Source organism: Gracilibacillus sp. JCM 18966, assembly GCF_055392695.1.
On sequence record NZ_AP043883.1, the window covers coordinates 115,343 to 173,013 of the forward strand.

34 protein-coding genes and 3 pseudogenes (2 of these 37 running past the window's edge) are annotated in these 57,671 nt (G+C 39.9%); 8 read left to right on the plus strand and 29 right to left on the minus strand.

Going from position 1 to position 57,671, the window contains the following annotated elements:
* The 12 genes and pseudogenes from ACZ5N5_RS00525 to ACZ5N5_RS00580 form a co-directional block, all read right to left on the minus strand.
* A protein-coding gene (locus ACZ5N5_RS00525) for an SDR family NAD(P)-dependent oxidoreductase (protein WP_464373058.1) crosses the window boundary here: on the minus strand, positions 1–11,360 show its 5' portion. 3,349 nt of this gene lie to the left of the window's left edge; the window shows 11,360 of its 14,709 coding nt (coding positions 1–11,360); its start codon is at positions 11,358–11,360; its stop codon lies off the left edge, out of view.
* A 14-nt stretch (positions 11,361–11,374) separates the two neighbouring features.
* Positions 11,375–11,950, minus strand: a complete 576-nt coding sequence (locus ACZ5N5_RS00530; protein ID WP_464373810.1) for a polyketide synthase dehydratase domain-containing protein — start codon at positions 11,948–11,950, stop codon at positions 11,375–11,377.
* Positions 11,951–12,058: 108 nt separating this feature from the next.
* Positions 12,059–14,098, minus strand: a pseudogene (locus tag ACZ5N5_RS00535) (type I polyketide synthase); the annotation flags it as partial.
* A gap of 109 nt (positions 14,099–14,207) precedes the next feature.
* Positions 14,208–27,929 carry a PfaD family polyunsaturated fatty acid/polyketide biosynthesis protein gene (locus tag ACZ5N5_RS00540; RefSeq protein ID WP_464373059.1) on the minus strand — a complete coding sequence of 4,574 codons (13,722 nt, stop codon included), beginning with the start codon at positions 27,927–27,929 and terminating at the stop codon, positions 14,208–14,210.
* The gene (locus ACZ5N5_RS00545) at positions 27,919–28,719 is read right to left on the minus strand and encodes an alpha/beta hydrolase (RefSeq protein WP_464373060.1); all 801 of its coding nucleotides are present in this window, start codon (positions 28,717–28,719) and stop codon (positions 27,919–27,921) included. Before ACZ5N5_RS00545 ends, ACZ5N5_RS00540 begins: the two co-directional genes overlap by 11 nt.
* A gap of 15 nt (positions 28,720–28,734) precedes the next feature.
* Entirely contained in the window at positions 28,735–29,376 is a 642-nt protein-coding gene (locus tag ACZ5N5_RS00550; protein WP_277679246.1) for an MBL fold metallo-hydrolase, read from the minus strand.
* 16 nt (positions 29,377–29,392) lie between these two features.
* Positions 29,393–29,647 carry an acyl carrier protein gene (locus ACZ5N5_RS00555; protein WP_054861643.1) on the minus strand — a complete coding sequence of 85 codons (255 nt, stop codon included), beginning with the start codon at positions 29,645–29,647 and terminating at the stop codon, positions 29,393–29,395.
* 12 nt (positions 29,648–29,659) lie between these two features.
* Entirely contained in the window at positions 29,660–31,984 is a 2,325-nt protein-coding gene (gene fabD / locus ACZ5N5_RS00560; RefSeq protein WP_464373811.1) for an ACP S-malonyltransferase, read from the minus strand.
* A gap of 60 nt (positions 31,985–32,044) precedes the next feature.
* Positions 32,045–32,815, minus strand: a complete 771-nt coding sequence (locus ACZ5N5_RS00565) for a 4'-phosphopantetheinyl transferase superfamily protein (RefSeq protein WP_464373061.1) — start codon at positions 32,813–32,815, stop codon at positions 32,045–32,047.
* Between the two features lie 121 nt (positions 32,816–32,936).
* Positions 32,937–33,605 carry a methyltransferase domain-containing protein gene (locus ACZ5N5_RS00570; protein ID WP_054861646.1) on the minus strand — a complete coding sequence of 223 codons (669 nt, stop codon included), beginning with the start codon at positions 33,603–33,605 and terminating at the stop codon, positions 32,937–32,939.
* Positions 33,606–33,675: 70 nt separating this feature from the next.
* Positions 33,676–35,025 (minus strand): MATE family efflux transporter, encoded by a 1,350-nt coding sequence (locus ACZ5N5_RS00575; protein WP_181397603.1) that lies wholly within the window; start codon positions 35,023–35,025, stop codon positions 33,676–33,678.
* A gap of 1 nt (position 35,026) precedes the next feature.
* On the minus strand, positions 35,027–36,040 hold the full coding sequence (locus tag ACZ5N5_RS00580; RefSeq protein ID WP_464373062.1) for an acyltransferase domain-containing protein: 1,014 nt from the start codon (positions 36,038–36,040) through the stop codon (positions 35,027–35,029).
* Between the two features lie 999 nt (positions 36,041–37,039).
* On the opposite strand from ACZ5N5_RS00580, the gene ACZ5N5_RS00585 reads away from it, so the two are divergent.
* Together ACZ5N5_RS00585 and metK are read left to right on the plus strand one after the other, a co-directional pair.
* Positions 37,040–37,201: a hypothetical protein gene (locus ACZ5N5_RS00585; RefSeq protein WP_181397608.1), complete on the plus strand. Its 162-nt coding sequence runs from the start codon at positions 37,040–37,042 to the stop codon at positions 37,199–37,201.
* Between the two features lie 92 nt (positions 37,202–37,293).
* Entirely contained in the window at positions 37,294–38,511 is a 1,218-nt protein-coding gene (gene metK / locus ACZ5N5_RS00590; RefSeq protein ID WP_109985168.1) for a methionine adenosyltransferase, read from the plus strand.
* Between the two features lie 398 nt (positions 38,512–38,909).
* On the opposite strand, the gene ACZ5N5_RS00595 is transcribed toward metK, so the two are convergent.
* The 6 genes from ACZ5N5_RS00595 to ACZ5N5_RS00620 form a co-directional block, all read right to left on the minus strand.
* Entirely contained in the window at positions 38,910–39,923 is a 1,014-nt protein-coding gene (locus ACZ5N5_RS00595) for a LacI family DNA-binding transcriptional regulator (RefSeq protein WP_277679250.1), read from the minus strand.
* A gap of 87 nt (positions 39,924–40,010) precedes the next feature.
* Positions 40,011–40,892: a carbohydrate ABC transporter permease gene (locus tag ACZ5N5_RS00600; protein WP_109985170.1), complete on the minus strand. Its 882-nt coding sequence runs from the start codon at positions 40,890–40,892 to the stop codon at positions 40,011–40,013.
* A gap of 11 nt (positions 40,893–40,903) precedes the next feature.
* Positions 40,904–41,794, minus strand: coding sequence for a carbohydrate ABC transporter permease (locus ACZ5N5_RS00605; protein WP_277679251.1), 891 nt, complete (start codon positions 41,792–41,794; stop codon positions 40,904–40,906).
* A 119-nt stretch (positions 41,795–41,913) separates the two neighbouring features.
* A complete protein-coding gene (locus tag ACZ5N5_RS00610; RefSeq protein WP_109985172.1) occupies positions 41,914–43,236 on the minus strand; it encodes an ABC transporter substrate-binding protein in 1,323 nt (440 codons plus the stop codon).
* A gap of 110 nt (positions 43,237–43,346) precedes the next feature.
* Positions 43,347–44,201 carry an NAD(P)-dependent oxidoreductase gene (locus ACZ5N5_RS00615; RefSeq protein ID WP_054788342.1) on the minus strand — a complete coding sequence of 285 codons (855 nt, stop codon included), beginning with the start codon at positions 44,199–44,201 and terminating at the stop codon, positions 43,347–43,349.
* A gap of 25 nt (positions 44,202–44,226) precedes the next feature.
* Positions 44,227–44,922, minus strand: coding sequence for an RraA family protein (locus ACZ5N5_RS00620; protein WP_054788343.1), 696 nt, complete (start codon positions 44,920–44,922; stop codon positions 44,227–44,229).
* A gap of 645 nt (positions 44,923–45,567) precedes the next feature.
* Here ACZ5N5_RS00620 and ACZ5N5_RS00625 point away from each other — a divergent pair.
* Both ACZ5N5_RS00625 and ACZ5N5_RS00630 read left to right on the plus strand, forming a co-directional pair.
* A pseudogene (locus ACZ5N5_RS00625) lies at positions 45,568–46,473 on the plus strand (endo-1,4-beta-xylanase); the annotation flags it as partial.
* A gap of 84 nt (positions 46,474–46,557) precedes the next feature.
* Positions 46,558–46,935: pseudogene (locus tag ACZ5N5_RS00630) on the plus strand (glycoside hydrolase family 5 protein); the annotation flags it as partial.
* 158 nt (positions 46,936–47,093) lie between these two features.
* Here the strand turns inward: ACZ5N5_RS00630 and ACZ5N5_RS00635 are convergent.
* Together ACZ5N5_RS00635 and ACZ5N5_RS00640 are read right to left on the minus strand one after the other, a co-directional pair.
* Complete coding sequence (locus ACZ5N5_RS00635) at positions 47,094–47,648, minus strand: ABC transporter transmembrane domain-containing protein (protein WP_464373812.1); 555 nt, start codon at positions 47,646–47,648, stop codon at positions 47,094–47,096.
* A 238-nt stretch (positions 47,649–47,886) separates the two neighbouring features.
* Positions 47,887–49,425, minus strand: coding sequence for a BCCT family transporter (locus ACZ5N5_RS00640; RefSeq protein WP_464373063.1), 1,539 nt, complete (start codon positions 49,423–49,425; stop codon positions 47,887–47,889).
* Positions 49,426–49,772: 347 nt separating this feature from the next.
* Between ACZ5N5_RS00640 and ACZ5N5_RS00645 the strand changes: the two genes are divergently transcribed.
* Positions 49,773–49,901, plus strand: coding sequence for a hypothetical protein (locus ACZ5N5_RS00645; protein ID WP_347836719.1), 129 nt, complete (start codon positions 49,773–49,775; stop codon positions 49,899–49,901).
* A 351-nt stretch (positions 49,902–50,252) separates the two neighbouring features.
* On the opposite strand, the gene ACZ5N5_RS00650 is transcribed toward ACZ5N5_RS00645, so the two are convergent.
* Positions 50,253–51,314, minus strand: a complete 1,062-nt coding sequence (locus ACZ5N5_RS00650) for a tellurite resistance/C4-dicarboxylate transporter family protein (protein ID WP_464373064.1) — start codon at positions 51,312–51,314, stop codon at positions 50,253–50,255.
* Positions 51,315–51,479: 165 nt separating this feature from the next.
* Between ACZ5N5_RS00650 and ACZ5N5_RS00655 the strand changes: the two genes are divergently transcribed.
* The 3 genes from ACZ5N5_RS00655 to ACZ5N5_RS00665 all read left to right on the plus strand — a co-directional run bounded on the left by ACZ5N5_RS00655 (position 51,480) and on the right by ACZ5N5_RS00665 (position 52,194).
* Entirely contained in the window at positions 51,480–51,692 is a 213-nt protein-coding gene (locus tag ACZ5N5_RS00655) for a hypothetical protein (RefSeq protein ID WP_464373065.1), read from the plus strand.
* An 84-nt stretch (positions 51,693–51,776) separates the two neighbouring features.
* On the plus strand, positions 51,777–52,019 hold the full coding sequence (locus tag ACZ5N5_RS00660) for a DNA alkylation repair protein (protein WP_109985185.1): 243 nt from the start codon (positions 51,777–51,779) through the stop codon (positions 52,017–52,019).
* Positions 52,020–52,041: 22 nt separating this feature from the next.
* The gene (locus ACZ5N5_RS00665; RefSeq protein ID WP_054861617.1) at positions 52,042–52,194 is read left to right on the plus strand and encodes a small acid-soluble spore protein P; all 153 of its coding nucleotides are present in this window, start codon (positions 52,042–52,044) and stop codon (positions 52,192–52,194) included.
* Positions 52,195–52,393: 199 nt separating this feature from the next.
* Here the strand turns inward: ACZ5N5_RS00665 and ACZ5N5_RS00670 are convergent, their stop codons facing one another.
* The 8 genes from ACZ5N5_RS00670 to ACZ5N5_RS00705 all read right to left on the minus strand — a co-directional run.
* The gene (locus ACZ5N5_RS00670; RefSeq protein WP_464373813.1) at positions 52,394–52,618 is read right to left on the minus strand and encodes a DALR anticodon-binding domain-containing protein; all 225 of its coding nucleotides are present in this window, start codon (positions 52,616–52,618) and stop codon (positions 52,394–52,396) included.
* A 61-nt stretch (positions 52,619–52,679) separates the two neighbouring features.
* Positions 52,680–52,847, minus strand: a complete 168-nt coding sequence (locus ACZ5N5_RS00675) for a hypothetical protein (protein ID WP_464373066.1) — start codon at positions 52,845–52,847, stop codon at positions 52,680–52,682.
* Between the two features lie 109 nt (positions 52,848–52,956).
* Positions 52,957–53,241 (minus strand): hypothetical protein, encoded by a 285-nt coding sequence (locus ACZ5N5_RS00680; protein WP_054788347.1) that lies wholly within the window; start codon positions 53,239–53,241, stop codon positions 52,957–52,959.
* Positions 53,242–53,524: 283 nt separating this feature from the next.
* Positions 53,525–53,782 (minus strand): hypothetical protein, encoded by a 258-nt coding sequence (locus tag ACZ5N5_RS00685; protein ID WP_054861614.1) that lies wholly within the window; start codon positions 53,780–53,782, stop codon positions 53,525–53,527.
* Between the two features lie 141 nt (positions 53,783–53,923).
* Positions 53,924–54,343, minus strand: coding sequence for an NUDIX hydrolase (locus tag ACZ5N5_RS00690; protein WP_109985186.1), 420 nt, complete (start codon positions 54,341–54,343; stop codon positions 53,924–53,926).
* A gap of 291 nt (positions 54,344–54,634) precedes the next feature.
* Positions 54,635–55,564 (minus strand): prenyltransferase, encoded by a 930-nt coding sequence (locus tag ACZ5N5_RS00695; RefSeq protein ID WP_054788349.1) that lies wholly within the window; start codon positions 55,562–55,564, stop codon positions 54,635–54,637.
* A gap of 659 nt (positions 55,565–56,223) precedes the next feature.
* Positions 56,224–56,982, minus strand: coding sequence for a class I SAM-dependent methyltransferase (locus ACZ5N5_RS00700; protein ID WP_109985187.1), 759 nt, complete (start codon positions 56,980–56,982; stop codon positions 56,224–56,226).
* 166 nt (positions 56,983–57,148) lie between these two features.
* Positions 57,149–57,671, minus strand: partial view of an aminopeptidase gene (locus tag ACZ5N5_RS00705; protein WP_245902362.1) — the 3' portion only. Its footprint extends 728 nt past the window's final position; only the last 523 of its 1,251 coding nucleotides appear in the window; the start codon falls outside the window, past its right edge — the gene reads right to left on this strand; it ends in the stop codon at positions 57,149–57,151.

Here is a 57,671-nt window from a genome sequence, read left to right on the forward strand (position 1 = left end):
CCATCTACAATCCCATCCGCCTTTTGACTAAAAGGCCGACTTGTGGATCCAGGGGACAGCATAGTCATTGCGGACAGCTTAAGAAAATGATCTGGATGAACAATTAAATTAACACCTCCAGCTATAGCGCAGGTGCTGATACCACTATAAAGGCTCTCCAGCGCTAGATGAATAGCTGTTAATGAGGAAGAACATGCTGAGTCAATCGCTAGACTAGGTCCTTGGAAATTCATCATATAAGATACTCTGTTGGCTATCGACCAATAACTCGCACCAGAAGGATAATGACCATTCATTGCTCCAACAAATACTCCTATTTTTCGGTCTTTACTAAGATTTGCCGGCGTATAACCTGCATCTGAGATACTTTCATAGCAAGCTTCCAAGAACACCCTTTCTTGAGGGTCCATTCGCTTAGCCTCTGCAGGTGAAAGATGAAAGAAATAGGGATCAAATTGATCAATACCGTCAATAAAACCACCCCATTTAGTATACATATAATCATCTTTTCCAGGCTCCTTGTCATAATACTTGCGCCAATCCCACCGCTCCTTTGGAATTTTAGTAATAGCTTGTTTACCTGATCTTAACAACTGCCAATATTCATCGATATTACTCGCCTTTGGATAGCGTCCGGCGATGCCAATAATGGCAACATCGAAAAGAGGTGTTCCAGATTTAGCCTCTTGCCTCTCGACGTGTCGTAAACTATCATGTTGACGTCTCAATCTTCTTTTTACTTTGCGTGGTGGTGAGGAAGCCTTATGAATCGGTCGGTCTACTGTTTCAGCTATTGTCAATAAGTCTTTCACCTGCTGCGAATAATTTTTAATTAAATAGTCGGCTAGTTCATCCAAAGTTTGATACTCAAATAATAGCGTGCTACTGATATCTGCAAAATCTTTTCGTAAAGCACTGGTCAATTGAGTGACCAAAATAGAGTCAAAACCATACCTCTCCAAAGCCTCTCTACTATCAATCTGTTCGGATGATAGATGTAAAATATCCCCGACTAAACGTTTAATATATGCCACACAGGCACTATGCAATGTGTCTTTCATCTTGGTAGACTGTGTGGAAGACACTGGTACTTGCTTTTGTCGAGACTCCACACGTTTCGGTTGTTCATCGATCGGTTTATTTTTCCTTATCACGCCATTGCTTTCTGCTAGAATTATATGTTGCTGCCCATTGACAAGGGAGGGAACCATCGTACGAAAACCTTCTGACGCTAAGATTCTTTTCCACTGATCCACTGTAACTAGTGGGGACCCCGGAATTCGCAATATACCATCCTCGTATAACCACCATCCATCCAACAAACCAAAGGTAAAATGATTAAATAATGTTCGGGCCGTGGTTTCTGTTAATAAGAGTAATCCATTCTTTTTTAACAACGCCTTCGTATTTCGTAATGTCTCCCTCAGTACCGGGGTGGCATGGAGGACATTACTGGCAATAACTACGTCATATTTCCCAAGCTCCATCCTTTGATCCTCAAGGGGTTTGGTTACATCAAACAACCGATAATTAATCCGCTTATTCCAGTCACCAAAGTACTTTTCAGCCGATAACAAAAACGCCTTCGAAATATCTGTGTAAGCATACTCATCAATAATCTCAGCATATGGCTTAATTTGCTTTAATATTTCTTCAGTACTTCCACCTGTTCCTGCTCCAATTTCTAGGATTCGGACGGGCTTATTATTCTGATGGAGCTGTCTCTGTTGAAGATAGTTTACCAAAATGGCAGCAAGGTTCTGATTATAGTAATCTGCAATTGCATTTTGCTTATATATCCCTTCCACTAATTCAATGGAAGAATTAGGGAACAAAATATCTGTTGCCGTAACTTTTCCTATTAATATATCAGGTATATTCTCCAAGGCAGTCTCTATTAAGGTGAGATGGGAATGTATAGCTAGCTCAGCGCTCCAAATCCGCTTAAAATGATGCCACTCCTGCCAGCTTGCCTTGTTATCAACCGAGTTCGCTACAACTGAATAGACTTGATCCTCCCTCGAGAGGTATTTGTACTCCTCAAAGAGAGTCGCAGTTTCTTCCATCCATCGACCATAATTAGGTTGAAGCCCTCGGGTTAAATCTGTCAAACTACCCTGCTCGTCCTGAAACCATCCAGCCTTTTGTAGCTGACTCCACAACAATTTCACCAACAGGGGCTGAACTTGATCCATACGGTGAATAATTTCCATAACGGCTTTTCCTTCTGTTTCTACCAACTTAGGCACCGTAGATAGGAGACTATCCATACAAGGCATAATCTCCTCCTGGAATATGGAGAGAATCTCAGTTGTTTCTTTTTTCTGCTCCTGCCAAGGACGGAGGGTATGAATATAAGCTAGTTGTGGAAGAGGGTGTGACAGCAAAAAGTCCAGTGCAGCCATTCCCTCTGGTCCTTCAATTGAACCAATTCCAGCTTGAGTCATTTTGTTCTGATATTTTTCTTCCGCTACTACACCGACACTCCCCCAATAACCCCAGTTCATAATCTTCACTGGACAAGACCATTCCCTCTCCATCGCTAAAGCAAACGCATCCTTAAAGTTGCAACCTGTTGCATAATTACTTTGTCCAGCTGCGGTTGCAAAAGATTGAATGGAGGAGAAGAACAGCACAAAATCAAGGGATTCATCGGCAAATACTTGGGCCATTCGAACACTGACATTTACCTTGGCAGTTAATGCCTCTCGAAAAGTTTCTTCGTCCATCTTTACGAGTGCCTGATCTCTTAAGACAATGGCTGAATGAATCACACCCTGTATCTCTCCATATTTCTGCTTAATTTGTTGATATGCCTTTTCCAGTGATTGTCTATTAGAAGCATCAGCTGTAATATATCTAGGAGCCGGACCAATGGTAGCTAATCGATTGATTTTGGTACGAATAGCTTCATCTTCTTCCCTCCTACCAATCCATATCACCCTCGCCTGATAGTGACGAATAACATGCTCACTCCAGACTTCGCCAATGCCGCCTGCTCCTCCAATTACTACATAAAGGCCACCTTTTTTGTAAGGAGCTTTGGGTACTACGGTTTGCTCAATCTGAATTAAGCGCTGATGGTACCAGGCCTCTTCTCGGTAAGCCAGCGTTTTATGTGGTAGACTTTGTATATTGGTAAGGGGCTGAAAATTATCTCCCTCTTCTAAGTCCAATAGGCGAATTAGCCAACCTGGATATTCATTTGCTAATGAACCTGCCAAGCCGTATAAAGCGGAAAGATTAGGCTGAATTGGCTCATGGGGATGAATCTGTTGCGCCCTTACTGTCACTATCGTCCATTTCAATTCTTTCGGTCCATAGTCCAATAAAAGTAATGCCTTAATCACCTTAAACATGGCCATCACCGTTTGTTCTTGATCAGAAATTAACGCATCATCTGTTACCAATGATACTGGTAGTTCCGGCATGCACCAGATTAACTCAGTCATATCAATTGGTTTAAATTTGGCCATAATTCCTTTAATGGTAGTCTCAGCATCAAAATGTAACACATGGGCCTGTGGGTATTGTTGTGCGACAAAGGCTGTTTTCTTATCTGCCTTTTGACCAATAATAACAACAGGGTGTTTTGATGAATTTGCTTTCTGTTCACTATTGTATTGAATTCGTTCCCAGACTGGTGTAAGCATAAGGTGACCTGGTGATCTATTCGGTTCCGCCTCTTCTGTCATAACGCGGGTGATCAGACCATTTATCGTTAGACAAAGATGTCCCTCCTTATCACAAAGGACAATGGTCAGCTGGTCATCAGTCTCCCGACGAATCCATGCCCACATGGCTTCTTTCGTCTCCCTATAGATGGTCGCTTCCTCCATCGCAACGGGCACGGATGTTTGAAGCTGGGTGAAGTCTGCCTCAAGTCCTATGGCTGCCTGAATGGCTGCATCCACCATTCCCGGATGAAGTCCTTCCTCCACCCATGGAGAAGAAAGCATAAGCTGAGCCAGCACCTCTTCCTTTCCTATATATAGTTTTTCGATGCCTCGATGGCTTTCGCCATACTGAATGCCAATGTTAGTAAAGGCTGTATACACGTCTTCCTTGTCTAGCACTTTGTCTCCACAGGTTTGCTTTATTTTTGAAATATCCACTGGTGGCGAAGCTACCTCTGTGATGAGCTCCGCGCTTCCTTCACTATAGACTACTTCTTCCCCTTCCTCCGATTCCCGATAGACCTCGAAATGGATAGTCTGGTCCTTTTCCACCATTAATCCCATATGTATCTCTACCGGTACTTCTCCGACAATGAGGGGACGTAGCCAGCTTATCTGCCGGAGGCAGAGTCCTTCTTCCTCCAGCCGCCCGCCAACTGCCTGAGAAACAGCTGCTCGCACCATTTCCAAATAGGCGCTTCCTGACAACATCCGCTCTCCTTTGACCACATGATCGGATAGAAAAGGTTCTTCCCCTGTGAAACACGCTGTAAACCGCTGTTCATAGAAGTCCGATGTATTTCGATGCAAGAGGGGATGAATAACTTCCGTTATTCCCTTCTGCTCTTTCACTGGTAGCCAATACCGCTCGCGCGTAAAAGGATAAGTTGGCAGACTGATTCGTCGTGGCTTAACCTTGCGGTATAATCGGTCCCAATCAACCGGCATTCCCCTTACCCACAGCTTTAGGAGCTTGTCATATTTGCCCTTTTGCTGCCAAGTCTCTAGGATCACCCCCATATCCTCATCTGCCAGAACCGCCATGGCCGCTTTATGTGCTTTCACTTCCCCTCGATAATAATCGGTCCTATCCGATTTTGGGGTGATAATATCGGTCAATTTGGTCTGAAGATCAGCCACAGAAGTTACCACCACTGCCAACCGTTCATCCATTGCTTCTCGACCTACTTGTAACGTATAGGCAATATCCCCTAGTTCCTGATCGGTCCAGCCTTCTTCGGTGATGGCGGAAAGCAATTGCTTCGCCTGCTCCAACAGCTGTCCTTCACTTTGGGCGGAAAGAACGATTAAATATGGGCCTGGATAAACATTCGTTGTCTCTTTTTCCACTTCTGGTTTATATTCTTCAATTACCACATGGGCATTGGCGCCACCGGCACCAAAGGAGGAAATACCTGCCCGTCGCGGACGCTCGGAGGGCTGTTTCCATTCAGCTAATGTTTGTTGTACCGCAAAAGGAGTCGAGGCAAAATCAATATGCTGATTTAAGACCTCCGAATGAAGGGATGGCACGAATTGTCCATATTTCAGCTGAAGGAGGATTTTACTGATTCCCGCAATCCCAGCAGCACTCTCTGCATGTCCAATATTGGATTTCACTGACCCTATGGCACAATACTGGCGTTCTTGAGTATAGGCCTCAAAGGCCTTCGTTAATCCGGCAATTTCTATCGGGTCACCAAGAGCGGTCCCTGTACCATGAGCTTCAATGTAGTCTATAGTCTGGGGATCAATCTTTGCCTCCCGCAATGCGTGTTGAATCACCTCTGTCTGAGCATTAGGATTAGGAACCGTATAACCATGGGTCTTCCCTCCATGATTAACCGCCGTTCCTTTGATCACACCATAGATATGGTCGCCATCCTCTACTGCTTGAGTGAAAGGTTTTAAGAGAACTGCCCCTACGCCTTCACCAGGGACGTAACCGTCCCCTCCTTCGCCAAAGCTTTCACAACGTCCCTTGCTTGATAAAAATTCCCCCTGATTTAAGGCGATATACTTATTAGGATGAATGGAGATATTCACTCCTCCTGCAATAGCCGCTTCACAACTGCCCTGTTGTATGTGCTGGCAGGCTAAATGGATCGCCGTTAAAGAGGAAGAACACATGGTATCCACCGCCATACTCGGGCCATGAAAATTACAAAAGTAGGAGACCCGGTTCGCTATCGAGGCAGCGTTCCCGTTAACCGCCACCGGTCGGCCCTTCAGCTGCTCTTGTGCTCCATATAATTGGTACTCTTCATACATTACGCCGACAAATACCCCCACCTTCCCAGCATCTCCTTGCCCTTGGCCAAGCGTTTGGCGGGTATATCCAGCATCCTGCAGCGTTTCATACACACATTCTAAAAAGAGGCGCTCCTGTGGATCCATCCGTTCTGCTTCTCGTGGGGAAATATGAAAAAACAACGGATCAAATCGGTCGACATCCTGGAGGAACCCCCCCCACATCTCTCCGTTTTTCGGCGTTTGCCAAAGGTCTAAGCGTTCCTCTGGCACGGGGGTCACACAGTCTTTTCCAGCTTTTAAGTTAGCCCAGAACTCCTGCATATTACGAGCACCTGGATAACGCCCTGCCAAACCGACAATGGCAATATCAGATGAAGAGGTGGGGGTCGTCCGAAAGCTTTTCGGTCGCCTGCGCGAACGCCTTTGATGTTTTTCTGTGACCACTGGTGGGGAAGCAGGCTTAGGCTGACTGTCGCCCAAGACTTTTGTCAATGCCTCCCGATGATGTTGAAGGAAATAGCCTGTTAGTTCCTCCAGCGTTTTATATTCAAAGAACAAGGTTTTAGGTAATGGACCAAAGAATTCTTCTAACTGCTGAGTTAGTTTTAATACCACCACTGAATCCATACCATATGTCATAAAATCAGCATCCGATTCTATTTGCTCTGTAGGTAACTTTAATCCCGCTGAAAGAAAGCTTTTAATATAATCCGTCGCCTTCTCAGTCATCGAATCTTGATCTGGTGTCAAATTAATTACTGACATATCATCTACTTGAGGAGCTTTTTGAATAGGAAGACGAGAAAGCATCTCCTGAAATCGACTACGCTCTCCTGCCATAACCATTATTTGTGAATAGGGGAGGGTAAGTCCTTCATAGAATGCCTTCATCCCCCGAGTGGTCTCCATCGCGACCATTCCAGTACTTTTGCGCATCATATCTTCCGTTTCCGAATCGAGGTGCATACCACCATCCTGCCATAACGGCCAATTAAAGGAGATAGTGCGTCCTTGTCGTTTCTTTTCTTCTACTAGTCGTTGGCGATAGTGAGCATAAGCATCCATAAACGCACTCGCCCCCGCATAATCCGACTGTCCTACATTTCCCATCCCACCTGCTAATGATGAGAAGATAATAAAGAAGTCAAGCGGGCAATCTTGGCAAGCTAGATCTAGATTGACCAATCCATGGGTTTTAGGAGCCATCACTTCCATGAATTGTGAGGAAGACTTTTTAATAATAAAGTTATCCCTAATAATACCTGCACTGTGAATGACACCATGGAGCTGACCATATACTTTCAGAATATCCTCTACGAAGTGTTTCACTGCTAAGCGGTCGGTCACATCTATCTGACGATAGACCACCTGCATCCCCATTGCCGTTAATGCTTGAATGTTTACCTCCTTTTTCTTATCCATAGGGGAACGACCTGTAAGAATTAACGTACTTTTTGAAGTATGTCGCGCTATTTCTTTAGCAAATAGGAGTCCCAAACCTCCCATACCCCCTGTTATTAAATATACTCCTCCCTCTTTCCAAGGAAGAACAGATGATTTGGAGGTTGTCTCTAGAACTTGCCAATTGGCGATATAACGTTTTCCATTCTCATAGCGAATATTGTCTGGATGAGAAGAAAGTGCATTCTCCTTTAACTTCTCTGCAACCTCTTTCGCTGACTTATTCGTCTCCACAGCGATCATTTGCCCAATCATATGCGGATTTTCAAGATGCGCTGTCTGAAGAATTGCCCACAACCCATCATATAGTTCCTTTTCTTGAAGTGGAATAACCACTTGAACCAATATTTTCTGTTTATGGTCTGCTTTCATCATTTGCTGTAAAACTTCAAATAGCTGAAGAGCATGTTGTTGGAAGCGTTCACTATGATAACCTTTAATCGTCTGTAGTTCTATACATTTTCCCTTTTCCAGAAATTGCGGTAAATGATCCGAAGAAAGGTCTGCCATACCACAAAGGATGATCTTGTGTTCATCATAACTTGCAGCCGTTGCTTTCACTGACTGCTCTTGCCATTGTGGATGAAGTAAAAGATGGTCAATGGAGTCCTCGATACTAGGAACCCCCATTACTTCAACTGCTAGACCTTTGATTTCAAGACAAGGATGTCCCTCCTTATCACAAAGGACAATGGTCAGCTGGCCATCAGTCTCCCGACGAATCCATGCCCACATGGCTTCTTTCGTCTCCCTATAGATGGTCGCTTCCTCCATCGCAACGGGCACGGATGTTTGAAGCTGGGTGAAGTCTGCCTCAAGTCCTATGGCTGCCTGAATGGCTGCATCCACCATTCCCGGATGAAGTCCTTCCTCCACCCATGGAGAAGAAAGCATAAGCTGAGCCAGCACCTCTTCCTTTCCTATATATAGTTTTTCGATGCCTCGATGGCTTTCGCCATACTGAATGCCAATGTTAGTAAAGGCTGTATACACGTCTTCCTTGTCTAGCACTTTGTCTCCACAGGTTTGCTTTATTTTTGAAATATCCACTGGTGGCGAAGCTACCTCTGTGATGAGCTCCGCGCTTCCTTCACTATAGACTACTTCTTCCCCTTCCTCCGATTCCCGATAGACCTCGAAATGGATAGTCTGGTCCTTTTCCACCATTAATCCCATATGTATCTCTACCGGTACTTCTCCGACAATGAGGGGACGTAGCCAGCTTATCTTCCGGAGGCAGAGTCCTTCTTCCTCCAGCCGCCCGCCAACTGCCTGAGAAATAGCTGCTCGCACCATTTCCAAATAGGCGCTTCCTGACAACATCCGCTCTCCTTTGACCACATGATCGGATAGAAAAGGTTCTTCCCCTGTGAAACGCGCTGTAAACCGCTGTTCATAGAAGTCCGATGTATTTCGATGCAAGAGGGGATGAATAACTTCCGTTATTCCCTTCTGCTCTTTCACTGGTAGCCAATACCGCTCGCGCGTAAAAGGATAAGTTGGCAGACTGATTCGTCGTGGCTTAACCTTGCGGTATAATCGGTCCCAATCAATCGGCATTCCCCTTACCCACAGCTTTAGGAGCTTGTCATATTTGCCCTTTTGCTGCCAAGTCTCTAGGGTCGCCCCCATATCCTCATCTGCCAGAACCGCCATGGCCGCTTTATGTGCTTTCACTTCCCCTCGATAATAATCGGTCCTATCCGATTTTGGGGTGATAATATCGGTCAATTTGGTCTGAAGATCAGCCACAGAAGTTACCACCACTGCCAACCGTTCATCCATTGCTTCTCGACCTACTTGTAACGTATAGGCAATATCCCCTAGTTCCTGATCGGTCCAGCCTTCTTCGGTGATGGCGGAAAGCAATTGCTTCGCCTGCTCCAACAGCTGTCCTTCACTTTGGGCGGAAAGAACGATTAAATATGGGCCTGGATAAACATTCGTTGTCTCTTTTTCCACTTCTGGTTTATATTCTTCAATTACCACATGGGCATTGGCGCCACCGGCACCAAAGGAGGAAATACCTGCCCGTCGCGGACGCTCGGAGGGCTGTTTCCATTCAGCTAATGTTTGTTGTACCGCAAAAGGAGTCGAGGCAAAATCAATATGCTGATTTAAGACCTCCGAATGAAGGGATGGCACGAATTGTCCATATTTCAGCTGAAGGAGGATTTTACTGATTCCCGCAATCCCAGCAGCACTCTCTGCATGTCCAATATTGGATTTCACTGACCCTATGGCACAATACTGGCGTTCTTGGGTATAGGCCTCAAAGGCCTTCGTTAATCCGGCAATTTCTATCGGGTCACCAAGAGCGGTCCCTGTACCATGAGCTTCAATGTAGTCTATAGTCTGGGGATCAATCTTTGCCTCCCACAATGCGTGTTGAATCACCTCTGTCTGAGCATTAGGATTAGGAACCGTATAACCATGGGTCTTCCCTCCATGATTAACCGCCGTTCCTTTGATCACACCATAGATATGGTCGCCATCCTCTACTGCTTGAGTGAAAGGTTTTAAGAGAACTGCCCCTACGCCTTCACCAGGGACGTAACCGTCCCCTCCTTCGCCAAAGCTTTCACAACGTCCCTTGCTTGATAAAAATTCCCCCTGATTTAAGGCGATATACTTATTAGGATGAATGGAGATATTCACTCCTCCTGCAATGGCCGCTTCACAACTGCCCTGTTGTATGTGCTGGCAGGCTAAATGGATCGCCGTTAAAGAGGAAGAACACATGGTATCCACCGCCATACTCGGGCCATGAAAATTACAAAAGTAGGAGACCCGGTTCGCTATCGAGGCAGCGTTCCCGTTAACCGCCACCGGTCGGCCCTTCAGCTGCTCTTGTGCTCCATATAATTGGTACTCTTCATACATTACGCCGACAAATACCCCCACCTTCCCAGCATCTCCTTGCCCTTGGCCAAGCGTTTGGCGGGTATATCCAGCATCCTGCAGCGTTTCATACACACATTCTAAAAAGAGGCGCTCCTGTGGATCCATCCGTTCTGCTTCTCGTGGGGAAATATGAAAAAACAACGGATCAAATCGATCGACATCCTGGAGGAAACCCCCCCACATCTCTCCGTTTTTCGGCGTTTGCCAAAGGTCTAAGCGTTCCTCTGGCACGGGGGTCACACAGTCTTTTCCAGCTTTTAAGTTAGCCCAGAACTCCTGCATATTACGAGCACCTGGATAACGCCCTGCCAAACCGACAATGGCAATATCAGGCGAAGAGGTGGAGGTAAGGGTGGACGTCGTCCGAAAGCTTTTCGGTCGCCTGCGCGAACGCCTCTGATGTTTTTCTGTGACCACTGGTGGGGAAGCAGGCTTAGGCTGACTGTCGCCCAAGACTTTTGTCAATGCCTCCCGATGATGTTGAAGGAAATAGCCTGTTAGTTCCTCCAGCGTTTTATATTCAAAGAACAAGGTTTTAGGTAATGGACCAAAGAATTCTTCTAGCTGCTGGTTCAGTTTTAATACCATAATGGAGTTAATACCATACTTCTCTAAGTCCATATCATGAGCTATTTCTTCTGCATTAACCTTAAACAACAAGGAGAGGTTCTCTTTTAAATAGTCAATCGTTTTTTCCCATAAACGCGAATTTTCTTTAGAAGGTTTGGTTGACTGCAAAAACTGTACAAGATCATAAAGCGTACTCTTCTCTGCAAAATCCAAAGTGGTTAACTCTAACCCAAATTTGTTATTTAACCGATCTGCTAATTGGGTTAACTTTAAAGGATCAAATCCATTTTCACTCAAAGGGACATCATGATGAATCTCTTTGGCATCAATAGCCAACACTTCTGCAGCTATTTTTTTTAATTCCAACAATAGATCACTAGTTTCAGAGTCTCTCTCCTTATGTTGGTACAACTGTTTAAATTGCTTAGAAGCTTCTTCTGGTCTAATCTCTTTTTCTTTTAATTGTCGATAGATATGTCTCCACTTTTCATCCATTTTTTTCCTCCCCCTTATCTTGAAGTCATTAGAATTTTCTCAACATCTTCTTCCGATAATTCTCCTTTCCAAATTCTCTCGGAAAGTTGACGATAAAAAGCCTCTTGTGCCATTAAACCAGCAGTCTGTCTTGTTTCAAAACCTAAGATACGTACACATACCATGCCATCCTCATCATATACATCGATATCGAACAGTTGATCATTTTCATTACGCTGGATATGTACCCACACCTGGTTGGGACAGGGTTGATAAATAAAGATAGCTTTAAGCCTAAAAGGCAGCCTATCTAATGGAGCTTTTAATACAATAGTAAAACCTGCGGTCGCTTGGAAAACAGCATCCAACAATCCCGGATTAAGGTAACACTCGCTACCAATAGACTCTGGTGGTACTGCTAACTTCGCGATGGTCTGATTCTTGTGGAGATAAAGACATTCTATTCCACGATGGGAAGGACCATAATTTAGACCAGCTGCACGAAAAGATGGATAAATTTGCTCTGATGAAAGGATATTCCAAGGATATTGAGACTTTATTTTTTCAAGGTTTTCCCTTTTAGGATGCTTTAACTCAGATACCTTCATCATACCTTGAGCATGTGTTATAGCTGTTTGATCATCAAAATAATCTGATCCGCTGTAAATATCATATTCTACCAATCCATCCTCTTTTGATATCAAGGCAATATGTACCTCTACTTGCTCATCATCGACCACTAAAGGTTCCATCCATATATGCTCTTGTAAATAAATAGAAGTTGTACCTTCTTCTAAAGTACTCGCAATCTCTCGATCTATCCCCTGCTCAAGGGCAGCTCTCGCCATTTCCAAATATACCGATCCAGGGAGCATCTTCTTCCCCTGCACGTGGTGATCGGCTAAATAGGGTTCTTGTCCAGTCATAATCGTTGTAAACCTTTGAGTCGACAGATCAGATGTATTACGATGAACTAAAGGGTGTAGTGAAGTTTTACTTAGTGTAGGTATACTTTGTTTAGGAAGCCAGTAGTGTTCCTTAGCAAAGGGATAGCCTGGTAAACGAAGGCGCCGAGGACGATCCTCTTTGTAGAGTATCTGCCAATCTATCATTTGACCTGCTAACCAATGTGAGATAAGTGTTTCAGGATCAGCTTGTCGAGGAGTATCTTTCATACTCTTCCTCTTTTTTACATAGCTCGTGTATAATCCTTTAGGTTGCTCATCATGGAGATATGCTGCTAACATATCAATAGCTGTACGTTTATCATCCATCCAAAACGCAAGACGATAAACCATTGCCTCCCGACTGGTTTGTAGAGTAAAGCACATATCGGTGAGATTAACATTTTCTTGTAATTCTAACCATTCTTTCATGATGCCTGCATATTCTTTAAGTTGTTTTTCTGTTTTGGCAGATAAAACAAATAAGGTAGGCCTACTGTCGTCGATAATCGGTTTTGACCCTCTTTCATTCTTTGTTTCATAAGCCTCTATTACCAAATGAGCATTGGTACCACTAAATCCAAATGAACTAACACAAGCCCGTCTTGGTGAATTCGCATCCCAAGGGCGTGTTTGTGTATTTACATAAAAAGGGGAGGTATTAAAATCAAAGTGTTCATTAGGTTCTTTAAAGTGAAGAGTAGGCACCAATTTCTTATTCTGCATACATAACAGTACCTTCTGTATGCTTGCTACACCAGCAGCTGCAGATGTATGGCCAATATTAGATTTAACGGAACCAATCGCGCAATATTGCTTTTTATCGGTTTTTTCCTGAAAGACAGTTGATAACGCTTTAAGTTCTATAGGATCACCCAATTGAGTACCCGTCCCGTGCATTTCTGCATAACTAATAGTAGATGGGTCAATATTGTACTTTTGGTAAATACTACGTTCTAAATCTATTTGGCTTTTTACACTAGGGGCAGTTAAACCATTTGTTTTTCCATCTTGATTACTTCCAAATCCTATAATCACGCCATAAATTAAGTCATTATCTGCCTCAGCATCCTGTAAACGTTTTAACACCAGAGTACCAACGCCTTCACCAGGAACCATGCCATCACTAGATTGATCAAAAGCCTTGCACCGCCCCTCTGGTGAGAGCATTTGTGTCGCGCACATTTCAATATAAGGCTTAGGGGTGAGGTACAATGTTACCCCACCAGCAAGAGCCATATCAATTTCTCGATTAAGTAACGCCTCGCAAGCAAGGTTAATTGCTACCAAGGAAGACGAGCAGGCAGTATCAATAGAAAGGGCCGGACCTTTTAGATTAAGAAAATAGGCAATACGCGCCGATGCAATGGAAGCATAATTACCAGTCATATCAGTTAAACCATATTGCTGTTCACATAACATTCGATAATATTCATTTGCCATAATTCCTAGGTATACCCCACAATTCTGACCATTCAATGACTCTGGCGTATAACCAGCATCCACAAAAGCCTGATAGCCCTCCTGAAGAAAGAGGCGTTGTTGTGGATCCATGGTTTCCGCTTCTGAAGGGGCTATATTGAAAAACCGGGGGTCAAAGCTGGCAACATCATCTATCATCCCTAACCACTTACTATATATTTTCCCCTCATCACTAGGGTAAGGTTGATAGTATGAGGCAACATCCCAACGAGAGGAAGGAATTTCGCGAATGGAATCACGACCTGCTACAAGGTTTGACCAATAGGCGTTGAGATTATCGGCATCTGGATATTTTCCAGACATTCCAACGATGGCAACAGCTTCTCGATGATTATTGCTAGCCATATGATTTTTTAATTGATTTTTTGCCTCTTTGGATGAAATCTTTCCCTCTTGTAAGGCTTTTAAGATAGCTTTTTTGTTTACCATTTCCCTTCCCCCCTTAAACCAGATTGTATTCTTGCAAAAGATTATACGCCTTGTTCATTTCCAATGTGCCTTGCTCCACTTTTTCCAAAATCTCCTCCAATGTAGGTGACGATAATAGCACTGATTCTTCATCATCTTGTTTGTTTTGATGCTGCATCCAATTGGCAAACTCACGTAAGGTCGGATAGTCATATAAGGTGGTTGCCTCCATTGTGACCCCATAACGCTTATTTAAAACTCGGATCCATTCTACACCCAAAATAGAGTCTAGACCCAAGTCTGAAAATTGAACATCTTCATCAATATCACTAGGATCTAGGTACATAATTTCAGCCAGACTTTCCGCCAATTCGGTTATTAAAGTCCCATTAGCGGTTGATGGCTGTTGATCTCCCTCATGAATAGACTGGATATACTGTGTTAATTCGTGAATGGTCGGATAATCATAAAGAGTTGTAGCATCTAGTGATAGATTCAACGTCTTATTAATAAGACGCATCCATTCCACGCCCAATATAGAGTCTAAGCCCATATCATAAAAGTTCCGATTAATATCCACCGTTGTTTCCTCCATAAATAAGGTCTGAACTAGACTGTCGATAAGCATATCTTGCAGTTTTAACCCATCTTCTTCTGAATATTGGGAGACCTGATGTTCAACTACAGGTTGATCAATCTTTGATAAAGTTTGTTGTGATAAAGCCTGGACCCGTTGACGATCAGACCATTTAGGCATGTTTGTCAACGATGGTAGTTGAATCTGTTCCTGTTTTAACTCTTGTTGTTTAGTATTCGTCAAACTAAATGATGGCTTTGTTTTAGGTGATAGACTAACCAATTCTTCTGGCAGCGGTGAGGTATTGACACTAGGCTCTTTCTTCGATGATTGATTGTTTTTTTTCGGCCAAAAGCTTTTACGTTCAAAGGGATATGTAGGTAAATTAATCCGTTGTGGTAGGTTATCCCCATATAACAGCTTCCAATTCACCTCGCCACCTTTTATCCAACAAATAACAGCTTCTTGCCATTGTCCTTTTTCAAAATTGTTCATATGTTTCTTTATCTTCTCATTTTCTTTAGTTAACGTACCTGTCAACAGATTGGATGGTGATTTTCCTTGGTGATAGATTCTAAGAGTTTGTAAAACCTCTTCCAAAGAATGGGCGGTGAATGCCATTCTATACTCCATAGACTCACGACCAACCTGCAAGGTATAGGCCAACTGTCGCAAATCTATTTCGGAGTTATTTTGAATAAAATGGAATATCCGATCCGCATAGACTTTCAATTGTTTCTCATTTTTAGCTGAAAGCACTATCATTACTGGTTGATTTGGCTTATTATGATTATCGTTCTTATCTAATACTTTCTGCGGCAGATACTCTTCCACTACAAGATGAGCATTTGTTCCACTAAAACCGAATGAGCTGACAGCAGCACAGCGTGGTTTTCCTTGGAGCGTTTTCCACGGTTGTTTTTTCGTATTGATATAAAAAGGGCTATCCGTTAAATGAATGTGCTCATTTAAACGATCATAATGGATTGTTGGTGGAAGGGTCTGGTGTTTGATAGCCATAAGCGTTTTAATCAATCCCGCAATACCTGCTGCTGGCAGCAAATGGCCAATATTGCTTTTAACAGACCCTAATGCGCAATACTGTTTTTTAGTAGTGAAGGATTTAAAGGCCTCTGTCAGTGCATCTACTTCAATGGGATCACCTAGTTTAGTACCCGTTCCATGTGCCTCAACCAGTGTGATATCGGTTGGGTTAATGTCAAATTTTTTATAAACTGCTTTTTCCAATTCCATCTGTGCCTGCCCATTAGGTGCCGTTATTCCGTTTGTTTTGCCATCCTGATTGACACCCCAACCCTTAATAACACCATAAATTGTATCCTTATCTCGAACTGCATCACTTAATCTTTTTAGCAGAACCACTCCCACTCCCTCACCAGGAACAAATCCATCCGCCTGTTGATCAAATGTCCGACAATGCCCCTGTTGTGACAGCATCCCGGCCTTACTAGTCATAATATGGAGGGAAGGATCAGCTATCATACATACCCCTCCAGCAAGTGCCATATCACTGTTGCCCAATACGATGCTGTTACAAGCCTCAGCAACGGCTACTAAGGAGGATGAACAGGCAGTTTCAATTGCTAAGGCAGGGCCACGCAAGTTGAGCAAATAGGAAATTCGAGCAGCTAAAATGGATGTCGTACTACCCATGAGAATACGTGAATTTAAGTCTTTTTCACTGAATAATTTTTCATAATCACTTGTTGCACAACCCGCAAATACACCACATTTGCTGTTTGAAAGGTCTGAAGGCTTTATACCGGCATCCTCTATACAACTCCAACAGCTTTCTAAAAACAGTCTTTGTTGTGGATCCATAGTCATTGCATCCACTGGTGGGATGTTGAAAAATGTCGGATCAAATTTATCAAAATCTTCAAGACTTCCCATCCATTTGCTTGTGCTCTTCCCCGGTGCTTCAGGATCAGTATCATAATAGTGTGCAATAGGCCACCTAGTAGAAGGAATTTCTGAAATACAATCTCTGCCATTGATAATGTTATCCCAAAATGTACCTATATTATCTGCTTTAGGAAACTGCCCTGAAATACCTACAATTGCAATATCTGTCTCCTTAGAATGCTGTTTCTCATGAACTCGTTGTGGACTGGTAGCAACATCTTTAGAGCTATATCGAGTTTGTAAATGTTCGGCAGCCTGTTCCATCAGCATAACAGCAATATCTACCACATGACGATTTTTCCAGTCTTCATAAGGTGTACCTTTTACCCATTGATTAAACGCCCCTAAGGCTGGCCCACAAAATATTTGGAAGTTATCTTTTTCAGATAGATCCCCATTAAGTGTGGCCCTGTTACAATAAGCAAAATACCATTTAAAAATAAGCACCAGCTTAAAGCGCGGATTCACCTGCGCTTCGGCTAAATGCTGCGGGTTTTTCTTTTTCTTGTATTCACAAACTAATTCCCATACTTCTGCAAAAGTGCGTTTAAAATAATGACTTTCAATTTCTTGTTTAATCTCTTGAGGGATTTCTTCAATTGAATTATACTGCATAAACAGTTCATAGAGCTTATTAGCCCGGTTAGAAAATTGGGTATGCTTACTAACTACTTGGGCTTTAGCACCAATTTCAAACATATCTCCAGCAGCTGTTACAGCTGTATCATGAATGGAAATAGAACTTAGTAACTCTTTAATTACATCGTGTGCTCCGCTTTCAACCGTACACTGGTTGATGGAGCCTGTGAAAACAAAGTCTGCTCCCATCATAAAGGCTGATGCCACCGCCTCTGGAGTACCTATCCCACCTCCACATCCAACAAGGATCGGTTCAGGATATAAATGGTTTTTCTGAATTTTCTTTCGAAGTGCTAGTACAGAAGGAACAAGTGCAGACAACACACCTTGGTCGGTATGACCACCAGAGTCTGCCTCTAAAGCAATATCATCAACCATTGGTATAGATTTCGATAATACCGCCTCTTCTTCTGTAATCCACTTTTCTTCTAACAATTGTTCCACTAAGTCCTCAGGTGGTGGTGCCATCAATTGTTTGGCTATTTCCAATCGAGAGCATTTGCCTATGATTCTTCTAGGAAAATATAGACTGCCATCCCTCTGCTTCTTTATCCCTTTGATACGAGCATAAACGAATGGTGCCGTTATGGTAGAATAAGCGGATGCTTCAATAAAAGGAACCTCATGGTTGATAAATAATCTTGCTTGCTCCCATTCTTCTTGCTGATTATTCATATTAGCAATCAGGCACATGCCATAGGGCTTATGTGGTCCTAAAGCAGATTGAATATTTTGAATATGTGATGCTACCCTGTCCCCATCTAAACCAGCACTACCAAAAAAGCTTAGCAATTCAGCTTCTCCCATTGAAATCACCATGGCTTCTGAAGCGACCCCTTGTGCCATTGAACCCGCCATATAGTTCGATTTGCAACGATAGCGGGATTGAAACAACGGGTTTCCAAGACTTTTCGGACTATTTGCCATTTCTGAACCATTTGTATTCTGCTTAGGTAGAGAAGGTCCCTTTAAAAAGGAAGTGGCGGATGCTTTATTTATAGTCTGTATCTCTAAACTCCTTTTCTTATCCCCTTTTTCGTTAGGTAACAAGGAATTCTGTTTAGAAGGTCGCTTTTTTCGGTGATTCAGCTCACTAGAAACATATTGAGCAAAGTCACGTATGGTCGGGTAGTCGTACACTTTGGTAGCTTTAACATCTATTCCATAAGTTTTATTTAAACTCTTAATCCACTCAACGCCAACTATAGAATCTAATCCTAATTCGATGAATTTTTTACCTGGTAAAATCATCTCACGATCAATATATAAGGCTTCTGCTAAACTATCTGCTAATTCTTCCTCCAACTCTTCCAAGTCCTCTTTCTCACGGGACTGCACTTCTAAACTATCTTGCTCAACATCATCTATCGATACATTTTCAACAGGAAGAGAAGTCGTTTCATTAATTTTATTATCATCTACATTAGTAGATAATGTGTCAATATTTTTTGAATCAGAATAATCTTCTATATAATTCTGTTTAGCCTCTACTACTTCTGTAGGAACCCAATAAGAATCCCGCGCAAACGGATAAGAAGGCAAATGAATTCTGCCAGGCTCTTCCTTCCACATTTGCTCCCATGGTATATCATAACCTTGACAGTAAAGGTTAGACAGCCCTTGCATAATCTCTTGATATTGATCTGAAGTTTCTACTTTTTCGAGTCGTTGTATAAGATCACGCCCAAACAATTCCATAACCTTTTGACCAATAAATTCTTCTGAAACGATATTCCTATAGCTATTAGGCAAGGATTCCCCAACATTAAACCTTTTCATTAGGTATAGAGCATCCGTCTTGTCTTTTACTACTACTACATAACGATGACGAAAATGCTGGCGACCATGTAAAAGGGTATAACTGACTTGTAAAAGATCCGCCTTCTGCCCCTCCGGGCCTTCCAAATAGGCGATTAAATCGGTTACCTTTTCAGCCAACGCCTCTTCGGTCTTTGCCGACAGTGCCAACAAATAATATGGGAGCGATGTTCCCTTCTCGTCCCGTTCCTCTTTTGAATAGCTCTCTACTACCAAATGCACATTGGTTCCACTCATTCCAAAGGCGCTTACCGCTCCTCGACGAGGTTTTCCCGGGCTGTCTTTCCAATCTTGATTGGTCTTATTGACATAAAAAGGGCTATTTTCCCATTGGATATATTTATTTTCCTGTTCACAGTGCAAGCTAGCTGGAATGGTTTCATGTCTTAGTGCCTGCACCATACTAATGAGACTCACCAGTCCGGAGGCCGCAAAGGTATGTCCAAAGTTGGTTTTGGTGGACGTAATCGCACAAAACCCTTCTTTTTTCGTATAGCTTTGGAAGGCTTCCCGTAGGCCATTGACTTCCACTGGGTCTCCCAACCTTGTCCCCGTGCCATGGGTGACAATATAGGATAAGGTTTCCGGATCAATACCATACCGATCATACACCGAACGGTAAAGCTGGGATTGGACCACCCCGTTCGGGGCGGTAATACCGTTGGTTTTGCCATCATAGTTCATACCACTCCCCCGGATTACCGCATAGATCGGATCTTGATCCGCTTGCGCTTGTGAAAGGCGCTTAAGCACCACCGCTGCCACCGCTTCTCCTGGTACCATCCCATTTGCACGTTCATCAAAGGCATAACATCGCCCATCTGGGGATAACATGCCAGCTTGATCAATCGCTTCTAGCGTCTGTGGCAGGAGCACTAGATTCACCCCAGCGGCAATGGCTGTGTCACAATCCCCCATACGTAGGCTTTGACACGCCTGATGCAATCCGACTAATCCAGAGGAACAAGCGGTATTGATCGCCATATTCGGGCCACTAAGATTGAGCACATAGGAAAGCCGTGCGGCCAATATCGCATCATGATTAGAGGTAATCGGACCATCGAAGCCACTGAGATACTGGTAATCGCCATTTTCTACCCCAACAAACATGCCAATCTGTTGACGCGCTAATTGCTTTTCCCCATAGCCTGCATCCTCTAATGCTTTCCAAGCTTCCTGGAGTAATAAACGCTGGCGCGGGTCCATGTTCTGCGCTTCCCGTGGAGAAATCCCAAAAAACGTTGGATCAAATTCCCGTACGCCTGGCACCATGCCGAGGCGCCATGGTTCCCCCTCTTCCGACCAACGGGTCGTTGGTTGAACCTGCTCTTCTCCTTGGACCAGATGCTCCCACAGTTGCGCAATATTTCGTGCCCCAGGAAATCGCCCACTCATCCCTATCACGGCAATAGGTTCCGTATCTGGCTGGGTTGGTTGGGATTTTTGCTCTTCTAGCTTTTCTGGCATGGCTGGCTGAGACGATTCCTTCGGCGCTGGCTGGTCCTCGGTTGATAAACGCAAGGATGGCTTTTCCCTTGTCGTCCCTTCCCTGTAAAAGTCGGCCATGGCTTCTTTGTGTTCCGTCATATAATAGTCCGTCAACTTCCCTAACGTAGGGTAGCCAAAAAAGAGAGCCGGGGTAATCTCCACCTGATAATGATCGGTCAATTGTTCGGCAAAGGTGGCTAAGGTAATCGAATCAAAGCCAAAGTCCGCCAGGTTACTCTCTACCTGCAATTGGTGCCGCGGGATTTGTAATAGCTGGGAGGCGATTTCCTTTAAATCCCACTCTACACATTGGGGAACACTTAACCCCTTCATTTCTTCGCGCCGTCCTTGCCCGGCTGGCACATCCAAGACATCAGGTTGCTTCGGTAATGGCTCCACTGTCTCCGGCTGGTCTATCCCTAGAAATCGGTAGACTCGCTCCGGTTGACCAGCCAGAACCAAATGCTGAGTGGAGGACTGACCGAGTAAGCGCTCAAAAAGAGCGAATCCTTCCTCTGTTTCCAAGGCTCGTTGGCCACTAGAAGCGAGATAGAGATGGGTCTGTTCCTCGTCTCCTAGCCCCATTCCCCCTTCTTTCCATAGAGGCCAATGGATCACGAGCGTCTTCCCAGGGTATATTGCTTGCCTTTGATCAGCATAGGCCAGGAGGAAACGGTTAGCGATCGCATAATCTCCTGCCCCCATATCTCCCAAAATTGCCGAGGAGGAGGAAAAATAACAGACAAAATCAAGGGATTCCGAGGCGAAAACCTCATCCAAGACCTGGACCCCTTGCACCTTCGGAGCTAACACACGTGCAAAATCAGCCGCAGACTTTGCCAGAAGAGGTGCTGTACTCGCTACCCCCGCCGTATGAATGACCCCGTCGATTCCTCCGAATCGAGTCTTAGCCTCTGCAAGGACCGCTTCCATTGCCGCTCGATCACAAACATCCGCCTCGCAGTACACCACTTGGCTGCCTGTTTCTTCCCATTGCTTGATCTCCGCCGCTAAGGAATCGGATAACGGGGACCGTCCTGTTAACACCAAATTGACAGATCGCGAGCGAGTGAGGTTAGCCGCCAATGAACGGCCTAAACCCCCTCCACCGCCGGTGATAAGATACGTACCACCTTCTTGAATCTGCCCTTCCCCTTCCGTGATATCCGTCGACTTTATTCGGCAAACATGCCGTTTCCCTCCGTCATAGAGCACACTCTCTAGATCAGGGGTTCCGAGCTCGTCCGCGAGCCTATCCAGCCACTTCGTTATGTCCAGCGCTTCGGAGGTGGCTTTTTGTAGGATTCCTGCGACCTCCATCTGAGGGAACAGGAAACCCAGGGATCGCTCCCAGCCCATCCAAGATTCGAGATAGCTGCGTTCCAGTGGACTCGTCCACTCCCCTGCCCAGACGAAACGGGCTGGCTTCGCTTCCTGCGTTGCCTGGAATAGGTGGAAAAGGGGCCTATAATCGCTTAGGAAGTGCGGTTCCTCCAATGGCCACAGATAGAGTAAAGCAAAGCCCGTCCCCCAGTCAGCCGCTATGCGCTGAAGGGTTTGGCGGTAAGCCGCTCCATCCTCTCGAGGGAGCTGGTAAGAATGGGCATTTTCCCGAGAAGCTGTCGATCCTTGCGCAATAAAAATGACCTCTGTCCCAGGATAACGGGTTTGAAGGCCTGTACGCCATAATGATTGATAGCTAGGATCAGATAGAAAGCAGACCCACACCTTCGGTGGGGCCCATCGCTCATCCGGTAGCTCTTGTTGTTGCCAGTTTTCCGCAAATGTCATTAACCGGGTTTCCTCCGCCGATTTTCCCATCGCTTCCGCTACTGGAGTCTGGGAGGAATCGGACACAAAAGAGGCTTCCTTCGTAGGAGCCTTAGCCGTCTCTGGTTGCGGTACCCAATACCGATCGAGCGAAAAAGGATACGTAGGTAGTGGCACCCGGCCATATCGACCTTCCTTAAACAAAGCGAGATAATCTAATTCATATCCCTGAACATATAAATCGGCCACGGTAGAAAGGTTGTCCATATAGTCTTCCTTATTAATTTTGCACTGAGCAATACAATGGTTACCAAATTTCTTTAATGCCGGCAGTTCCCTCTGTTCCCTTTCATATATAACATGAGTAAATATAGAAGAAGTAGATTTTCGCTCAAGCCATTGTGCTAATTGAGCAACCATATCCTGCTGATTACGTACTACACAGGCTAAACGATGATTAAAATGCTTTCGACCTACCATTAAGGTGTAGCAAATATTCCCAACATCCTCTGTATTGCTCTTACTATAATCAATCAGTTGTTGAGCTTGCTTTTGCAAAGCCTCCTCAGATCGAGCCGACAAAACTAATAAATAACCAGGCATATCCGGATGATTGCGGACTACTTCTGGTGCCTCTTCAATCACCATATGAGCATTCGTGCCACTCACTCCAAATGAGCTTACTGCGGCACAGCGTTTAGCACCTGATTTAACTTCCCACTCCTTTAATTCAGTATTGACATAAAAAGGACTATCTTTAAATTCAATATTGCTATTTCCTTGATCAAAGTGTAGTGAAGGGGGGATTTTGCGATGTTTTAAGGCCAAAAGAACCTTAATAACACCAGCAATTCCTGCAGCCATTTGCGTATGACCAATATTGGTTTTAATCGAGCCTATAGCACAGTAGGACTTCTTATCTGTGTAGTGTTTAAATGCCTGTGTCAACGCTTGATATTCAATTGGATCCCCCAATTTTGTTCCCGTTCCATGTGCCTCTACCATCTGAATATCCTTCGGGTTGATACCAAATTGTTTATAAATATTCTGCTCTAACTGAACCTGGGAACGAAGGCTGGGTGCTGTAATACCATTAGTTGTACCGTCTTGATTTATACCAGAACCCCGGATGACACCATAAATGTGGTCACCATTAGCAAGGGCATCTTCTAATCGTTTCAGTAAGACTACACCAACTCCTTCACCAGGAACAAATCCATTGGCTCGATCATCAAACGTATAGCATTGTCCTGAAGGAGATAACATTCCAGCCTGATGTTCTGCTTTATATAACTCAGGTGTGCAGCGTATAGATACTCCACCAGCTAATGCCACCTCTATTTCACCCGTCCATAATCCTTGACAGGCCACATGCATCGCTACCAATGAACTGGAACAAGCTGTGTCTATCGCAATAGCTGGACCCTGTAGATTCAGATAATAGGCAATCCGAGCTGGAATGACAGAACCTAGATTCCCCCAAAAGGCTTGGGGTACCTCATTGGAGGGGTAATTATGCATTAGATGGTGATAATCACCCTCACTACCTCCTACATATACACCACACGACCGACCTTGTATACTTTTTCCAGCATAACCAGCATCCTCTAGGGCTTGCCAACATGCCATTAAAAATAGACGTTGCTGAGGGTCCATATGGTTTGCTTCTACGCCTGAAATATTAAAGAAGAAGGGGTCAAACTGATCAATATTCTCAATAAAGCTACCTATTTCCCACCTCTTTACAGTTTCATCTTTATCATTTTGCTCCCTCCAGCGAGTTGTATGGTCAACCAAATTAGTTCCCTTAGATAAATGCTCCCATAATTCATGCACATTTTCAGAATTAGCAAACCTGCCACTTATCCCTACAATAGCTATCGGGCCTTTCTTTTCAACATCTGACCCACGTTCTTTATAGCTTCTCTTCTCTTCTTTTGCTCCTACCACTTGTTCTGAAGAGGTTTCTTCCATAGATGATGGCGTCTCCTGTCCAAAAGAAGTAGTAATAGCTTCATTGTAATGGGTCAAAAGAAAATCCGTTAATTGATCAATGGTCGTAAAGTCAAAAAGTATGGTTGTTCCTAACTCAAGTGAAAAGGTGCTGTTAATTGTTTGAATGAGGTTAATTCCACTAATTGAATCAACACCGTAATCGCGAAATGCTGCCCCAAAATTAATGTTTTGAGCATCAGTTGATAAGGCATGTGATAAATGTTCTGCCATCCAGTCTTTCAATGCCCTCGCAATGTGATCATTCTTTACGGTGGTGACAGCTGGTTGTTTTTGCTCCCCTTGTTTAAAAGGTTGTTTTAGCATGGCTACTTGGCGCAGTTGGCCATCACTTAAACCCATAATAATCTGTTGACCTTTTTCATGGTCTTCTGCTACAGGAAATTGAACCTGTTTAAAGCCTTCTTGCTTCAATACTTCCTTCCATCCATTTGCAGATATAGCTGGACCACCAGATAGGCGCAATGTATCGTCTTGGAATAACCACCAGCCTTCCAAAAGACCAAAGGTCAAGTGTAGAAAAAGAGAGTTTTCACTAAGCTCATTTAAAATCAGCATACCATCCTTCTTTAATACCGCTTTAACCTGTTGCAAAGATTGCGCAATCTCTTTTGTGGCATGAAACACATTGGTCGCAATGGCAATATCATATGTATCAATTCGAATGCCTTGCTCCAAAGCTTCAGCCTCTACATTGTATACGGCATAATTGACATAAGGATAAGCTTCTTTAAACCTTTTTTCCGCATAAACAAGAAAAGCTTTGGAAATGTCGGTATAGCAATATTCTTCTACATTGTCCCTATAGGGCTCTAAATTTTTCAACACAGAGGAACTTGTGGCCCCTGTACCTGCTCCGATTTCAATGATCCTTATACGCGCATTCGGATCCTGATGTAAAAGCTCCTGTATATATTCAACGACTTTCTGAGCAAGAATATTATTAAAATAATCAGCAATGTCATTATTTTGGTATATTCCTTCCACCAGTTCCATGGAGGAATTAGGAAACATAATATCTGTTGCCAGTATCTCACCAGTCAAAATCCGTGGTAAGGAACGAAGGGTATGTTCTAACAAAATCGTCTGTGCCTTAGCATCTTGATTAGTCAACCAATACTGTTTTTTCCTTTCCCAATCCTCCCAATCATCCATTTCCTGCGTAAAAGCAGGGTTCACACTATAGCGATTGGACTCATCACAAAATACACAGTGATTATCCATTAAAAACTGGAGACTGCGTTTCAACCATTTAGCATAAATTGATTTCAACCCCAGTTTCTTTTGCATATCCTCTAATGTCAACTTTTGATCATTTAAAATGCCAAGAGACTGTAATTGCCGTAACAATAATTTCGTAAGTAGTTCTTCCATATCCTCCATTTGAAGACCAAATGATGATAGATTTGTAGGTTCTTGATCAGTAGTTGCATCCTTCTCTTGTACCCAATAACTCGTTCTACAAAATGGATAAAGAGGAAGCGGTACCTTTCTATTTTTTTGATATAAGCCTGTCCAATCCATAGGATGGCCTTGTACATACAACTCGGATAATTTCACAACATAATCCTGATATCGATCCATATGTAATATCGTTTGATTAGACAAAGTATGAATTAACTGTTGTCCATAATTTATCCGTTCGAGATCTGATTGATAAGTAGTAACCCGATGACACCACGTCTCGTCTTCCTCAAGCCCCGCTTCTATCACTTTAAACAGTTGTTGCCTAAGTTCCGTCAAATTACTAGCAATAAAGGTACAACGAACATCATAATGACTTCGTGCCACCGATAAGGTATAAGCTACTTCTTCAGCAGAGTAATGCTCGCCTTCACTCTTTATCCAGAAAGCAAGATCGACTAGCTTTTGACGTAAGGCTTCTATGTTTTTAGCAGATAATAAAAATAGATAATATGGCTTAGGGATGGATGATATTGATTGCGGTGATTGGTCTACCCATTCTTCAATAATTATATGAGCATTGGTCCCATTGGAGCCCAACGCATTTAACCCTGCCCTTAAAGGTGCACCAGAAGAAGCTTTCCATGGAGCCAATGTAGTATTAAACACAAAAGGACTGTTTCTTAATGGATCCTCTTGATCTAGTTCTATTAAACGGTTTGGAGGTAAAACTTGATTTTTCATTGCCATCAGAATTTTAAATAATCCAGCCATACCAGCTGCCAGTGTAGCATGGCCAATGTTAGGTTTATGAGATCCGATAACACAATATTGAGTTTTATCTGTAAATTCTTCAAACACTTCGGAAAAAGCCTTTAGCTCCATTCGATCACCCAATACGGTACCAGTACCATGTGCTTCAATATAGCCTATCGTTTCAGGGTTAATCTGTGATTTAGTATAGACTTCTTTAATTAATTGCTTTTGGGAAGCAACACTTGGTGCTGTCATTCCATTAGTTTTACCAGCTTGATTAATAGCAGATCCCTTAATAACCCCATAGATATGGTCCTGATCTCGAACTGCAGCATCTAGCCTTTTTAGCACAGCCATGCCTGCACCTTCTCCCAAAACCATTCCATTGGCCTCTGGATCAAACGCTTTACATTGCCCCTCCGGTGATAATAAACCAGCCTGAGAAGACATCTTAAAAAATTCAGGCGTACTTGCAATAAAAACTCCACCAGCTAGTGCCATTTCCGATTCACCCTTGCAAATACTATCACAAGCTAAATGAATGGCAACCAAAGAGGAAGAACAAGCTGTGTCCACTGTCAGACAAGGACCCTTAAAATTAAAGAAATACGAAATGCGAGATGCAAGCATTGACATCTCATTCCCCCAAAAGGTGTATGTATCCATCTCATCCTTTAATTTTGACCTGTAGTCAGATGTTCTTCCTCCAATAAATACGCCAACCTTTTTTCCAGCCAGTTTTTCAGCAGGGTAATCAGCATCCTCAAAAGCCTTATAGGTTTCCTCCAAACATATGCGCTGTTGTGGATCCATCCTTTCTGCTTCCTCTGTGGAAATATCAAAAAAGTCTGCATCAAATTGATCAATATGCGATAACATTCCGCCCCATTTACTGACTGAGCGATTTTTTTGGTTCGCCTGTGTTGTGAAGTACACCTTTTCATCCCATCCAGGGCGTTGAATTTCTTTCACACAACAATCTCCTGCTTTAAGATGTGTCCACAACTCCTCAATATTTTCAGAGTCTGCAAACTTACCAGCTATTCCGATAATTGCAATATCCGTAGATGAGTCGTCACTTATAGCATTCACAGAGGTGGCGCTTTTTTCTTCTATAAAGTATTGCTTTTCTATATGTTCAGCTAGCTCAGGAATACCACGAAAATCAAAGATTACTTCAACCCCTAATTCTAAATCTAGACTATCATTTACCGCTTCAACAAAGTCTACTGCCATAATGGAATTCATACCTAGCTCTAGAAAACTTTTATTGAGATCCAAAGGCTGATCTGTACCAACCACTTGAATAAACTTTTCAATTAATTTCTCTTTAATCGAATGTTCCGTTCCTTGATTACGCCTCATTTTTCCATTCAGTCCTCCTTTTTATAGTAAAAGCAAGGATATGTTCCGCAACCTCTTGCCAACGAGAACCCAACATCATGTCATGGCCCATTTCAGGAAAGATTATCGGTTCTGTTCGGTAAAATCGCCCAATCGAATGAGTGGTCTTTTTTGAGATCATAGCATCCTCATCCGTTCCTAGCACTAAAAGGGGAACTTGGGCTATTGTATTCTTAGGTACTACTCGTTTTAGGCAATCACTGCTAGCTTTTATTGATTCCGGTTGAAGCTTCTGGTTTAAGTCGTATTTTTCGGCAGGCTTTTCGTCATATAAAAATAAATCCACTGGAAAGTTGGTGGTTTTGCCCTGATTATATAGTTGCAGTTGAAAAAATTTCTTAGGGTGCTTGAACAACAGCCGTATTAAATCCTTCAGCATTCCTCCAGGCGGAATCGAAGCCAGTAAAACAGCTGAATCCATCCTATCCGGATGCTGATGCATGATTTTTTGTACGACTGCTCCTCCCATGGAATGACCAATAATAATAGGTTTTTGTTCAAAGGTTTGTAATACACGGTAGGCATCTTCTACATAATCATCCATTGTATAGGTATGTAGTTTTTCATACCCATCACTTTGGCCATGTCCCCGAAAGCTCATGGCATAGGACTGGAAACCATGAGCTTGGAAAAAAGGAAGGAAATATTCCTTCCAGCACCAGGCAGCATGATTTGCCCCATGAACAAAAAGGAGTGGTGGTGTTTCATTCCACTCCGAGGAGGTAGTTTGAATGACTTCTATTTCTCCCATATGGTCCTTTCCCTTCTATTGAAAATCAAATAAACCTAGTTGATTTTTTCGCATACGAAATTTAATAAAATGCTCACGATTTAGTTGAAGATAAATATTATTCTTACGAAGATGCTCCATCGTTTGTCCCGGTGGCATCCCAAATGAGTGTCCGGGAAAGATACAAACATCATTTTTTATTTCTCTTTTCAATCGTTGAATGCTAGAATACATGGCTTCCGGTGAACCTCCAGGTCTTATGCAGACACCACAGCCTTCTGTAAACAGGGTATCTCCTGTAAAAAGGCTGTTTCCTAGGTAAAAACACATGCTACCCGTTGTATGGCCCGGGGTTAATAGACAACGAAACGATAATCCTCCCAATGAAAGAGAGTCGTTATCGTTGATAGCGTGCAGTCGCTCACATCGAAAACCGGAAGCATTAATCTCCTTTTGCGACAAAAATACATCCGGTTGCATAGCTTCACTTAATGTTGGTACCAGATTCGTATGGTCGTAATGAGAATGAGTCAAAAGAATCGCTCGAAGTTTAGCATTATTTTTTTTCAGTAACTTGGTTATTTTTTCTAATTCCCATGCCGGATCAATCACAATAGCATTTCTTGAGTTTGGCTCCACAATTAAATAAGAGTAATTAATAAAAAATTGATAACTCATTTTCAGAGAATATTGTTTATAAAGCATTCTTGTTGCTTTTTTCGAAAAGGATTTCAGCCAAACCTCCGAGATTTCTCGCTTCTGACAACTCAATACTAGGAATTTGTAAGGAAAGTGCTTCTAATGTCATCATAATAATTTCCGCTCGATCAACAGAATTGGCACCTAAATCCGCCAACCTGTCTTCCCACTCAAAATGATGTTGTTCAAGTTCTGGTACAATTTCACGTGTATGCTGTACTAATATAGAAAAAATGTCTTCTTTACTCATATTATTTCCTCCTTAGATAGTAACCGTTTGTAGTGATCCTGATTCTTTTACAGCCAAAAGCTGTTGAAAACGTTCGGTTAGTAGCTGCGCCGTCTCATCCATTAAATATTTTCCAATATGATCCACATGACGGTTATGCCAATTTTCTAAATCGGTTCCTTTGACCCATTCATTAAAGGACCCTAAAGCAGGTCCGCAATGAATCTGAAAATCTACTTTAGATTCCTGCTGATCGTTTAGTGTCAATTGATTGGTATAATGGAAATACCATTTAAATATTGCAGCCATTTTTTGTTTAGGGTTTTTTTCGAACTTCTGCAAATCTTCTGTCGTGTAGTGGTCTCTAACTTTTGCATAAACCTCTTCGTATTTGCACTTAAAATATATTTCTTCAATATGCTCCCGCACATGCTTATCTATAGATTCCCACGACTCATAATGACGGTACAATTCCCAAAGCTTATTGGCACGCGCAGGGAAAAATACTCCTTTTTTCAAGACTTGAATTTTGGCACCCAGTTCAAAAAGATCACCAGCAGGTGCATATTCCGTATCCTGTACATTCATTTGTTGCAACAAATTTTTTGCAGAATCACTAGTATTCGCTTCGATGGTACATTGATTAATGGAACCTGTTAGAATATATGCAGCACCGAGGGTAAAGGCCGCTGCTGCTGCTTCAGGGGTTCCAATCCCACCTGCTGCCCCAATACGAATCTCTCTATTATAAGAGTATTTTGTTTGAAGGCGATCCCGCAACCGAATAATGGTCGGAAGTAATGCATAGGCCACACCAGCATCTGTATGCCCACCGGAATCAGCTTCAACGGTAAGGTCATCTGCCATTGGAATTTGTCGAAGCCATTTGGCCTCCTGGGAAGTAATTTTCCCTTCCATCTGTAGCTTATTGAGTAGACGTTCAGGTGGAGGACTTAAAAAAGCCTCAGCGACTTCCGGCCTCGAGACTTTAGCAATAATACGATAATGACATCGAATGGAATTATCTGAAGAAGGCTTTAATCCTTTAGCCCGATAGATAATTAAGGCAGGTGTTATACCGAGAAAAGCGGATGCCTCCATAACTGTCACGTTATATTTTAATAGTAGATGGACGATTTCTTCTTCCCTTTGGGGATGATTAAACTGATGGACTAGATTAATACCATATGCTTCCCCTTGATTTAATCCCTTTTGGATAGTGATAATCGCTTGTTCAATTTCCACTGGTTTTAATCCACCACTACCAAAAAAGCCCATCATTCCTGCTTTGCCTACTTTCACCACTAAATCGGTAGAAGAAATGCCTCGGTACATCCCACCAGTTAAGTATGCATACTTAAGGTTGTAATCCCTCTTAAAACTATCACTTCCTAAGGAAGAGGCCGTCAAGCATAACCGAGGAGGTGAATCGGAAGGTGGAACATTTTGTTCAGTCCTTCTTCCCATAGCTTCTTTATCCTTTGTCAACCTATCCTCTACGATCAAAGGCTTTGATTTATTTTTAATTTGACCAATTAAACTGGTTAATACATGACCCGGGCCTAGCTCTAGAAAATCTATCTCTCCCTTCCCCATTAAATAACGGATACTTTCGGTCCATTTCACCGGATGATCAATTTGAGCAATAAGATTAGCTTTTATATTCTCCCCATAAGGCCTAGCCTCAACATTGGATATGATAGGGATAGCTGGGGGAAAGAAGTGAAACTCATTTAAATAAGAGGAAAATTCCGATTTTACTTGTTGCATATAACGAGAATGAAAAGCACCACTTGTTTTTAAAGGGATAAACATCTGCACATTGGGCGTTTTTTCGAAAATTCCCTCTGCTTGTTTTATCTCCTCCTTCGGACCAGATAAAACTATTTGTGTAGGTGAGTTGAAGTTAGCAATATCCAATTGATCCAATCCGTTTAATGCTAATACTTCCGCAATTTGTTGTTCATTCAAACCGAGAACTGCAGCCATGCCACCACCGTAGCATTGGCTCATCAACTCTCCTCTTTTTTTAACTAGCTTAAGACCTGTTTCGAAGTCAAATACCCCTGCCGCAAAAAGAGCATTATACTCCCCAAGACTATGACCTGCCACATAATTTGGCTTTTCATCTGTTTCTCTAGTCTTTTTAAGATAGTGAAATGCATTAACGGTATACAATGCTGGTTGTGTGTATTGAGTTTGTCCTAAAATCTCATCTGGGTTTTCCAAACAAACTGTTCGAATAGAATACCCTAATATGTCATCAGCAAGCTTCGTTAAGCGGGAGAACTCTGCAAATAATTCTTTACCCATCCCCTTTTGCTGGGACCCTTGCCCCGGAAAAACATAAACGGTCATTCTCTCATCTCCTTCATTTTGTTTTGCTAACTCCATTGAATGGAGTAGAACCATATCAAGTTATGTATTAATCCCATCTAATATAGGAATACCTTGGCATAATAATTGATAAATAGAGTCCTTTGACCAATGAACCCCTTTAGGATGAGTAATCGAACAAACATAGGATGAAAAGAAAAACGATGTCGTACAAAACTGTGGAAAGTAATTGAAATAACTTGTTATAACTGGTTGAGCTACTTCTACTGTACGGATCGAAAAAATATCAATTGGGGATGTAAATCCCGTTTTTAATACTTTGGACAAGCTTTCTTTGACTGACCAGAAAAGTGTGAGCGAATGAACCGAAGAAAAAGGTAGTGATTTCATCACCATATGTTCTTCATCCGTCATCTGTCCAGCTAATACTACTTCTTTATCTGTTTGAATTCTCTCAATATCCACACCTAGGGGGCAGACATCACCATAGGCTAATGCCATACCTAAATCATCGCAATGGGAGATAGTGACTTGAGTTTCTAACCCATGAACAATCGGTTGGTGGAAAATGCCTGGTTCAATTTCTATAGAACTTAACCTTTCTTCACCACTAAGTAAAGAAACAGCATTTTTCCCTGCATATCTGCCCGCTAAATAGCTTTTGATTCTATTTTTAAACGTCAATTTATCTAAATAGGCAATTTCCTTCGGATGCAGAAATACTTTTGTTTGTAGGTAATCATCATAAGAATTGGAATAGCAAAGGCAACAAGTCGATAGAAAATTTCGTTCTTCCTCTTCTTTAAATACGAGATGGGTTGTCCACAGCATCGGCAAGCTTTCGATGTACATCAAGGCCATCCTTTCACCAATAAAATATGCTTTACATTAATAGAATAGATGGATAGTAGCAAAAAGGAGTATGAAGTTAGCCAATTCGTCTCTTCTTATCCTATTTTTTGGAGCTATCACGTTATCTCTCAAACCATGCCTCTATTCCAATAAGACCCTCATGTAAATCACATGTTTCAAAATCACTCTCTTTAACAAATCCCAGAAATTTCTCCTTCGTATAGGCTTGCTTAATCACTACATTCCGAAACATCCACTTGATAATCATAGCATTCAACCCTTTGAAGCCCATATCTTTCGTTACAAATTTATTAATGTCAGCTTTAGGCACATCCCCTTTAAAATCGATAATGACTACTTTTCCTCCAGGTTTTAAAACCCTTCTCATTTCATTTAAACATTTAACCGGTTGAGCAAAATTCTTAAAAGCGGCACGACAAACGATTAAATGAAAGCTTTGATCATCAAATGGCATATTTGCTGCATCACCATGACGGAAATCAATATTTAAACCTGCTTTATCAGCATTGTTTTGTGCCATTTGCACTAACTTATCACTAATATCCAACCCGGTAATTTGAAAATCGCCTAATTTAGCCAATTCCATCGATAAATATCCAGGACCAGGAGCAAGATCAAGCACAGAATCTCCATCAGATAAGGCTTTTAATACCTTATTTGCATCTTGTGTGTATTTTTTGATTTTTTTCTTAGTGTTTTTAGCATACCACTTACCTATAAAACCGTTCATTTCTGGTCCCTTATAACTTTTAGTAGGATTTACAGACATTTCTTTTCACTCCTTCAAATAGTATTATTCCTTTCCTAATGGCAATAGATCGACGTACAATACAACCATTTCAAGATGGCATAGCCTTGTGTTCTTTCATCTCTGTTATTCCCCATTTCCATTTACCTGATCGATAATATAACCAACTACCTACTGCTAGTACGATAAAGCTGGCTAAAACAGCGTACCATACACCCGTTACATTCAAGCCCACTTGTGTAAGTATTGCAGCTACTGGTACCCTTATAACAATGAGAGAAACTAAAGAAAATAATAGCGTAACTCCGCTTTTTCCAGCTCCATTAATAATGCCATTGCAAGCATATAAAAGTGCAAAGAAGAGATACCCTAAGCTAATGATTTTCAAATAATCTACACCAATATTGACGACTGATGGGGTAGTGATAAAGATTTTAATAATATAATCTGGGAAGAGAAAACAGGATAGAGCAATTAAAAACGTAAAAGGAATATTAACAAGTAATCCTCCACGAAAAAGGCTTTTGATTCCCTCCATTTTTTTCCCATGTACAAATTGCTTTGTTAAAATTGTTATAGCTATCATTACCGCAATCGCCGGTAAAGCGACAATGGAATCAATTCGGCTAATAACATAAAACGCTGCAGTTGCGTCACTTCCAAAAGGGTTAACAAAAATAATAATGCACGTGTATCCTAAAGCTAACAGAGATTGTTGAATAAAAACAGGCATACTCACAGGTAATAAGGAGAATAGAATATCACGATCTAATCTCCATTGTGTCGGTTTAATGAATAGGCCCTTATAATTACGCAAGAGATATCCCAATGAAATAAAAAACGCCACTACTGAGACAATAAAAGAAGCAAATACAGCCCCATACAATCCTAACTCAGGGAAAGGCCCAAACCCGACGATCCACATAGGTACTAATAGTAAATTTCCAGCTGTAGCAATCGCTATAAAGAGCATTCTCGCAAAGGTATACCCTACATCTTTCAATAAGGATGTAATTAAAAATGAGAAATACATAATCGTGAACCCTAATGCCATAATCCGTAAGTATCCTGTAGCTAGCTCCATAACGCTTCCAGGAGTCCCCAATATGGTAAGAATCCCTCGAGCAGCTAAAAATACCCCTATGGTCACCAACAACACGCTTAAAACTGAAAAGGTCCATGACACATTAATTTGTTTTTGGTTATTATCTCGATCTATCTTTTTTTGAAAACCTTGTAACATTGGCTTTGAAGTTAATTTGGCTGCTCCATTAGCAATTGCGGACATTGCTAAAACGATAGGAAAGCATGCCCCTACAGCTGCGACAGCCTGGCTTCCTATCAAATGGCCGACCCATATAATATGTATAAGGCCATCTACCATCACTAATGCACTTTCAATAAAAATTGGGAAAGCCAACTTTATAATTTTACCTCTCACTCTACCTTCTCCCTCCATGAACTCCTTGGATTTTTTGTTTACTACTTTTCCCTACATCATGAATTGACAATTTGGAATATACACTTTCCAACGCTTTGACATTATCCGCGTATGGTGAAAGAATACTAAAAATGGATAGATCATTTTGTTGCTTAAATTGAGCTTTTGCTAGATTAGCTAGAGTACCCGATGGACCTAAATCTATTAAGATCGCCCCATCATGATCCACCACTTCTGTTAAAGCACTAGTAAATCGAATTGGTTCTCTTAGCACTTCCCAAAAATAGGTAGCATTCATATTTTCCTTCCTATATCCAGTCACAGAGGAATAGAATGGGATAGTTGGTATCTGATAATGTAATTCCGACAAGCGATTTTGGATAGCCTTACCAGCCACATCAATGTAACTAGAATGGAACGGAAAGGTTACAGGTAGCCTAAGAAAAGTAATTTCTTTTGTACGAAGATATTGCTCTATCTTTTTTACCCCCTCCAAATTGGAAGCGATTACAAAATGAGATTCATTGTTAATCGCGGCGAGATAGGAATGATGATGAAGAAGAGGTACCTCTTCATAAAGACTTGGAGAAGCTAAGATCGCAATCATTCCCCCTGGCTGACTAAATTTCTTTATAAAAAGCACTTGATCAATTAAACTATTTAAGACGTCTTCTTGGTGAAATACATTGGCCACTACTCCAGCTGCATATTCCCCTAAGCTTGATCCTATTACCGCATGTGGACGTATTCCTTTTTTGATCAGTAAATTAGCTAAAGCAACTTCAATCATAAAAATAGCCGGTTGCGTGTAGAACAAATCACTAAATTCATCGCTTTTCAATCGATGTTCATCATAGATATACTTTATTACCGAATTCCCTGTGGCCCTTTGAAAAGTAGCATCCAACTGATCCAAGTTCTCTTTAAAAATTGATCCCTGTTCATACAGCTCCTTTCCCATTTGAAAAAATTGAGATCCTTGTCCTGAAAACATAAAAATAATTTGGTCCTTCATGATTTCATCACACCTTACTTTCGACATCACTCTACTATGGATGTAATTATTCAAATAGACTAATAGAAGGAGTACCTTCATAAAAGATAAATAGGAAATTACCGGAACTACTAAAGTTACTATTTAGCATTTTTCATATGCACATGTTCCACAGTCGCAATGGAAAGGAGCTTAATTATCGTTTTACTGATACTAAAAAAGCCCCCTCCAATTATATTGGGGAGACCTAGTGCAATTATTTAACAATGCATTACTGCCCGTCGAGAAACAGTGGAAATTCTCTACGGGGAAAAATAGTGCAGAGATGAACAGTAAAAATGGCAAACTGAATACTAGTCCACTCACTCCCCCTCTTTTTTAAGACCTACCTGAAGGCGGAAGTGGAACCGTCATACCAGCTATCAGTTTGTTCACAGATGCTTTAATATTATGTTATCTATAACTGCACTTTGCAATTTGCAAATATGTACATTCTAGCTTTATCTAACGTGCCGAAACATCGATTAGACCGCTAAAAATGATTATAGTTTATTACAAAAATTATTATAACATCCATTAATTATTAGTCAAGAGAATTTATGGCATTTAACTTTTTCTTAAAATAACATTTAAAAAAATATATTAAACTATTAATTTATCAAAAAAAGGTGCAATTTAAGTAAAATAATGTTAATATATAGAAAACATGGATAAAACTAAAGTTGTTTCGGCACTTTAGTTAAGATATGTTGTTATATTTTATTTTGTAGTGTACTGGTTCTAATAGATTTGTACATGAATAGGCGAAGCCATGTTTTTATGAGGTTTGGCTTTATATAGAAATTTTCCTTATTCTCCTTTGAATTACTTAGATCAAAAAAAGTGCATAATATATCACTATATCCAAAACACATTCAATTGCCTATAGAATGTGTTTTTTCTATTAAGTTAATTTGGAATACTTAGTTGTTCACTGAAAAGCTTAATAAGCTTTCATATACAATGAAGGAGAGATAACCTATGAAAAAGAAGAAAATAGTAATGTTGAGTGTGTTGGGATGTGCTATGGTTTATAGTTTATTAAGTAATAAACCAATTGACAGAAAGAGCTTTAATAAAAGCAAAGGAGGTATTACAAGAAGAAAATATATCGAAATTCATCGACAACCCTATCAAATCTAATGTTTATCAATAACTAACCTTTCATTGTATTGCATATTTCAAATAGCTTTTTTTATTTAATTAACTATATCTCTTTATGAGGAGGATGACAGATGTTAACAAATCGTCGTTTCTTTACTTCTGAATCAGTTACTGAAGGACATCCAGATAAAATTTGCGACCAAATTTCAGACGCTATTTTAGATGCCATTCTAACGAAAGATCCAAATGCACGTGTTGCAGCAGAAACTTCTGTTACAACAGGGCTTATTTTAGTCACTGGGGAAATTACAACGTCTATTTACGTTGATATTCCTAAAATTGTTCGTAAAACGGTGAAAGAAATTGGATATACTCGTGCGAAATACGGTTTTGATGCCGATACTTGTGCTGTATTAACCTCTATTGATGAACAATCATCCGATATTGCTATGGGTGTAGACAACTCATTGGAAGCTCGAGAAGGCAAAATGAGTAATGAGGAAATCGAGGCAATCGGTGCTGGCGATCAAGGTCTAATGTTTGGTTTTGCTTGTAACGAAACGGAAGAGCTTATGCCAATTTCCATATCTTTAGCACATCAATTATCTCGTCGTTTAACAGAAGTACGTAAAAAAGAAGCTCTTCCTTACCTTCGTCCAGATGGCAAAACGCAAGTTACTGTAGAATATGATATAAATAACCATCCTGTCAGAGTCGACACGATTGTTATTTCAACCCAGCATGATCCTGAAGTTTCACTAGAGAAAATTAAACGTGACATTAACGAACAAGTTATTCAACCTGTCATACCGAAAGAATTACTAGATAACGAAACAAAATATTTTATTAATCCGACTGGCCGCTTTGTTGTAGGTGGACCTCAAGGGGATGCCGGTTTAACTGGTCGTAAAATTATCGTCGATACATATGGTGGATATGCTCGCCATGGCGGTGGTGCATTTTCAGGTAAGGATCCTACAAAAGTTGACCGTTCCGCGGCTTATGCGGCCCGCTATGTTGCAAAAAACATCATAGCTGCAGGTTTAGCAGAAAAAGCAGAAGTCCAGCTAGCATATGCAATTGGGGTAGCACAACCTGTATCCATTATGGTCGATACTTTTGGAACTGGTAAAATAAGTGAGGATATCCTTGTTAATTTAATCAGAAGTAACTTTGACCTTCGTCCAGTAGGTATCATTAAAATGTTAGACCTACTTCGTCCAATCTATAGACAAACCGCAGCCTATGGTCACTTTGGTCGTACAGATATTGTTCTTCCTTGGGAACGTACCGATAAAGCAGCATCTTTACTTGAACAACTTCGAGAATCAAACCCCTCATTGGTCTAAGTAGATATTTCCATATTTCCACAAAGTACAAAAAAGAAACCTGTACGAGATACGTAAGGAGAGAGACTAACCCTTACAATTTTTTTAAAAAATCACAGACTCTTTTTAAATAGATTTATTCCGTTTAATTTCCTTTATTTCTGCCCATAGCTTTACGATTTCATCACCCATTCTTATCAATCAAAAAAAGATAGAAGATAGATCATTTAGATCCATCTCTATCTTTTTGTTTTTCGCTTATTTCCGTACAAATATAACTGACGACCAACCATTTATTATCTTATGCTTCGTCTCTATTTTAGCATTCTTCTAATAAGATAACAGAGTAAGAAGAATGATAGAGGATTGCAAGATGATTGAATCATAGCTTCTCTAACACAATTTTATTCTAGATAAAGTTAGTCTATCATTTTAATTTCTTGTGAAGATTCTCTTACTACAAGCTCTGGTTGAAAGATAATATCTTTAATAGTGGGAGATTCCTTAGATTTAATTTCATTAATGAGAAGCTTTGCTGATTCTTTTCCTATATCATATGAAGGTTGCCTAATAGTAGTTAAAGGAGGATTAATATGTTTCGCCCATATCGTATCATCGTAGCCTACAATACCAATATCTTCAGGCACTTTTTTATCTAATTTTTTTAATGCCTCTATCAATTCAAGCGTTAACATATTGTTAGTGGAAAATACCCCATCTATCATGGCATGATCTACTAAATATTTTTTTATTTGTTGGTTTGCTTTTCTAAGACTTGTAATTTCTAAAATATAATAAAAGTTTTCCGTCAAACCATGAGAAGTAAGTGCTTCTTGATAACCCTCTATTCTTTCCTGCCAGGTACTAATATTTTCATGTTTAAAAGTAATTGCCAATATATGCTTTCGACCATTTTCCAACAAGTGATTGACTGCCATAAAACCACCTTTAATATTATCAACAACGACATTGTTTGCATGGATGCTAGGTATTTTTCTATTGATGACGACCATGGGATACTTATTTGCTACTAATTTTTCATATAGGGATTGATTTCTAACGGTTGGGTTAATAACTATTCCATCAACCTGCCTCATCTGAAATTCTTTAATATATTGCTCTTCAAGTTTTGGATCACCATCAGAGTTACATATCATGAGGTTATAACCTTGCTCTTTACAAGTATCCTCAACACCTTCTAGTACTTTAAACCAAAATTCGTTTCGAAAATTAGACAAAACAATGCCAATTACATTCGTTTTCATTGACTTTAACCCTTTTGCTAACGCATTAGGTCGATACTCTAACTCTTCTACTACTTTTAATACTGTTTTAATAGTTTCAGGGGTATTATGATCAAGATTACCATTTAAGATCCGCGAAACTGTTGTTTTGGACACTCCGGCTTTTTCAGCAACATCAGCTATTGTCACCCTCACAGCTATCACCAATTTCCCATTTATTCATTATTTTCCAATTCCATGCACTTATCATATCATAATAAATACATATCTCCTAAATTATCCCTTTAAACCGCCTGTAGTGATTCCTTCGATTAAATACTTCTGAAAAAATATAAATACACCGAATAAAGGAATTAACGATAAAGTAGACATAGCGAACATTGGCCCCCAGGCACTCTCTCCAGCGGAATCCAAGAACATTCTAAGTCCCAGGGCCACCGTATATAATTTGATGTCGCTAATGTATAACAACTGACCGAAGAAATCATTCCATGTCCATATAAAAGTAAAAATCATTGTAGTTACAAGAGCGGGAATAGACAATGGTAAAATTAGATACCAATATGTCTTAATCTTTCCACATCCATCTATCTCTGCTGCTTGTACCAATTCATTTGGAATCCCTCGTATAAATTGAACCATTAAAAAGACAAAAAACCCTTCCACTGCAAAGAATTTCGGTAATACCAGTGGATAATACGTATTGATCCAGTCTAAATGATTAAACACGATGTATTGCGGGATGACAGTAACATGGAATGGTAGCATAAGAGTCATCAGCATCAATGCAAATAGAATAGATTTAAATTTAAACTTCAATTTGGCAAAAGCATATGCTGCCATGGAACAAGCCATCACATTACCAATAATCGCTAATACCACAATCAACAGCGTGTTGCCAAAAAATAATCCAAATGTATATCCAGACACACCTTTCCAGCCCTGTGTGTAATTATCCATTGTCCATTCTGACGGAAAAAATGATACAGAATTAAAAATATCTGAAGGTTGCTTAAAGGAACTGCTAACCATCCAAAACAATGGATAAAGCATCACTATCCCTAAAATGATAATAAAACTATGGATAACAATTTTCTTTATCTCCCTCTTATGTTTGGATTGCTTAGACTTCAGTACTACTCTGGAACTACTTTCCATTTTTATCACCTCTAGCCTTGATAATAGACCCACTTTTTCGATGTAGCAAAAACAATAGCAGTTGCAAGTGCAATAACAATTAGTAAAATCCAAGCCATTGCTGAAGCATATCCCATCGCAAATTGAGTAAACCCTTTTTGATAAAGGTATAATGTATAGAATAAAGTTGAATTTAGAGGACCACCAGTTCCACCTGAGACAATATAGGCAGGAGTGAATGCTTGGAATGCTCCAATAATCCCCATTACTAAGTTGAAAAAGACAACCGGAGTAATCAAAGGCAGAGTTATCATAAAAAATTGCTTTAATGGCCCCGCGCCGTCAATCTTTGCTGACTCATAAAGCTCGATTGGTACTTGCTTCAGTCCCGCTAAAAAAATCACCATAGATGCTCCAAATTGCCAAACCATTAATATAATCAAAGTGTAAAGTGCAGTATCTGGAGTAGATATCCAGTTAATGCCCTCCAATCCGAACTTATCTAGAATATTATTCACTAAGCCATTGCCTCCAAATATTTGTCTCCACAGAATGGCAATAGCTACACTGCCACCAAATAATGATGGGACATAGTAAACGGCCCGATATATTCTCAAGCCACCAATTCCCTTATTTAACAATACCGCTATAAATAAGGCAAAGGCCAACTGTAAAGGGACGCCTATTAACACATAAATAAAGGTGACTTTTACACTTTGCAACCACTTCGGATCTGAGAAAAGCGCCTCATAATTTTCAAGACCAATCCAAGTAGGAGCATTAAACATGTCATAACTAGTAAATGAAAAGTAAAGGGATGCCCCCATCGGAATTGCAGTTAATGTTAAAATACCTATTATCCAAGGAGTTAGAAATAGGTAGCCTATCCCATTATTCTTCCAAAATAATTTGAATTTTCCCATAGCGAATACTCCTTATCCCCAGAATCTCAACATTTAACGTGTTATAAAAAATCAGATTCAATTAAGAATAAAGAGATTTTTTAGCATAATTGAATCTGATCTTTAACTGTTAAACTTGGCTATTGTTCCAATATACTTCTTGCCTCATTCAAGAAGTCTGCCACTGCCTGTTCTACCGATTTTTGACCGAAAGCAATTGCTTCTGCATTGTCGGAAAATAGGGTTTCCACTTGATTTACCCCTTCTGGAGCATAAGCAGCAGGTTCAGCTAATTCCACAGTAGTTTGAATATATTCCACTGCTCTTTGCTCTGGTAGGGTAAGTTCTTCCAACACTAAATTAGAAGCCTTTGTACCTGCTGGAGGACCTTGTTCCGTTTTGAATATTTTTATAGCTTCATCATTACTGACAAAAAACTCAATAAATTTGGCAGCGGCATCTTTATGAGGAGAGTCTTCTGTAATACTGAGATAGGCCCCTTCGATATATTCACCATTTGGACCACCTTCAATATGTGGATGACGTACTATATTAATTTCACCTTCTGCCATCTGTTCTTCATATAAATACATCTGATTGGCTGGTAATCCAAGTAACGCTACTTTTTTTGTGGCGAACATATTCGCTTCTAATGGCAACCCCTCATACTCATTGCTAGTAGCGGCATCTGGTATCACACCATCTTGTCTCATTTGATCCCACATTGTCCACCAATCTGTTAATACTTGTTCATCAAAGCCTAATTTTCCATCCTCAGTAAAGAGATCTTGACCACTTTGCCGTGCAAAATATCGAAACAATGGTTGTAGCTGGCCACCACTTCCATCCTCCACAGCCCATCCATCTCCGCCCATTGCTTCTTTAATTTCATAGGCCTTATCGACAAAGTCATCCCAAGTCCAATCAGATTCAGGATAGTCAATTCCTAAGTCATCAAAGACTGCTGTATTATACACAAAACCAGGCATGGTAATTCCTTTGGCAACCATAACAATATCTTCCCCAACCTTCCCACTATCTAGAGCAGCCTCTGGAAAATCTGATAAATCTAGTTCTCCATTTTCCACCTTATCATTCAGTACATGCAGTGCACCTCTCCTAGCATAATCTGATACATAAAATTGGTGCATACTAACAACATCTGGAGCATTCCCTCCCGAAACTTGTGTAGTTAACCGATCCCAGTAATCTTCCCAGCCTCCAAATTGTCTATCTACTTTTATATTAGGATACGCTTCTTCGAATAAATCAATGATTTCATTGTATTTTTCATGACGGCCTGTATCTCCCCACCAGGAAAAACTTATCTCAATTTGCTCACCAGACTTCGTACTATCGTCATCTGATTCACCTTTATCTGCTTCCTCATTATTACTAGAACAACCTAATAGTAATAAAAAGGTAAATGTTATCATGATGAACAACCATAAACTTTTCTTCATTGTTTGATCTCCCCTTTTTCAATACATTAGCCAAACAATACAAATAAATAGAAAAAATTGATCCACAAACTTAGCCAAGCTATCAGTAAACGACACAGATCAAACACATTCTAATGAATAAGGTTTTTACTTATTGCTGCGAAATCTAATTCTCCATCTTCCTTTTCTGCTAATTTATACAATTGTAAAGCCAGGGATGCTATTGGTAATACCGATGTTCTGCCTTCATCTACTGCTATTTGTACATCCTTTTTCATTAATTTCAACTTAAAACCAGGATCAAATTGTTGATTTACAATGGAATCAAGTTTATTCATTAATATCCATGACTGACCAGAGCTATCCCCAACTACTTCCTTCAGTATGGCAGTATCTACATCTAGTTCTTTTGCTAGGCTAATAGCTTCAGATGTTGCAATCATATGAATGCCTGCTAGCATTTGATTGATCGCTTTGATTGCATTACCAGTACCTACATCACCAACAGAATAGACATTCTTCGCCATGGCACCTATTACTTCCTCTACTTCATTTAGTGTAAATGGATCACCTCCCACCATCGCGGTTAATGTTCCATTTTCTGCACCAGAGGTTCCCCCGCTAACAGGAGCATCTAGTATTCGAATCCCATTTTCGCGATAGACTCTATCCAAATTTTTGATGGCATCAGGCGATCCAGAGGTCATTTCTATTAAAATAGCATTTTCCTGAAAGGCTGCTATTATTTCCTCTGAAAGTAAAACTTCATTTAACTCTTGATCTGTTGGCAGAATCGAAATAACAACCTCGCTGCTTCGTATTACTTCTACTAAATTAGAATGAACTTGTGCGCCTTGTTTTTGGAGAACTATTACAGGGTCGGGATTTACATGTTGAGCAACCTGTAGTTCAAACCCTTGTTTTAGTAAATTTTGCGCCATTGGTAATCCCATAGCTCCTAACCCAATAAATCCTACCTTTTTCATGATTATCCCCTCACCTATTAGATTACTATTGAACCGTATCGTCTAATTCCCAGCCAAGTTTCTCATATAACCTTTTACGTCCTGCTTTATCCCCGGTTAATTCCTGATGAGCATATTTGGCAACTTCCTTGGCATATTTACTTGGTACCACTACTACCCCATCCCCATCTGCTACGATGACATCATTAGGATAAACAGCCACACCACCAATAGCGACGGGAACATCTTTCTCATAATAACGGATTCGCGTCTGGTCCATTCCTTGCGAGACAAACCTTGACCATACGGGAATCCTTTGCATGATTACTTCATCGGTATCACGGATCCCTCCACCATTTGTAAGGTAACCTACTACCCCTTTATGGAGATGGTCTAAGGTATTATTGGAACCTAATATCCCTACATCTGTTCCAGCTACATCCATGACGATGAAATCCCCTTCTTCGATATCGTTTGCCCACTCATCTGTACAAACTTCACTGTAATACCATTTCACCCACTTCGTATATTCGTCCCCCGTCACGTTTGGGACAGGCCCTTCAAAAGGTAAATAACGGGCAGTCCTAGCTATCCCTACTACTTTCGTACGGAACAGTGGACGAATATGATGATCTACGGTGCCATAACCATGTAGCCCTACCCAGTCCATCCCATCACGTACGTCGGTTACTCGTAAGTCTTTGTACAAATCTAGTATTTCTTTACGATTAAATTTACTCATTTCCTATCGCTCCTTTTTCAATTTATCGTTTTCCAAAAACCTTTTCCATTTACGTTTGCTACATCATTTTCGCTATTTGAATGCAAGTATAATAAGACTTTTTCATTTCCTCTAAGCCGTTTATTAGATCATTTGTTTTGGAAATCGATTTCTAAACAGAGATAAAAACATAATTAAAAAGGTTATATTCCCATTTATATTGATTAATTTTTAATTAATTCCACTTTTCTATAAAATTTTAAAAACCATTGAAAGCTATAGGTTCTATCGTTTTTAATTGATAGTGTTAAAAATAGCATATAACCATATAGATAGAGCTTTACGTTTGTTGATTGGGATATGACTATCTAAACTTGCAAGTAATATACAAATATAAATGCTGGTACAACATTGCAATTAAAGAGGCTAATTGATTTCGTTATCCTACTCCCCTCTCAAATCCCTATATTTTTCAAAGTGAAACCTAAACAAATTAAAGTAAAACCTGGCAATAATTATGCTATGATGTGACCAAAGGTAATGGAAGGAGATGGTAAATACAAACCATTTAATGTAAGCGTTTCATTTATGGGTTTGATAGATTAACGATGAACAGGAGGTTTTATAATGAAAAAATTATCGAAGGTTAGCATTATAGTAATTCTCATGTTTTCAGCTTTTTCCTTAAGTTTTACGAAAGAAGTTTCGGCAGGGATAGCAGATAAAAAGTTTCTTGGGAATATTATTAGCCATTATGTGCCATCTGACTTTGGTGTTTATTGGGATCAGGTTACACCCGAGAACTCAACTAAATGGGGAAGTGTGGAATCAACAAGAGATAATATGAACTGGACGAATGCGGACACAAGCTACAATTTTGCCAAAAGTAATGGTTACCCATTTAAATTTCACACATTAGTTTGGGGGAGCCAGGAGCCAAGTTGGGTTAGTGGTTTATCTGCCTCCGAGCAAAGGGCAGAATTACTAGAGTGGATTCATGCATCTGCCCAAAGGTATGGTGATGCAGAATATATTGATGTCGTTAATGAGCCATTACATGCCCCTCCCTCTTATAAAAATGCGATAGGAGGCGATGGAGCAACTGGATGGGATTGGGTGATATGGTCTTTTGAACAAGCAAGACAAGCCTTCCCAAATGCAGAATTGCATTTAAACGATTATGGCATCATTAGCGATCCCAATGCTGCTGCGCAATATGTAGAGATTGTTAATCTGTTAAACGACAGAGGTTTAATCGATGGAATTGGTATTCAATCACACCATTTTAATATGAATAACGTCAGTGTCAGTACCATGAACCAAGTATTAGATATGCTTGCTACTAGTGGAGTTCCGATTTATGTGTCTGAATTGGATATGAGTGGTGATGATCAAACACAATTAGCGAGATACCAGGAAAAATTCCCCGTCCTCTGGGAGCATCCAGCAGTTAAAGGAGTGACATTATGGGGATACAAGGAAGGCGAAACATGGGCACAGGATACGCATTTAATCACGAGTTCAGGCGAGGAACGGCCAGCGCTCCAATGGCTAAAGCAATATTTTAGCTCATCAGGAGAAACTGGTGCGTACGCTAATTTCGAATCGGGTTTAGATGGTTGGAGTGGCACGAATTTAAACGCTGGCCCGTGGTCGACTGATGCATGGAGCTCTAAGGATTTGCGTTCATTACAGGGTGATATTAATATGTCTAGCGGTGATCAACATTATTTATCTAGAAAAGGACCATTCTCCTTTGCCGGAAATGAGCTAAGAGCAACTGTAAAGGGCGCCGCTTGGGGTAACTATGGTAATGGACTTGGCGTAAAATTATTTGTGAAGCATGGAGAAAATTATGACTGGAAAGCAAGTGATTGGCAAACCATCCGTGCAGGGGAAGAAATGAATCTTAGTTTAAATTTATCAGGGGTCCATAAATCCGATATTCGTGAATACGGTGTGCAGTTTATTGACGGCAGTAATTCATCAGGAGTAACAGCTGTTTATGTAGATAATGTTTATTTGTCGAATTAAGGTCCTTGGACTTACCTGACTTTTCTCACAAAAAACAGCTACTACTCCTATTTTTGGATAGTGGCTGTTTAAAGTATAAGATTAAATACTAACTAAAGTAGAATCACTAGACTTTCTAGCTTTGTATTAATCCATACTCTTCTTCTGAATTTATCAACTTATGATAAATACTTTTCCTTAAAATTAAAACGAACTCGATCGTCCGCCATTATTTTTCCATATTTCGATGCTTTTCTCTCAAGATAGGGACCAAATATGTAGTAAAGTAATAAGCTTGGGATTAGAATCAAGCTTAACTTCCAACTAATTGAAATCATCAAAGTAATGGATATGATAGAAAAAATAAAATTATTAATCATCCATGGCAATAGATTTCTGTAGAAGTTTTTTAAAGAAGTAACCTCTGTGTTCATTAAAGCAAGGCTCTCTCCAACTCGATGCTTTTCAAAATAAGCAAATCCTAAATTTCTTAGGTGTGAATAAATGGAAAATTGCATATCTCGTGAGGATTTTTCTTGTAGAGAACGCTGGGTGATGTTTCGGATGGCTGATAAAGTAATGATAAGTACAATTAGAATGACAATAACAATGAGGAACCAGATAAACGTCTGTGTCTCCTGTTCTAATTGCACCTTATCAATAAAATATTGAATAAATTTTGGAATAGCAAGTTGAGAGCTAGTAATGATTAGACCACAAAAAATTAATAAGATTAACTCGAGTAGTTAAGGTCTCAGAAAAGATACTGTCCACCAATAAACGTTTAGCCTCATTGCAATATAAATTAAATACATATTTAAGATCGAGTAGAGAGGAAAATCAACTAACTTTCCGTCCCTTTCACATCGTTTTTGCCTTTACCCCACATATATTTTAACGCCTTACTTTAGAGCCATAAAATCACCCCCGGAAGTTAGATTTTTCACTCTAACTTTCGGAGGCAGTTTCTCATTATTTTTTTCCAATAATATTTTGCTCTTTTGCCATTTTCTTCGCTATCCTTGGTGCATCCCATAGTGATGGGAGAAGAAGTAATGAAACTGGCGCTGCTGTTACAACAATAAAGTTTTGCAACATATCGACCGTTTCTTCGCCAATCGCTAATAAGGAAACAGCAACAACTCCAAACATTAGTGCCCAAAAGACGCGAATTAAACGACTAGGCTCATCGGTACCACTTAAAGTCACCGCAACAGTATAGGACATTGAATCGGCCGTTGTCGCAACAAAAATAATCGATACAATGATAAAACCAATCGCCAGTACGATGCCAAATGGGATTTGATTCATGATTGCCATCACAGTTGCCGGCATACCACTTTCATTTAGTGCAGTTGAAACAGAACCAGGGTTTTCCATTTCATAAAAAATACCTGAACCACCAACTACAGTGAACCAAAAATTACTAACAATCGGAGCAATAATGGATACTGCGATAATCAATTCTCTTATTGTTCTTCCTCGAGATATCCTGCTGATAAAAATAGCCATCATTGGACCATAGCCGATAAACCAACCCCAGAAAAAAATCGTCCATGACCCTAGCCAAGCCTGATCTACCCGATATAAGCTCATAGTCAAAAAGTTTTGCAGATAAAAGGCTTCCGAACCGATAAATAGATCGATAATAAATAAGGTTGGTCCGAGAATTAACATAGCAAACATTAAAACAACAACCAAACTAACATTTACTCGGCTTAGCCATTGGATACCACGCTCAATACCAGTTGCCGCCGAAATCGAAGCAATCACAGCTAAAAAAATAATGATCAAAGACTGTGTGATAAAAGTATTTGGAATACCCCATACCGCCTCCAATCCATAACCAACTTGAAGCCCAAGGAAACCGATTGGTCCTATTGTTCCAGCTGCTGTTGCTATAATGGAGACAATGTCAGCCGAAGAGCCAATAAAACTATTTTTAAATATTCTCTTACCAAACATTGGGTATAAAAAGGTGCGCGGCTTAAGTGGATAGCCTTTGTGATAATGGGCATACATAAGCACAATCGTCGCTAAAGTACCCAAGCTTGCCCATGCTGTGAAGCCCCAGTGTAGGTAGCTTTGTGCCATTGCAGGAAATGAAGCTACCATTGTTCCTTCTTCAATACCTGTAAATAGCGGTGGCGTAGTCAAAAAGTGAAACATTGGTCCAGCCGCGGCCCAAAAGACTCCCCCACTAGCTAAAAGTGTACACAAAATCATAGCAATCCAACGAAAATTGCTATTCTCCGGTTTCTCCATTTTGCCAAGCCGTACTCTTCCATAATTGCTAAAAGCTAGTATCAATCCAATGACAAACATCACGAGCAGTAACACTTGCCAATAGGCACCAAAATACTTTACTGCAAAAAAGAAGGATTCACTGATCCACTGCCCCACTAATTTTTCATTTAAAATGGAAGCGATGACGAATAGAACAAGCAGTCCTCCACTTACAATTAAGGTTATCCAATCCAATCTTTTCTTCTTCCTAGTATGGTCATCCATTCTTTTCCTCCTATAATAAATCCACCACATAACTTTTTATGTCACTTATTATTCGTGTCCTTTATCCATAAACTTATTAATTCAAAAAAGTTAAAGATAAATTTATATGTATTTAAACACAGACAATAAATTATAGATTAGTGAGGAAAATAAGTCAAAAACATACTGCCAAACTGCCTCGATAATATAATAAGTTCTACAAAAAAAGCGTTAATCCTTCCTTCCTGAATTAACGTTACCCGATAGCAAAACCTTCCCCCACCCCTTGGATAGGCATAATGAAGGAATGAAAGGGCAATAGATCCGTTGAGGCATGGGAGGGATAGTCTCCAAGGACGGCTTGGAGAATGCGTGCAGTATATTTTGGAGATAAATGGAGAGTTTTTAAAGGCTCCTCTATTCCCACATGCCTTCATGTAGCCTTTATTATCAATATTCATTCCATCCATCGGTCATTGTTCTTAGAAGTGGTTTGAAATCCTGCGAATAAGCGAGCATTTGTGATTAAATAGAAGCTAACTGAGGGAGTTTTAAGTGAATTCCTTCACTTTCTAATGGTATTAGCTATAATAAAAAATTACTTATCCCAATAAAAATAATAGTGAGAGTACTGGTCAAAGCCTATGGATTTATAAAAGGATCATTATTATGAGTGAGAAGTATCATTAGTATCATCCATATGGATACCTGAAGAAGTCTTTACAGAGTATACAAACGCATGCTCTATGGAAGAACATGCGTCTCAAGAAAGGCTCTTTTATTAATATTTTTTAGAGGATCAGGTAACCACAGCGTACATTGCGTTCTTTTTTGTCGTGTGTTGCCTATTATACTCTCTCCCCACTAATTGATTTAAAATCAACCTTAGAATTTTTATAAAGGTGGTACAAAAGACTAATGAATACATAAGTCCAAGCAATGATTGCTATATACACCATAAACCTAGGAATCACCATTAATATTGGTAAATTTATGGCTTTGGATAGTTGCAATGTACTAGTTGTATACATGGCAATTGGGAAAACCATTCCCCATAATTGTGGTTCATAAGAAAGTGGATAGCGATTATATAAATGTCTCCATATCATCAGTATAAACAATAATGGTATCCACCATGTACCTGTAATCCAAAAGAATAGTGTAAAGCCTTTTAAAAAAGGGGTAATTTCAACCAGCAAAGACCATTTTTCTGCATGAAGAATTAGTGTAGAACCAGCTAATGTAGTAATTGCAACTGCCCCCATGTTAATCCAATACGGTGGTGTAAGTGCTGCGAATTCCAATTTTAAAAAAGTGAACCTGTAAAAAATAAGCGTAATAATATTTAAATAGAGCATACAGCCAAGGAAATACATGCATAATGTCAAAAATAATACAATGACTTGACCATTTTCCATAGATGGTGTTAGAAGCGTACCGAGTATGGAAATGGATTGTGTTGCAACAGCTGCGATCAACCAAGCCCCATTTATCCCCTCCGTAATGGAAGGCTTATCCTTTCTAATGGTGACAGCTGTAAAGAATGTGTACATAATTAATAACCATAGTATTATGGCAAGTCCCCATAAATAAATAGCAATAGCAAATTGTTCAGCAATTATGATTAGTTGACTTCCGAATACACAAGTCCCAGCAACAAAAGTAAAAAAACCAGGTCCGAGAGTGTGGCTAGTTATGTCGGCCAGTACCCTTGGAAAAAAGAATATTATCCGGAAAATAGTGAGCACCCATAAAGTAATATAGGCGAACACATTCATGTATAACAGGATAGTGGAAAATAAAACCATATCAAGGAGATAGGCACCGATAGACAATGCACCTGTAGCCATTACAAGTGCAAAATAACCAGGGAAAAAATTTTTTAAATTGTACTTTACTAAACGTAACACATACTCACTCCCGATTGTTGAAGCTACTTAATTAGTTTCCATTTAATTTTTATTTTTGGTCTCTCTTTAATCAATAGCCATATATCTAAAACGAAAACAGAGATAATAAACGATAGTATTGCCTTGTTCATACTACTGCTCAGATTGCCCACAGGAGGCTTATTTATGGTTAATGCCATGAAAAATTCAATAATAGCATACAGAAAAAAAGACATCATTATAAGTAACAGGCTTAGGTTAAGGGCTTTCAAATCAACTCCACCTCCACTATTTATTAAAACAATTATAAACAAAAAGATGGATATTTACTGTGATTGTCATCACTTAACAACCTATATTGAGGGAGTTTATAACAATTTTACTCTTACTGTTAAGTGAAGGCCTCTGTATAATTTAACAGAAATTAGAGAAAATAAAAGGAAAGTATCCGTCAAACTAATTATACAAATGGAGGTGTTTTACTTGAATCAGCCTTACCAGTGCCCTAAATGTAAAACAAACCGTTCTCGTTTTAATGTAATCGAACAAGTAGCCAAACCAGTGAAATTAAACGCAGCTACTGGAGAAGTGATTAATAATTACGAGCAGGAAACGTTAGAGGCTTTTCATGTCGCGTACAACGGTCCTAACAGGAGAATACAATGCGGTATATGTGGCTTAATTGAAGATGAAAACACCTTTATTAAGCATGCCCAAACACGATAAATAAATCATGGAGGATGAAAATATGACCAAAAATCGTAAAGGACCGAAACAACAGGAACAACCTGATTTACCTAAAAGTGCTCAACAGCCCTATGGTGAACCATTAGCAGGATCACATAAAGTAAAAAATAAAAATCATACCCGTCAAAAAAATGATGCATCACATGATATGTGAGAATTCTGGAGTAGGAATTATTCAACACAATTTATCATCAAAAGTACTTTACTTCCTGATATTCAAAAAGGCAAACCCTCAAAATTTCTTGACTATAAACGGATTTAGAGGGTTTGCCTTATTATTCTACTATGTTTAAAACGTGTATTGCTCATTCAACATAAGAACCCTTTTACTAAGTTACACCTCATAAGGTGCTTCAATACCTAATAATTTCAACCCTTCTTTTAATACAATTTATGAACGGAATGTACAAGAGACTTGATTGTTTTTGCTCATGATCTTCTAAAATACGAACGGAGCCATAATAATATTTATTAAACGCCTTGGAAAGTTCAAGTACATATTTTGCTATTTGTGATAGGTCATTCCCTTTAAATGCTCGTTCAATTATATCTGGAAAAGCAATTAAATTCGTTATAATGGACCAAGTTTTCCATCAACTATATCTATCTCTCCATTACTTTCCTGATAATTTCCTTTCCTTAATAGGGATGATGCTCGTGCATGACATATGGACCTGTTTCTCCTTCAAATCTCAACATATCTTCCAATGAGAATTCAATATCATTTAAACGATAGTTCTTTAAATCATGGAATATAACAGCACCACCCCCAACCTGTTGAGCCAGCATCGCTTTTGACTCAAGCATAAGTTCTACAAAAATAGCATTAATCCTTCTTGAATTAACGCCCCCGTTAGTTATACATAAAAACTTACACATTAATTGCATATTATATAAATAATGTGACAATAAGGAATTATTTCTTACCTTTTAGTTCTAAAAGTATAGGTGCTATATTTAGTAAGATAGAAACAATTGTCAAAAACCATAATGCCCTTTCCATACCAGGTACTACATCTGATAAAGCTGCCCAATCTTCCACTTTTACCCACCGAGATACAAGACTGTATTCTGCACAAAGTGTTAATGCTGTAAATGATAATCCCATCGCCATAGCAAGCTTATAATCCTTTCCTGCTTTATACATATAAAGATTTATAAAAGTTGCTACTATAGCAATCACCCCTAATATTACCCACATAACGATACCTCCCTATAGTTTTATTTATGTCCTGTAATAATACTAATGTGCTTCACTCAATTTTTTGCATTACTTTTTTATTGGACACTTAATACGGCTAATCTTATCTCACAGTAAATGCTCAATCCTTTTGTAATTGCTTATTGAACAAATCTGTTTCGTTACTTTAATAACTCCATGCTAACATAATATTCCAAGAGACAACATAGAATTTAAATAAGAAGGCAATCATTTTAACTGATTGCCTTCTAAACTTTTCCCCCCTTTGTTAATAGTTTTATATTTATTTTGATAAGATATCACCTTTTTTATAAATCTTATATCCTGCTAGTATACCTACCAAAATCAATAAAATAGCGAATAGGTTTATAACAGTGAAATTAACTATATAGTCACTTCGAGAATAGCTACCTGCCATTGCAGCCTGAAAAGCAATCCGTCCCATCATAGGAAATACCTCATCCAAAATATTTGTTATAAACAATATACAAATTCCTATAACAGCTATTAGATTGCAAAAGAAAAAAAGAATTTTATTCATCTTAACTTCCCCCTACCATTTTTATTTCTCTAAATTTAACTAATTCTTGTTGAACTCTACTGCTCGCTCGTACAATAAAGCGACTTCCTTATTAAACAATCATACCCGTTAAGGCAGTAAGAAACGTTTCTATTAGCTCATCTAATTGAATATAAGGTTTAAATAATCTCCATGTCCTCTTATGAGTTCAATTTCATTTTCAGAAGAAATCCAAAAGTAATGAAATGTTAGACCTTCTTCTTTGTCTCCACCAGTAGGTTTATAATCCCATTTATCTTCGACAACGTCTACAGTTAGCTTATAAAAAAATCGATTATGTATCGCACCATCATCATTCTCCCAAAAGTCTTCAGTGATTAAATCTACAACCTTAAAATTCCTTAGTCCCGTTTCCTCTTTCATTTCCCTAATAACTGCATTTTTTGTATCCTCATTAGGCTTAACTGTTCCTTTAGGCACCTGTATGCCTGCTTCGGTGATTGGATGTTGAAAAACTAGTACCTGTGTTTTCCCATCTTTTATTCTTGTTACATAACCATAAGCCTTTTTAATTGGATTCATCCATATTTCCTTTCTATCTCTAAATATTTTTAATTAATTTTATTAACAACCCTTCTCATTTCCAAAAAAATACGCAGCAACAAACACCTTATTGTGTCACTCGCACGCTTTGCATCTAAATCACCACTTTAATATTAAACCCCTGCCATATTGGGGAAATTGTAACTCTTAATCGTAACTTCATTTTTATACCAGTCAGCACTCGCTCAGCAGGAGGACGAATAGAATGCATTTCAGCCCGAAGGACCCCAACTTGTGGCGCTAACACCGACCGATGGAAGTCTCACTTTATTATACAAAAATACCTAACCATATTGCGATAGCAAGAGCGAGGCAAAGCAGCCGCTTCTCAACTGCTGTTAATTCCTCTACGTTCTCACCATTTACTCTTAAGACAATCCTGATTGCATAAACTAAGATCATACCAACACCTATTGCGGCAATCGGACGTGTACAAGCAATCCAGATGAATAGCAATCCTACAATCATGAAGTAAAGTAAAACAGGAAATTTGGCTCCTTTAGTTCCCATACGTTCTACTGCCCATACGACAGACGTTCGTTTCATTGGTTTTGCTTTTTGGTCTGCATGTCTGTCAGGAATATGATGAAACATGACCCATGCCATGCACCAAACGGCATTAACGAGCGCATTTTGCCATGCCCAAACTGGTATAGATTCTAGCATTATCCATGGCAAGGCAATGGCTATCGCTAGCATGGTAGGAAATAAGCTGAACCATTCTCCTATAAAAGGAATATAAGCAAATTGAAATGGCTTCAAAGAATACGACACTGCACCCCATATACCAACTAAGGTTAAAATGGCGAATTCTAGATAACCGAATATAGTAAAGAGAAAAGCCATTAAAATTAAGAAAACACTCATCATTGCACCAAGCTGTTTTAGCATGGTGACCGTCATTGTATTCGTTTGGATCACTCTACTTCCACCAGAAAGTATACCTGGACTATATTGATCTGTTCCCGATTGATGGTCCGCTATATCATTTAACACATGCGTTAATACACCATGAATCAAAATAGCACCTACCAAAAGCACAGAGGTGTTTCCCAATAAGGTTAACCACGAAATTTGATAATAGAAAATCAATGGCAGGAGCGTAGATAGGATCGTTGCTGCACTGGAGAATACAACGGCAACTAGACGTAATAACATACCAATTCCTTTTAGACTAAATGCTGATTGGGCTGGAATCATGGCAGACATCCTTTTTATTTTTAATTATGGGGTACAGACAATACTTTAACGAAAATATTCGAACAAATATCTATATAACCAAAATTCTTAATAACTTCATCTATGCGAGTAACGTGTTGCTTTAATAATGAACTATGCATACCTTTATTTCTAATAATCGGTAAAGTTTGTCGAAATCACATACAATTTGACTTTTTCTAAATTAAAAAAGATGGTACAGATGAAGTAGTAAATCATAATTGTTACTTTTTAAGCTTGTTTCAAAAGCATTTCATTTCCGTGTTCAAAAGAAGGATTGAATTAGTAACGCTATTCTTCTTACTATGAAAATCAATACCCAATATGCATCCCCCTCTTCTACTTCGTTATATTCAACGAGCATCTACTTATAACGTTCATCTAATAATTGTATTATCTTTTGGTTCTGTTTCACTTGAGTTTCACTATTTGATTTGATTTTGTAAATTTATATCAATAACAAAACTACCGCAACAGGTAAACCGATATATACAAACAAAATCCAAATAAATGCTAAACCCTCCATTATAATCCCCCTTTTTTGTTTGTATCTTCTCTTTTACGCCGGTAATTAGATAAATTACCACTTTCCATTCTAATTTCATTGCCAGATAAGGTACGGCTTATATTGCCGACCTCGTTTATCTCTTTTTCAATTTAAAAACAATAAAATCAGGACATCTAAAATCCTCTTCGAATGTTGGATATTTATTTAACATCTCTTCACTTGGCTTGGGCTCAACTAATCCTTCTAATGTAAAACCCGCTTTGAGGAAGGCATTCACGTAACTGGTTAGGGTTCGGTGGAATAATAGGATTTTTTCCTGTCCTCCCATCCTTTGTTCATAGGCACCTTCATAGAAATATTGATCTACATTCCAGTGCAATTTTTCGCCGTCATCTTTTTTCTCCCATCCACTAACTGGAGTAATAAAACAGGGATGTAAAATCGAGAAAATAAAACTGCCATTGTTTAGTAATAAACGATACATTTCTTTGAAAACCTTTTCATAATTAGCAAGGTCTTGTATGACCATATTCGAAACAATTAGATCAAAGCTCTCGTTTTCTAAAAAATTTAAATCCTCACAATTCCCATGTCTATAATCAATTGATAAATTAGGAGAAGTTCGTTTCCTAGCAATTTCTATCATCTTTTTTGAATAATCAACTGCTGTAACATGAGCCCCAGATTTGGCTAAAATTCTACTAAAATATCCTTCTCCACAGCCAGCATCTAAAATCTTTTTGTCGCTTTCTTTGCCAATCAGTGATAACAATGTTGGATTTAGAAAAACCTCCTTATGAAGGTCTCCTTGTTCTGCATGACTCTCAGAATATGTATCGGCATACCTATCCCACCTCTCAATAGCTTCCTCCGTACCGATAGATTTTTTCATTTTCCACCCAACCCCTTTATTTGTAACTCTCATTCTTAAAACTTTATCATTTTCACAGGTTTAAGTATATTCTTTAAAGGGATTTTGCACAGTATATTTTCACAATAACTAACACCAGATATAATCCAATTGAAATCAGCAGTCCCTTTTTTTAAGTTAAAAAGATTTAGAATTGAAAATCCCCATTCTTCATTAGCAGGACTTCAGTTCCATCTCCTTCTATCCCCACCACTTTCATATCTTCGGTACCAAAGGTCACATTGACTAACAAAAGTGAAGCATTGAGACCCGCTGCCTTCAACTCTTCCTCAGATTGGCTAATGCCATTTTGAATATTGGAAGGAGAGGCATTTCCGATTCCAATATGACAGGACGTATTTTCATCAAACAAGGTATTGTAAAAAAGAGTATCTGTCTGAGCAAGAGGTGATTGATTAGAGACTAGGGCAATTTCACCTAGATAACGTGAACCCTCGTCTGTTTCGATTAGCTGTTGTAATACTTCCTGTCCCTTTGCGGCATAATAGTCGGTAATCCGTCCCTCTTGAAAGGTGAAATAAAAATCATCAATGACCCTTCCCCCATAGATAAGAGGTTTAGTACCTACCAGTTTACCGTTTACCTTATTTTTATGTGGAGCAGTAAATATTTCTTCCGTAGGTATGTTTGGAAAGAAAGGTATTCCATTT

What these genes read in the sequence shown, in the direction of transcription:
- ACZ5N5_RS00530 (WP_464373810.1), bottom strand. Translation starts at nt 11,950, where the DNA reads ATGATGAAGGTATCTGAGTTAAAGCATCCTAAAAGGGAAAACCTTGAA.
- ACZ5N5_RS00540 (WP_464373059.1), bottom strand. Translation starts at nt 27,929, where the DNA reads ATGAGGCGTAATCAAGGAACGGAACATTCGATTAAAGAGAAATTAATT.
- ACZ5N5_RS00545 (WP_464373060.1), bottom strand. Translation starts at nt 28,719, where the DNA reads ATGGGAGAAATAGAAGTCATTCAAACTACCTCCTCGGAGTGGAATGAA.
- ACZ5N5_RS00550 (WP_277679246.1), bottom strand. Translation starts at nt 29,376, where the DNA reads ATGAGTTATCAATTTTTTATTAATTACTCTTATTTAATTGTGGAGCCA.
- ACZ5N5_RS00555 (WP_054861643.1), bottom strand. Translation starts at nt 29,647, where the DNA reads ATGAGTAAAGAAGACATTTTTTCTATATTAGTACAGCATACACGTGAA.
- fabD (WP_464373811.1), bottom strand. Translation starts at nt 31,984, where the DNA reads ATGACCGTTTATGTTTTTCCGGGGCAAGGGTCCCAGCAAAAGGGGATG.
- ACZ5N5_RS00565 (WP_464373061.1), bottom strand. Translation starts at nt 32,815, where the DNA reads ATGTACATCGAAAGCTTGCCGATGCTGTGGACAACCCATCTCGTATTT.
- ACZ5N5_RS00570 (WP_054861646.1), bottom strand. Translation starts at nt 33,605, where the DNA reads ATGTCTGTAAATCCTACTAAAAGTTATAAGGGACCAGAAATGAACGGT.
- ACZ5N5_RS00580 (WP_464373062.1), bottom strand. Translation starts at nt 36,040, where the DNA reads ATGAAGGACCAAATTATTTTTATGTTTTCAGGACAAGGATCTCAATTT.
- ACZ5N5_RS00585 (WP_181397608.1), top strand. Translation starts at nt 37,040, where the DNA reads ATGAAAAAGAAGAAAATAGTAATGTTGAGTGTGTTGGGATGTGCTATG.
- metK (WP_109985168.1), top strand. Translation starts at nt 37,294, where the DNA reads ATGTTAACAAATCGTCGTTTCTTTACTTCTGAATCAGTTACTGAAGGA.
- ACZ5N5_RS00600 (WP_109985170.1), bottom strand. Translation starts at nt 40,892, where the DNA reads ATGGAAAGTAGTTCCAGAGTAGTACTGAAGTCTAAGCAATCCAAACAT.
- ACZ5N5_RS00605 (WP_277679251.1), bottom strand. Translation starts at nt 41,794, where the DNA reads ATGGGAAAATTCAAATTATTTTGGAAGAATAATGGGATAGGCTACCTA.
- ACZ5N5_RS00610 (WP_109985172.1), bottom strand. Translation starts at nt 43,236, where the DNA reads ATGAAGAAAAGTTTATGGTTGTTCATCATGATAACATTTACCTTTTTA.
- ACZ5N5_RS00615 (WP_054788342.1), bottom strand. Translation starts at nt 44,201, where the DNA reads ATGAAAAAGGTAGGATTTATTGGGTTAGGAGCTATGGGATTACCAATG.
- ACZ5N5_RS00620 (WP_054788343.1), bottom strand. Translation starts at nt 44,922, where the DNA reads ATGAGTAAATTTAATCGTAAAGAAATACTAGATTTGTACAAAGACTTA.
- ACZ5N5_RS00640 (WP_464373063.1), bottom strand. Translation starts at nt 49,425, where the DNA reads ATGGATGACCATACTAGGAAGAAGAAAAGATTGGATTGGATAACCTTA.
- ACZ5N5_RS00645 (WP_347836719.1), top strand. Translation starts at nt 49,773, where the DNA reads ATGCGTGCAGTATATTTTGGAGATAAATGGAGAGTTTTTAAAGGCTCC.
- ACZ5N5_RS00655 (WP_464373065.1), top strand. Translation starts at nt 51,480, where the DNA reads ATGGTTAATGCCATGAAAAATTCAATAATAGCATACAGAAAAAAAGAC.
- ACZ5N5_RS00665 (WP_054861617.1), top strand. Translation starts at nt 52,042, where the DNA reads ATGACCAAAAATCGTAAAGGACCGAAACAACAGGAACAACCTGATTTA.
- ACZ5N5_RS00675 (WP_464373066.1), bottom strand. Translation starts at nt 52,847, where the DNA reads ATGCTTGAGTCAAAAGCGATGCTGGCTCAACAGGTTGGGGGTGGTGCT.
- ACZ5N5_RS00680 (WP_054788347.1), bottom strand. Translation starts at nt 53,241, where the DNA reads ATGTGGGTAATATTAGGGGTGATTGCTATAGTAGCAACTTTTATAAAT.
- ACZ5N5_RS00685 (WP_054861614.1), bottom strand. Translation starts at nt 53,782, where the DNA reads ATGAATAAAATTCTTTTTTTCTTTTGCAATCTAATAGCTGTTATAGGA.
- ACZ5N5_RS00690 (WP_109985186.1), bottom strand. Translation starts at nt 54,343, where the DNA reads ATGAATCCAATTAAAAAGGCTTATGGTTATGTAACAAGAATAAAAGAT.
- ACZ5N5_RS00695 (WP_054788349.1), bottom strand. Translation starts at nt 55,564, where the DNA reads ATGATTCCAGCCCAATCAGCATTTAGTCTAAAAGGAATTGGTATGTTA.
- ACZ5N5_RS00700 (WP_109985187.1), bottom strand. Translation starts at nt 56,982, where the DNA reads ATGAAAAAATCTATCGGTACGGAGGAAGCTATTGAGAGGTGGGATAGG.